The 54,690-nt window shown below is 67.4% G+C and carries 53 protein-coding genes and 2 tRNA genes (1 of these 55 only partly in view); 21 read left to right on the forward strand and 34 right to left on the reverse strand.

The features are described from left to right. From leuE to gloB, 12 genes are all read right to left on the reverse strand, one after another. On the reverse strand, positions 1-88 hold the start of the coding sequence (gene leuE, locus ACOCMH_RS27080; protein WP_427310231.1) for a leucine efflux protein LeuE. The gene continues 587 nt to the left of window position 1, outside the view; only the first 88 of its 675 coding nucleotides appear in the window; its start codon is at positions 86-88; the stop codon falls past the left edge of the window. Between the two features lie 35 nt (positions 89-123). After that, a complete protein-coding gene (gene carA, locus ACOCMH_RS27085) occupies positions 124-1,260 on the reverse strand; it encodes a glutamine-hydrolyzing carbamoyl-phosphate synthase small subunit (protein WP_427310233.1) in 1,137 nt (378 codons plus the stop codon). A 357-nt stretch (positions 1,261-1,617) separates the two neighbouring features. Next, entirely contained in the window at positions 1,618-2,028 is a 411-nt protein-coding gene (locus tag ACOCMH_RS27090; RefSeq protein ID WP_427310235.1) for a RidA family protein, read from the reverse strand. A 46-nt stretch (positions 2,029-2,074) separates the two neighbouring features. Then, positions 2,075-2,500 carry an acyl-CoA thioesterase gene (locus ACOCMH_RS27095; protein WP_427310237.1) on the reverse strand — a complete coding sequence of 142 codons (426 nt, stop codon included), beginning with the start codon at positions 2,498-2,500 and terminating at the stop codon, positions 2,075-2,077. After that, entirely contained in the window at positions 2,497-4,182 is a 1,686-nt protein-coding gene (locus ACOCMH_RS27100; protein ID WP_427310239.1) for an AMP-binding protein, read from the reverse strand. The genes ACOCMH_RS27095 and ACOCMH_RS27100 overlap by 4 nt, the downstream gene beginning before the upstream one ends. Positions 4,183-4,241: 59 nt before the next feature. Next, positions 4,242-5,411: an acyl-CoA dehydrogenase family protein gene (locus ACOCMH_RS27105; protein ID WP_427310240.1), complete on the reverse strand. Its 1,170-nt coding sequence runs from the start codon at positions 5,409-5,411 to the stop codon at positions 4,242-4,244. A 6-nt stretch (positions 5,412-5,417) separates the two neighbouring features. Continuing rightward, positions 5,418-6,269, reverse strand: coding sequence for an enoyl-CoA hydratase family protein (locus tag ACOCMH_RS27110; RefSeq protein WP_427310242.1), 852 nt, complete (start codon positions 6,267-6,269; stop codon positions 5,418-5,420). A 34-nt stretch (positions 6,270-6,303) separates the two neighbouring features. After that, positions 6,304-7,107, reverse strand: coding sequence for an SDR family NAD(P)-dependent oxidoreductase (locus ACOCMH_RS27115; protein ID WP_427310244.1), 804 nt, complete (start codon positions 7,105-7,107; stop codon positions 6,304-6,306). Continuing rightward, on the reverse strand, positions 7,104-9,458 hold the full coding sequence (locus tag ACOCMH_RS27120; protein ID WP_427310245.1) for a bifunctional salicylyl-CoA 5-hydroxylase/oxidoreductase: 2,355 nt from the start codon (positions 9,456-9,458) through the stop codon (positions 7,104-7,106). The genes ACOCMH_RS27115 and ACOCMH_RS27120 overlap by 4 nt, the downstream gene beginning before the upstream one ends. A gap of 174 nt (positions 9,459-9,632) precedes the next feature. Further along, the gene (locus ACOCMH_RS27125; RefSeq protein ID WP_427310247.1) at positions 9,633-11,525 is read right to left on the reverse strand and encodes a propionate--CoA ligase; all 1,893 of its coding nucleotides are present in this window, start codon (positions 11,523-11,525) and stop codon (positions 9,633-9,635) included. 173 nt (positions 11,526-11,698) lie between these two features. Then, positions 11,699-13,387, reverse strand: coding sequence for a transglycosylase SLT domain-containing protein (locus ACOCMH_RS27130; protein ID WP_427310248.1), 1,689 nt, complete (start codon positions 13,385-13,387; stop codon positions 11,699-11,701). A gap of 136 nt (positions 13,388-13,523) precedes the next feature. Continuing rightward, a complete protein-coding gene (gene gloB / locus ACOCMH_RS27135) occupies positions 13,524-14,324 on the reverse strand; it encodes a hydroxyacylglutathione hydrolase (protein WP_427310249.1) in 801 nt (266 codons plus the stop codon). A 12-nt stretch (positions 14,325-14,336) separates the two neighbouring features. On the opposite strand from gloB, the gene ACOCMH_RS27140 reads away from it, so the two are divergent. From ACOCMH_RS27140 to ACOCMH_RS27160, 5 genes are all read left to right on the forward strand, one after another. After that, positions 14,337-15,137, forward strand: coding sequence for a class I SAM-dependent methyltransferase (locus ACOCMH_RS27140; RefSeq protein WP_427310251.1), 801 nt, complete (start codon positions 14,337-14,339; stop codon positions 15,135-15,137). A gap of 89 nt (positions 15,138-15,226) precedes the next feature. Next, on the forward strand, positions 15,227-15,664 hold the full coding sequence (gene rnhA / locus ACOCMH_RS27145; RefSeq protein WP_115680590.1) for a ribonuclease HI: 438 nt from the start codon (positions 15,227-15,229) through the stop codon (positions 15,662-15,664). 55 nt (positions 15,665-15,719) lie between these two features. Further along, the gene (dnaQ, locus tag ACOCMH_RS27150) at positions 15,720-16,460 is read left to right on the forward strand and encodes a DNA polymerase III subunit epsilon (RefSeq protein ID WP_427310253.1); all 741 of its coding nucleotides are present in this window, start codon (positions 15,720-15,722) and stop codon (positions 16,458-16,460) included. An 88-nt stretch (positions 16,461-16,548) separates the two neighbouring features. Next, positions 16,549-16,623: transfer RNA gene (locus ACOCMH_RS27155), tRNA-Val, on the forward strand. A 170-nt stretch (positions 16,624-16,793) separates the two neighbouring features. After that, on the forward strand, positions 16,794-17,414 hold the full coding sequence (locus ACOCMH_RS27160; protein ID WP_427310254.1) for a hypothetical protein: 621 nt from the start codon (positions 16,794-16,796) through the stop codon (positions 17,412-17,414). On the opposite strand, the gene ACOCMH_RS27165 is transcribed toward ACOCMH_RS27160, so the two are convergent. Further along, positions 17,411-18,016, reverse strand: a complete 606-nt coding sequence (locus tag ACOCMH_RS27165) for a cysteine hydrolase family protein (RefSeq protein ID WP_427310256.1) — start codon at positions 18,014-18,016, stop codon at positions 17,411-17,413. The two genes, ACOCMH_RS27160 and ACOCMH_RS27165, sit on opposite strands and share 4 nt — an antisense overlap. Positions 18,017-18,272: 256 nt before the next feature. Here ACOCMH_RS27165 and ACOCMH_RS27170 point away from each other — a divergent pair, with 256 nt between their 5' ends. Then, a complete protein-coding gene (locus ACOCMH_RS27170; RefSeq protein ID WP_427310258.1) occupies positions 18,273-20,273 on the forward strand; it encodes a diguanylate cyclase domain-containing protein in 2,001 nt (666 codons plus the stop codon). Between the two features lie 91 nt (positions 20,274-20,364). Here ACOCMH_RS27170 and ACOCMH_RS27175 read toward each other — a convergent pair whose 3' ends face one another. From ACOCMH_RS27175 to ACOCMH_RS27200, 6 genes are all read right to left on the reverse strand, one after another. Continuing rightward, positions 20,365-22,104 carry an ABC transporter substrate-binding protein gene (locus ACOCMH_RS27175; protein WP_427310260.1) on the reverse strand — a complete coding sequence of 580 codons (1,740 nt, stop codon included), beginning with the start codon at positions 22,102-22,104 and terminating at the stop codon, positions 20,365-20,367. A 98-nt stretch (positions 22,105-22,202) separates the two neighbouring features. Beyond that, positions 22,203-22,511 (reverse strand): DUF2160 domain-containing protein, encoded by a 309-nt coding sequence (locus ACOCMH_RS27180; protein ID WP_427310262.1) that lies wholly within the window; start codon positions 22,509-22,511, stop codon positions 22,203-22,205. 30 nt (positions 22,512-22,541) lie between these two features. Continuing rightward, on the reverse strand, positions 22,542-23,408 hold the full coding sequence (locus ACOCMH_RS27185) for a carbohydrate ABC transporter permease (RefSeq protein WP_427310264.1): 867 nt from the start codon (positions 23,406-23,408) through the stop codon (positions 22,542-22,544). Next, complete coding sequence (locus ACOCMH_RS27190; protein WP_427310266.1) at positions 23,401-24,285, reverse strand: carbohydrate ABC transporter permease; 885 nt, start codon at positions 24,283-24,285, stop codon at positions 23,401-23,403. The genes ACOCMH_RS27185 and ACOCMH_RS27190 overlap by 8 nt, the downstream gene beginning before the upstream one ends. Beyond that, positions 24,282-25,388: an ABC transporter ATP-binding protein gene (locus ACOCMH_RS27195; RefSeq protein ID WP_427310268.1), complete on the reverse strand. Its 1,107-nt coding sequence runs from the start codon at positions 25,386-25,388 to the stop codon at positions 24,282-24,284. The genes ACOCMH_RS27190 and ACOCMH_RS27195 overlap by 4 nt, the downstream gene beginning before the upstream one ends. A 1-nt stretch (position 25,389) precedes the next feature. Then, positions 25,390-26,511, reverse strand: coding sequence for an ABC transporter ATP-binding protein (locus ACOCMH_RS27200; protein WP_427310270.1), 1,122 nt, complete (start codon positions 26,509-26,511; stop codon positions 25,390-25,392). Positions 26,512-26,668: 157 nt separating this feature from the next. Here ACOCMH_RS27200 and ACOCMH_RS27205 point away from each other — a divergent pair, with 157 nt between their 5' ends. Beyond that, positions 26,669-27,439: a DeoR/GlpR family DNA-binding transcription regulator gene (locus ACOCMH_RS27205; protein WP_171517898.1), complete on the forward strand. Its 771-nt coding sequence runs from the start codon at positions 26,669-26,671 to the stop codon at positions 27,437-27,439. Between the two features lie 151 nt (positions 27,440-27,590). Here ACOCMH_RS27205 and purU read toward each other — a convergent pair whose 3' ends face one another. Together purU and ACOCMH_RS27215 are read right to left on the reverse strand one after the other, a co-directional pair. Beyond that, positions 27,591-28,457: a formyltetrahydrofolate deformylase gene (purU, locus tag ACOCMH_RS27210; protein ID WP_427310272.1), complete on the reverse strand. Its 867-nt coding sequence runs from the start codon at positions 28,455-28,457 to the stop codon at positions 27,591-27,593. A gap of 120 nt (positions 28,458-28,577) precedes the next feature. Continuing rightward, positions 28,578-29,489 carry a DUF4743 domain-containing protein gene (locus tag ACOCMH_RS27215; protein WP_427310274.1) on the reverse strand — a complete coding sequence of 304 codons (912 nt, stop codon included), beginning with the start codon at positions 29,487-29,489 and terminating at the stop codon, positions 28,578-28,580. A 56-nt stretch (positions 29,490-29,545) separates the two neighbouring features. On the opposite strand from ACOCMH_RS27215, the gene glpK reads away from it, so the two are divergent. From glpK to ACOCMH_RS27235, 4 genes are all read left to right on the forward strand, one after another. Further along, the gene (glpK, locus tag ACOCMH_RS27220; RefSeq protein ID WP_427310276.1) at positions 29,546-31,117 is read left to right on the forward strand and encodes a glycerol kinase GlpK; all 1,572 of its coding nucleotides are present in this window, start codon (positions 29,546-29,548) and stop codon (positions 31,115-31,117) included. A 78-nt stretch (positions 31,118-31,195) separates the two neighbouring features. Next, a complete protein-coding gene (locus tag ACOCMH_RS27225; RefSeq protein ID WP_427310277.1) occupies positions 31,196-32,800 on the forward strand; it encodes a glycerol-3-phosphate dehydrogenase/oxidase in 1,605 nt (534 codons plus the stop codon). An 87-nt stretch (positions 32,801-32,887) separates the two neighbouring features. Next, positions 32,888-33,250, forward strand: a complete 363-nt coding sequence (locus ACOCMH_RS27230; protein ID WP_427310279.1) for an MliC family protein — start codon at positions 32,888-32,890, stop codon at positions 33,248-33,250. An 80-nt stretch (positions 33,251-33,330) separates the two neighbouring features. Continuing rightward, positions 33,331-33,708 (forward strand): hypothetical protein, encoded by a 378-nt coding sequence (locus ACOCMH_RS27235; RefSeq protein ID WP_171517904.1) that lies wholly within the window; start codon positions 33,331-33,333, stop codon positions 33,706-33,708. Positions 33,709-33,750: 42 nt separating this feature from the next. Here ACOCMH_RS27235 and ACOCMH_RS27240 read toward each other — a convergent pair whose 3' ends face one another. The 6 genes from ACOCMH_RS27240 to ACOCMH_RS27265 all read right to left on the reverse strand — a co-directional run bounded on the left by ACOCMH_RS27240 (position 33,751) and on the right by ACOCMH_RS27265 (position 36,212). Further along, positions 33,751-34,035 (reverse strand): hypothetical protein, encoded by a 285-nt coding sequence (locus tag ACOCMH_RS27240; RefSeq protein WP_171517905.1) that lies wholly within the window; start codon positions 34,033-34,035, stop codon positions 33,751-33,753. Between the two features lie 82 nt (positions 34,036-34,117). Continuing rightward, on the reverse strand, positions 34,118-34,342 hold the full coding sequence (locus tag ACOCMH_RS27245) for a hypothetical protein (protein WP_062800783.1): 225 nt from the start codon (positions 34,340-34,342) through the stop codon (positions 34,118-34,120). A 113-nt stretch (positions 34,343-34,455) separates the two neighbouring features. Further along, on the reverse strand, positions 34,456-34,872 hold the full coding sequence (locus ACOCMH_RS27250; RefSeq protein WP_427310281.1) for a YXWGXW repeat-containing protein: 417 nt from the start codon (positions 34,870-34,872) through the stop codon (positions 34,456-34,458). Between the two features lie 139 nt (positions 34,873-35,011). Continuing rightward, positions 35,012-35,215 (reverse strand): hypothetical protein, encoded by a 204-nt coding sequence (locus ACOCMH_RS27255; protein ID WP_012353268.1) that lies wholly within the window; start codon positions 35,213-35,215, stop codon positions 35,012-35,014. 67 nt (positions 35,216-35,282) lie between these two features. Further along, a complete protein-coding gene (locus tag ACOCMH_RS27260; RefSeq protein ID WP_427310283.1) occupies positions 35,283-35,687 on the reverse strand; it encodes a lysozyme inhibitor LprI family protein in 405 nt (134 codons plus the stop codon). A gap of 63 nt (positions 35,688-35,750) precedes the next feature. Then, positions 35,751-36,212 carry a CopD family protein gene (locus ACOCMH_RS27265; protein ID WP_427310285.1) on the reverse strand — a complete coding sequence of 154 codons (462 nt, stop codon included), beginning with the start codon at positions 36,210-36,212 and terminating at the stop codon, positions 35,751-35,753. A gap of 304 nt (positions 36,213-36,516) precedes the next feature. On the opposite strand from ACOCMH_RS27265, the gene ACOCMH_RS27270 reads away from it, so the two are divergent. Both ACOCMH_RS27270 and ACOCMH_RS27275 read left to right on the forward strand, forming a co-directional pair. After that, complete coding sequence (locus tag ACOCMH_RS27270) at positions 36,517-37,119, forward strand: YfiR family protein (RefSeq protein ID WP_427310287.1); 603 nt, start codon at positions 36,517-36,519, stop codon at positions 37,117-37,119. Then, positions 37,116-38,381 carry a diguanylate cyclase domain-containing protein gene (locus ACOCMH_RS27275; RefSeq protein ID WP_427310288.1) on the forward strand — a complete coding sequence of 422 codons (1,266 nt, stop codon included), beginning with the start codon at positions 37,116-37,118 and terminating at the stop codon, positions 38,379-38,381. Before ACOCMH_RS27270 ends, ACOCMH_RS27275 begins: the two co-directional genes overlap by 4 nt. Positions 38,382-38,522: 141 nt before the next feature. Here ACOCMH_RS27275 and ACOCMH_RS27280 read toward each other — a convergent pair whose 3' ends face one another. From ACOCMH_RS27280 to acs, 6 genes are all read right to left on the reverse strand, one after another. Next, on the reverse strand, positions 38,523-38,795 hold the full coding sequence (locus tag ACOCMH_RS27280; RefSeq protein WP_427310290.1) for a hypothetical protein: 273 nt from the start codon (positions 38,793-38,795) through the stop codon (positions 38,523-38,525). Positions 38,796-38,856: 61 nt separating this feature from the next. Beyond that, complete coding sequence (locus tag ACOCMH_RS27285; protein WP_427310292.1) at positions 38,857-39,705, reverse strand: D-amino acid aminotransferase; 849 nt, start codon at positions 39,703-39,705, stop codon at positions 38,857-38,859. A gap of 119 nt (positions 39,706-39,824) precedes the next feature. Then, entirely contained in the window at positions 39,825-40,316 is a 492-nt protein-coding gene (locus ACOCMH_RS27290; RefSeq protein ID WP_427310294.1) for an N-acetyltransferase family protein, read from the reverse strand. 138 nt (positions 40,317-40,454) lie between these two features. Further along, positions 40,455-40,545: transfer RNA gene (locus ACOCMH_RS27295), tRNA-Ser, on the reverse strand. A gap of 83 nt (positions 40,546-40,628) precedes the next feature. Next, the gene (locus ACOCMH_RS27300) at positions 40,629-42,680 is read right to left on the reverse strand and encodes a VC_2705 family sodium/solute symporter (RefSeq protein WP_427310295.1); all 2,052 of its coding nucleotides are present in this window, start codon (positions 42,678-42,680) and stop codon (positions 40,629-40,631) included. A gap of 113 nt (positions 42,681-42,793) precedes the next feature. Further along, complete coding sequence (gene acs / locus ACOCMH_RS27305) at positions 42,794-44,776, reverse strand: acetate--CoA ligase (protein ID WP_427310297.1); 1,983 nt, start codon at positions 44,774-44,776, stop codon at positions 42,794-42,796. A 308-nt stretch (positions 44,777-45,084) separates the two neighbouring features. Here acs and ACOCMH_RS27310 point away from each other — a divergent pair, with 308 nt between their 5' ends. The 4 genes from ACOCMH_RS27310 to murI all read left to right on the forward strand — a co-directional run bounded on the left by ACOCMH_RS27310 (position 45,085) and on the right by murI (position 49,391). Beyond that, complete coding sequence (locus tag ACOCMH_RS27310) at positions 45,085-46,044, forward strand: DMT family transporter (protein WP_427310299.1); 960 nt, start codon at positions 45,085-45,087, stop codon at positions 46,042-46,044. Positions 46,045-46,141: 97 nt separating this feature from the next. After that, positions 46,142-46,690 (forward strand): TIGR00645 family protein, encoded by a 549-nt coding sequence (locus ACOCMH_RS27315; RefSeq protein ID WP_171517746.1) that lies wholly within the window; start codon positions 46,142-46,144, stop codon positions 46,688-46,690. Between the two features lie 199 nt (positions 46,691-46,889). Next, the gene (locus tag ACOCMH_RS27320) at positions 46,890-48,413 is read left to right on the forward strand and encodes a fumarate hydratase (RefSeq protein ID WP_427310301.1); all 1,524 of its coding nucleotides are present in this window, start codon (positions 46,890-46,892) and stop codon (positions 48,411-48,413) included. Between the two features lie 168 nt (positions 48,414-48,581). Continuing rightward, a complete protein-coding gene (gene murI, locus ACOCMH_RS27325) occupies positions 48,582-49,391 on the forward strand; it encodes a glutamate racemase (RefSeq protein ID WP_427310302.1) in 810 nt (269 codons plus the stop codon). A 13-nt stretch (positions 49,392-49,404) separates the two neighbouring features. Here murI and ACOCMH_RS27330 read toward each other — a convergent pair whose 3' ends face one another. Then, positions 49,405-51,705, reverse strand: a complete 2,301-nt coding sequence (locus tag ACOCMH_RS27330; protein WP_427310304.1) for an AAA family ATPase — start codon at positions 51,703-51,705, stop codon at positions 49,405-49,407. Positions 51,706-52,181: 476 nt separating this feature from the next. Between ACOCMH_RS27330 and ACOCMH_RS27335 the strand changes: the two genes are divergently transcribed. The 4 genes from ACOCMH_RS27335 (at position 52,182) to ACOCMH_RS27350 (ending at position 54,646) form a co-directional block, all read left to right on the forward strand. Continuing rightward, on the forward strand, positions 52,182-52,841 hold the full coding sequence (locus tag ACOCMH_RS27335) for an energy transducer TonB (RefSeq protein WP_427310306.1): 660 nt from the start codon (positions 52,182-52,184) through the stop codon (positions 52,839-52,841). Positions 52,842-52,902: 61 nt separating this feature from the next. Beyond that, entirely contained in the window at positions 52,903-53,631 is a 729-nt protein-coding gene (locus ACOCMH_RS27340; protein ID WP_427310307.1) for a MotA/TolQ/ExbB proton channel family protein, read from the forward strand. Positions 53,632-53,652: 21 nt separating this feature from the next. Continuing rightward, positions 53,653-54,066, forward strand: coding sequence for an ExbD/TolR family protein (locus ACOCMH_RS27345; RefSeq protein WP_427310309.1), 414 nt, complete (start codon positions 53,653-53,655; stop codon positions 54,064-54,066). Positions 54,067-54,316: 250 nt separating this feature from the next. Further along, complete coding sequence (locus ACOCMH_RS27350) at positions 54,317-54,646, forward strand: hemin uptake protein HemP (RefSeq protein ID WP_427310313.1); 330 nt, start codon at positions 54,317-54,319, stop codon at positions 54,644-54,646. Positions 54,647-54,690 lie beyond the last annotated feature (44 nt).

The raw sequence follows: 54,690 nt of genomic DNA on the forward strand, positions 1-54,690 counted from the left end.
GTCCCGGCAGCAGCACGATGAAGATAGTGCCCAGCACATAGGTCCAGAAATCGGTGATGCCGAAAGCGGTATGCATGAAGGCGTTCATGGGGTGTCCCGGTGTCTCTCGCTGTGCCCGCGCGCTTACTTGCGTGCGTCGGTCATCAGCTGGATGAAGCGGTCGAACAGGTAAGCCACGTCGTTCGGGCCGGGCGAGGCTTCCGGGTGGCCCTGGAAGCAGAACGCCGGCTTGTCGGTCAGCGCGAAGCCCTGCAGCGAACCGTCGAACAGCGACTTGTGCGTGACGCGCACGTTGGCGGGCAGCGTCTCGGCGTCGACCGCGAAGCCGTGGTTCTGCGACGTGATCACCACGCGGCCGTCCTCCAGGTCCTTGACCGGATGGTTGGCACCGTGGTGGCCGAACTTCATCTTCAGGGTCTTGGCGCCGACCGCCAGGGCCATGATCTGGTGGCCCAGGCAGATGCCGAAGGTCGGGATGCCGCGCTCGATGAACTCGCGCGTGGCGGCGATGGCGTAATCGCACGGCTCGGGGTCGCCGGGGCCGTTGGACAGGAACACGCCGTCCGGATTCAGCGCCAGCGCGTCGGCCGCACTGGCCTGCGCCGGCAGCACCGTGACCTTGCAGCCGCGCTCGGCCAGCATGCGCAGGATGTTGTACTTGACGCCGTAGTCATAGGCCACCACGTGGAACTGCGGCTGGTCCTGCTTGCCATAGCCCTCGCCCAGCTTCCATTCGGACTGGGTCCACGCATACGGTTCCTTGACCGAGACCACCTTGGCCAGGTCCATGCCGGCCAGGCCGGGGAACGAGCGGGCCAGGTCGATGGCCTTCTGGACATTGTCCTCGCCGGCCAGGATGCAGCCGTTCTGGGCACCCTTCTCGCGCAGGATACGCGTCAGCTTGCGGGTATCGATGCCGGCGATCGCCACCACCTTTTCCTGCTTCAGGTAGTGGGCAAGGGTGTGCTCCTTGCGGAAATTGGAGGCCAGGATCGGCAGATCCTTGATGATCAGGCCGGCGGCATGGACTTTCGTGGCTTCGACATCCTCAGGGTTGACCCCGTAGTTACCGATATGCGGATACGTCAGCGTGACGATCTGCCGCGAGTAACTCGGGTCGGTGAGGATTTCCTGGTAACCGGTGATGGCGGTGTTGAACACCACTTCACCGATGGTATGGCCGGAAGCGCCAATGGAATAGCCACGAAAGACCGTGCCGTCTGCTAGCGCGAGAATGGCGGACGGAAAAGACGGTAACACGGGTAGGCTCCTGCTGGACTCACCCCGTGACCGACCAATCGACGCCTCGTGCCCCCCAGGCTGGATCCGTGACGGCGGCAGCGGCATTGCGCCGATGCGGTCGGATCCGGTCGCGACCTGCTCCTTGCGTCACATTGAGTGCGGACGGCAAAGGCGGCGCGGATGGGGGCGGCGGAAGGTGGAAAGCGGTTGGCGCTAGGGTGAAGGGTTCTGAAAGCGAAACTTTCGAATTATATCCCGCGCCACCCAATTTCTCAAGTTTTCAAGGACTTGCGCGCGCCAGGGCGGCAATGCCGCCGCGCTGGCGGCTGCCGCCCTGTGGCTGTCCGCCGCCCCGCTTGCACCCCGGGACGGGGATTACCGCAGTGGCGGCACCACCGCCGTTACCTCGATTTCTACCTTGGCGCGCGGCTCGACCAGGTCCGCGACCTCAACCGCCGTCATCGCCGGAAAGTGGCGGCCGATGATGGCCCGGTAATGTTCGCCGATCGCCCCATAGGCGCCGACATACTCGGCCTTGTCCTTCACGTACCAGGTCATGCGGACGATATGTTCGGGCCGCGCGTCGCCGGCCGCCAGCACCGCCACGACGTTGCGCAGCGTCTGCGCCACCTGCAGGCCGACGTCGTCCGTTTCGAATTCGCATTGGCCGTTCCAGCCGATCTGGCCGCTGATGAAGAGCAGGCGGCTGCCGGCCTGCATCTCGGTCATCATGCCGTTGGCGTAGCCGCGCGGCGGCGCCCAGTCGGGCGGCTGCAGGATCTTCATGTCGTTTCCCTGTGGTTGCTTGATATGGGTGGATGGAAATTCGGGCTCAGGCCGTGGCAACCAGATAGCGGGCCATGGCCTCGCGCACGGATTCGGGCAGCGGCTGCGGCGCTATCGCGCCGGTGTCGACGCAGACCAGCCGTTGCGTCACTTCCATGCGGGTATCGTCATGCGGGCCGGCAAAGCGGATCGCCAGCGTGAAGCTGGACTGGCCCAGCTTCAGCACCCGCAATTCGCGCGTCAGCACCTCGCCCAGCCGGCTGGGTGCCAGGAAGCGGCACTCCAGTTCAGCCGTGGGCACGCCGGCGCGGCCTTCGCCATGCATGGCATCGAACGGCCAGCCCAGCGCCTCGCCGAACCAGTCCTCGATCAGGTCATTGAGCATTTCGAAGTAGCGCGGGTAGAACACGATGCCGGCGGCGTCGCAGTGCTTGAAGCGCACCAGCACGTTGTTGCGGAAGACCTCGCTCATGGCTTCCCCGCCTGGTCGTTGCCGCCATCGCCAGCCTTGCCCTGCTCGGCCATCTGGCGCAGCCGGAAGCGCTGCAGCTTGCCGGTCTCGGTGCGCGGCAGCGCCGACACGAACTCGATGCGGCGCGGGTATTTGTAGGGGGCGATCTGGCGCTTCACGTAATCCTGCAGTGCGGTGCGGGTCGCGTCATCGGCCGCGACGCCCTCGCGCAGCACCACGTAGGCCATTACCACCCGGCCGCGCCCGTCGTCCGGCGCGCCGACCACGCCGCATTCGGCCACGGCCTCGTGCTGCATCAGCGCACTTTCCACCTCGGGCCCGGCGATGTTGTAGCCGGCCGAGATGATCATGTCGTCAGAGCGTGCCTGGTAGAAGTAGTAGCCGTCCGCGTCGGCCATGAAGGTATCGCCGGGCAGGTTCCAGCCCGCCTTCACGTAATTGGCCTGGCGCGGGTCGTCCAGGTAGCGGCACCCGGTGGGGCCCTGCACCGCGAGCTTGCCGACCTGGCCGGGCGGCAAGGGCTGCATGTTCTCGTCGACGATCTGCGCGACATAGCCCGGCACCACGCGCCCGATCGCGCCCGGCCTGACATCGGCGCCGGCGCTGGAGATGAAGATATGCATCATCTCGGTACCGCCGATGCCGTCGATCATCTCGATGCCGGTGGCAGCCTTCCAGCTCTGGCGCGTGGCATCGGGCAGCGCTTCGCCGGCAGAAACACTTTTCTTCAGGCTGGACAGCGCATAGCGCGGCGCCAGCGCCGCCATCTGCCGGTAGAAGGTTGGCGCGGTAAAGACGATGGTGGCGCGAAAATCCTGGATCAGTTCCAGCAGCGTCTCGGGCGTCAGCTTCTCGGCCAGCACGGCGCTGGCGCCGATACGCAGCGGGAAGCACAGCATGCCGCCCAGGCCGAAGGTAAAGGCAATCGGCGGCGTGCCGCAGAACACGTCGTCCGGCTGCGGCCGCAGCACATGGCGCGGGAACAGGTCGCACATGGCCAGCACGTCGCGGTGGAAATGCATGGTGCCCTTGGGCTGGCCGGTGGTGCCGCTGGTAAAGGCGATCAGGCAGACATCATCGCTGGCGGTATCGCAGGCATCGAAGGCATCCGGCTTGCCCGCGATCGCCGCCTCCAGCGAGCCCTCGCCTTCCCCGTTGAAATACAGCGTGCGCGCCAGGCTCGGGCAATGGCATTCGCCACCGGCCCGCTGGTTGGCGTCGAGCTCCTCGCGCAGCCGCACATCGCACAGCGCCGCCGTGACCTGCGCCTTGTCGATGATCTGCTTCAGCTCCCTGGCGCGCAGCAGCGGCATGGTCGGCACCGCGACCAGCCCGGCCTTCAGCGTGGCCAGCCAGCTGGCCGCCATCATCAGGTGGTTGGGGCCGCGCAGCAGCACGCGGTTGCCGGGCACCAGTCCCATGTCCTCGACCAGCACATGGGCAATGCGGTTCACCAGCGCCGCCAGCTGTGCGTAGCTGACCGTCTCGATGCGGCCGTCGCGGCGATGGCGGATGGCGATGCGCTCGCCGCGGCCTTCGCGCACGTGGCGGTCGACCAGCTCTGCCGCTGCGTTGATCCGCTCTGGGTAGTCGGTATCGGCATTGAAGCGGAACACCGGCCACAGGTCTTGCGGCGGCAGGCGGTCGCGCGCGAAGGTATCGAGGTGGGCTGTGGTCGCCATGGCTTGTCTCCTGTCTGCTCTGTATCGGTACGGCAGTTCGTCGGGTAGCGCGTGGGCCGTCAGACCTGATGCCCGGCCAGTGTCTCGCGCGCGATAATCAGCTTCTGCACTTCCGTGGCGCCTTCATAGATGCGCAGCGAGCGGATCTCGCGGTACAGGCTTTCCACGCGCGTGCCGACCCGGACGCCAAGGCCGCCGAACATCTGCACCGCGCGGTCGATCACCTGCTGCGCGTTCTCGGTGGCGACCATCTTGGCCATGGCCGCCTCGCGCGTGGTGCGCTGCCCCTTGACATCGCGCAGCCACGCCGCCCGGTAGGTCAGCAGTGCCGCGGCATCGATGGCGGTGGCCATGTCGCCGATGGCGGCCTGCGTCAGCTGCAGGTCGGCCAGCACGCCGCCGAACATCGGGCGTGCGCAGGCGCGCGCCAGCGCATCGTCCAGCGCGGCGCGGCCAAAGCCCAGCGCCGCCGCCGCGACCGAGGCGCGGAAGATGTCGAGCGTCATCATCGCTACCTTGAAGCCCTGCCCGGCCTCGCCCAGCCGGTTGCCCACCGGCACGCGGCACTGGTCAAAGCGCAGCGTGGCCAGCGGATGCGGCGCCATCACGTCGATGCGCTCGGCAATGGTGAGGCCGGGCGTATCGGCGTCGACCACCAGCGCCGTAATGCCGCGCGCGCCCGGCGCCTCGCCGGTGCGCACAAACACGCAGTAGAAGTCGGCGATGCCGCCGTTCGAGATCCAGGTCTTGGCGCCATCGACCACATAGTGGCTGCCGTCGTCCGACAGGCGCGCGCTGCATTGCATCGCGGCGACATCCGAGCCGGCCTCCGGCTCTGACAGCGCGAACGCCGCAATCGCCTCGCCGCGGGCTACGCGCGGCAGGTAACGCGCACGCAGCGCGTCGCTGCCCGCCAGCGAGATCGCACCCGATCCCAGCCCCTGCATGGCAAAGGCAAAATCGGCCAGGCCGTCATGGCGCGCGAGCGTCTCGCGCAGCAGGCACAGCGAGCGCGAATCGAGCTTCGGCAGCGCGCCGCCATGCGCGGCCGGCACGCAGTAGCGCAGCCAGCCGGCCTCGCCCAGCTGCCGCACCAGCGCGCGGCACGCGGCATCGGTGTCACTGTGGTCGACCTGCAGGTGCTGTGCGCACCAGCCGTCGAGTTCGCGCTCCAGTGCGCGGTGGGCGTCGTCGAACAGCGGCAGATCCAGGTAGGTCTTGTCGGACATGACGATTCAGTCCCCTTCGAATACCGGCTTCGTCTTCGCGACGAAGGCTTCATAGGCGCGGCGGAAATCGCGCGTCTGCATGCAGATGGCCTGCGCCTCGGCCTCGGCCTCGATGGCCTCGTCCAGGCCCATGTTCCATTCCTGGTGCAGCAGCTTCTTGGTCACGCCGTGCGCAAAGGTCGGGCCGGCGGCCAGTTGCGCGGCCAGCGCCTGCGCCTGCGCCAGCACCGCTTCGGACGGATGCAGCGCGTTGAAGAAGCCCCACTGCAGCCCTTCGTCCGCGCTCATCGAGCGGCCCGTGTACAGCAGCTCGCTGGCACGGCCCTGCCCGATCACGCGCGGCAGCAGCGTGCACGCGCCCATGTCGGCGCCGGCCAGGCCGACGCGCGTGAACAGGAACGCGGTCCTGGCCTGCGCCGTGCCCAGGCGCATGTCGGAGGCCAGCGCCATCATCGCGCCGGCGCCGGCGCAGATGCCGTCGACCGCGCTCACCACCGGCTGCGGGCACGCGCGCATCGCCTTGACGAGGTCGCCGGTCATGCGCGTGAAGTCGAGTAGTTCCGGCATCGACATGCGCGTCAGCGGGCCGATGATTTCATGCACGTCGCCGCCGGAGCAGTAGTTGCCGCCGGCACCGGTCACCACCACCGCCTTGATGTCGCTGGCGTAGCACAGGCCGCGGAACAGGTCGCGCAGTTCGGCGTAGGAATCGAAAGTCAGCGGGTTCTTGCGTTCGGGCCGGTTCAGCGTCACGGTGCCGACCTTGCCGTCGCCGGACACCGACCACAGGAAGTGTTCAGGCTGGTAGCCGGCAAAGCTGCGCTTGTGGTGGCGCATGTCGAGTGCGATCTCTGTCATGGGTTCTCTCGTTGTCTGGTGCAGTCAGTGGGCTTCAACCCGCCATCACTTCGCCGCCGGCGACGGCGATCGCCTGCCCGGTCATGGCGGCGGCGGTCGGCTGGCACAGCCAGGCCACCGCGTCGGCCACTTCGTCGGGCTGGACCAGCCGATGTTGCGGGTTGCGCGCGGCCAGCTCGGCGCGCGCCTGTGCCTCGGTGCGGCCGGTCTTGCCGACGATATTGGCGACGGCGTCGCGCACGATATCGGTTTCGGTATAGCCGGGGCACACCGCGTTGACGGTCACGCCCCTGGCCGCGGTTTCCAGCGCGAGCGCGCGCGTCAGGCCGATCACGCCGTGCTTGGCGGCGCAGTACGCGCTGACATAGCCATAGCCGGTCAGCCCCGCCGTGCTGGCTACGTTGACGATGCGGCCCCAGCCCGCCTCCAGCATCGCCGGCAGCGCCGCCTGCGTGCACAGGAAGGTGCCGGTCAGGTTGACGTCCAGCATGCGCTGCCACAGCGCGGCATCGGTCTTCAGGAACGGCGCGCTGTGCGCCTGGCCGGCATTGTTGACCAGCATCGCGACCGGACCGCCCTGCTCCGTGGCCGCGGCAAAGGCGCGCGCAACGCTGCCGGCATCGGCAATGTCGGCCGTGACGTATGCAACGACCGCCCCCGCCGGCGCCTGCTCGCGCAGCGCCTGCACCGTGGCTTGCAGCGTGCCGGCATCGCGCCCCAGCAGCGTGACGCTGGCGCCATCGGCCAGCAGCCGCCGCGCGATCGCCGCGCCGATCCCGCGCCCGCCGCCGGTGACCAGCGCGTGGCGCCCCGCCAATGCACCCGCTGCGCCGATCATGCCTGCTTCTCCTGCGCCGCGGCGCGTTCGAGATTGGTTTCCAGCTGCCGCTTGCCGGCCAGGTACTGCTTGGGCCAGGCAATATCGCGGTAGCCGATGCGCGCCGCTTCGTGCAGCGTCCAGGCCGGGTTGGCCAGATGCGGCCGGGCGATCGCGCACAGGTCGGCGCGGCCCGCGGCGATGATCGAGTCGACATGGTCGGCCTCGAAGATCGCGCCCACCGCAATGGTGGCGATGCCGGCCTCGTTGCGGATGCGGTCGGCAAACGGGGTCTGGTACATGCGCCCATAGACCGGCGCCTGATCGGGGCTGACCTGGCCCGACGAGCAGTCGATCATGTCCGCGCCTGCAGCCTTGAAGGCGCGCGCAATCTCGACCGCGTCATCGGGCGTGATGCCGCCCTCGACCCAGTCATGCGCGGAAATGCGCACTGACATCGGCTTGTCTTGCGGCCACACCGCGCGCACCGCGGCAAAGACCTCGAGCGGATAGCGCAGCCGTGCCGCCAGCGATCCGCCGTATTCGTCCTCGCGCGTATTGGTCAGCGGCGAGATAAAGCTCGACAGCAGGTAGCCGTGCGCGCAATGCAGCTCGAGCCAGTCGAAGCCCGCCTCTGCGGAGCGCCGCGCGCTGGCGACAAAATCATCGCGCACGCGGTCCATGTCCGCGCGCGTCATCTCGCGCGGCGTCTGCGATTCGCCCGGCAGGTAAGGCAGCGGCGACGCCGAGAGCACCGGCCAGTTGCCCGCCGGCAGCGGATGGTCCATCGCCTCCCAGCCGAGCTGGGTCGAGCCCTTGCGGCCCGCGTGGCCGATCTGCATGGCGATGCGCGCATCGCTGTTGGCATGCACGAAAGCGACAATGCGCCGCCACGCGTCGCGCTGCGCGTCGTTCCACAAGCCCGGGCAGCCCGGCGTGATGCGCGCGTCGGGCGACACGCAGGTCATCTCGGCCACCACCATGCCGGCGCCGCCAAGCGCGCGCGCGCCCAGGTGAACCAGATGAAAGTCGCCCGGCACGCCGTCGGTGCAGGAATACATCGCCATCGGCGACACCACCACGCGATTCTTCAGCGTTACCCCGCGCAGGCGGAACGGCGTGAACATCGGCGGCAGCGGCTGGTGCTCGCGCAGCCGCAGGCTGTCCGCCGGCACGCCGGCCTGCTGCGCCAGCCAGTGCTCGAACTGCGCCACGTAGCCGGCGTCGCGCACGCGCAGGTTCTCATGCGAGATGCGTTGCGAACGCGTCAGCAGCGAATAGGCGAACTGTTCCGGCGGCAGGCTGCCGGCATAGCGCTCGACGTTCTCGAACCACTCGGTCGAGTTGCGCGCCGCGTTCTGGATCTTCAGTACTTCCACGCCGCGCGTGGCTTCGTAGCGCGCCAGCGCGTCGGGCAGCCCGTCATGGCCCTTGCCGCGGATTTCGCGCGCCAGGTCGATGGCATCTTCCAGTGCCAGCTTGGTGCCGGAACCGATCGAGAAATGCGCGGTGTGCGCGGCGTCGCCCATCAGCACCACGGGCACGCGGCGACCGTCCGGCAAGGTGTTCCAATGCACCCACTGCCGGCAGATCACGCGCGGGAAGCGGATCCAGATCGCCGAGCCGCGCAGGTGCGCCGCATTGGTGATCAGCTTGTTGCCGTCGAGGTAGCGCGCGAACAGTGTCTCGCAGTACGCCACGCCCTCTTCCTGGCTCATCTCTTCGATGCCGGCGGCGCGCCAGACCGATTCCGGCGCCTCGACGATAAAGGTCGAGGTGTTGTCGTCGAAGCGGTACGCATGCGCCTGGAACCAGCCGTGCTCGGTCTTTTCGAAGGCAAAGGTGAAGGCGTCGAACAGCTTGTGCGTGCCCAGCCAGACAAAGCGGCACTGGCGCGTGTCGATATCCGGCTGGAAGGTGTCGGCATAGCGCGCGCGGATCCGGCTGTTGAGGCCGTCGGAGGCGATCACCAGGTCGGCCTGGTATTGCATGGCCAGGGCCTGGTCGTCGGACACATCGGTCTCGAACACCAGCTTCACCCCGAGCGCTTCGCAGCGCGCCTGCAGGATGTTGAGCAGGCGCTTGCGGCCGATGCCGATAAAGCCGTGGCCGCCCGAGCGAATCGTGCGCCCGCCGATATGGATGTCGATATCGTCCCAGTGGTTGAACGCGGCGTTGATCTCCGCGGCGCTGACCGGGTCGGCTTCCTTCAGGTTGTCCATGGTGGCGTCGGAGAACACCACGCCCCAGCCGAAGGTGTCGTAGGGCCGGTTGCGTTCGACCACGATGACCTCGTTGGCCGGGTCCTGCAGTTTCATCAGCAGGCCGAAGTACAGGCCGGCGGGGCCTCCGCCAATACAAAGCACACGCATCTGTTGCCTCCTGCCGGCTGTGCCGGTCGCGTCGCATACGACGCATGGGTTCCGGGCCGCGATCTAGATCAAGGTTAAATATTTTATGCTTCAAATATTAGACTGCATCACGACCGGTGGCAAGGCCGCGATGCGATGTGCCCCGCCCGGCACCCGCACCGCCTGTTCCCGGCACTAGCCTTTCAACGCGGCCTGCAGCTGTTCCAGCGCGCCCGGGTCTTCGATAGTCGTGAGGTCGCCGGGGTCCCGGCCCTCGGCCACGGCTTGCATGGCACGCCGTAGCAGCTTGCCGGAACGCGTCTTGGGCAGCGCATTGACGAAGAACACGCGCGCCGGGCGCGCCACCGCGCCCAGTTGCTGCTCGACGGTCTTCATCAGCTCGCCTTCCAGCGCCAGCCGCGCCTGCGGCGTGGCCGTGCGCGCCGGATCGCGCGCGATGCAGAACGCCATCGCCACCTGCCCCTTGAGCGCGTCCTGCACCCCCACCACCGCTACCTCGGCCACGGCGGCGTTGGAAGACAAGCTTTCTTCGATCTCGCGCGTGCCCAGCCGGTGGCCGGCCACGTTGATTACGTCGTCGGTGCGGCCCAGGATAAAGACATAGCCGTCGACATCGCGCACGCCCCAATCGAACGTGGAATAGCACATGCGGTTCGGCACCGCCTGCCAGTAGGTGCGCACGAAGCGATCATCGTCGCCCCAGACCGTGCTCATGCAACCCGGCGGCAGCGGGCCGTCGATGGCGACCACGCCCTTCTGTCCGGGCGGGCATTCCGCGCCGGTGTCCTCGTCGACGATCTTCAGGTCATAGCCGTAGGCAGGCACCCCGGGCGAGCCCAGCTTGGGCGGCAGCGCCTCGATGCCGCGCTGGATCGCGATGATGGGCCAGCCGGATTCGGTCTGCCAGTAGTTGTCGACGACGGGCTTGCCGAGACCGTCCTGGATCCAGCGCGCGGTCGGCTCGTCCAGCGGCTCGCCTGCCAGGAACAGCAGGCGCAGGCTGGACAGGTCGTAGCGCGTCAGCCACGCCGGGTCCTGCTTCTTCAGCACGCGGATCGCGGTCGGGGCGCTGAACATCAGGTTGACCCGGTATTGCTCGACCAGGCGCCACAGGATGCCGCCATCGGGGCGGATCGGCGTGCCCTCATACATCAGCGTGGCCATGCCGGCCAGCAGGGGGCCATAGACGATATAGCTGTGCCCGACCACCCAGCCGATGTCCGACGCGGTGAACATGGTGTCGCCGGCCTTGCCGCAGAAGATGTACTCCATCGAGGTTGCCAGCGCCACGGCATAGCCGCCGGTATCGCGCTGCACGCCCTTGGGCTTGCCGGTGGTGCCGGAGGTATAGAGCACATAGGACGGTTCGCTCGACTCCAGCCACACGCACGGCACCTGCACGCCGGCGACTTGCTCGCGCCACGCCGCGTAGTCTTCATCGCGGCCTTCGGCGCGGGGCATGTCCGCCAGCCCGCGGTCCACCAGCAGCACCTTCTCGGGCTGGTGCGACGACAGCCGGATGGCTTCGTCCAGCAGCGGCTTGTAGGGCACCACCTTGCCGGCGCGCGAACCGGCGTCGGCGCTGACCACCACGCGCGGCCGGGCATCCTCGATGCGCGCGGCCAGGCTGACCGAGGCAAAGCCGCCGAACACCACCGAGTGGATCGCGCCGATGCGCGCGCACGCCAGCATTGCAAAGGCGGCTTCCGGGATCATCGGCATGTAGATCAGCACGCGGTCGCCCTGCTGCACGCCCAGTTGCTGCAGGATCGCCGCCATGCGGCTGACCTCGGCGTGCAGCTCGGCGTAGGTGAAGCTGCGGGCCTGGTCGGTCTCGGTCGAGACCCAGTGCAGCGCCGGCTGGCTGGCGCGCGCCGCCAGGTGGCGGTCGACCGCGTTGTGGCACAGGTTGGTGCGCCCGCCGACGAACCAGCGCGTAAAAGGTGCGCGGCGGTTGTCGAGCACCTGGCTGAACGGGGTTTCCCACTCGATGCGTGCGGCCTGTTCGGCCCAGAACCCCTCGGGGTCGGCCAGCGAACGGGCATGCACGGCATGGCTTGCCGTCATGTCTGTCTCCTCCGCGTCTGCGGTCGTTTGTGATATGCCCGTAGTTTGCCACCGGCCCGGGTACCCGTGGCCAGGTTTCAGGGCGCTGCCGCACGGGACGCCGCCGGCACATGAAAAAAGGGGCATGCCGACGGCATCGCCCCTTTTCTTCGCAGCGCCGCCCGGCGGCCACGTCAGCGTGCTTTGACTCCCTTGGCGCTGGTCTTGGTGCTGGCCTTCGCCGACACCTTGGCGACGGGTGCCGCCTTGGCCGCGCGTCGCGGCGAGGCCTCGACCACCACGCGCTGGCGCGCGTCGCCCTTGCCCTTGGCGGAAGCCCGGACCACCTTGGCGCCCTTGCCAGCCTGGTCAGCCTTGTCGGCCTTGCCGCTGCGTTCGGTGCGGCTGGCAGATTCGGTGCGTTCGGCCCGGTCGGCGCGTTCGGCCCGGGCCGCCCGCACGGCGCCGGCGCCGTGCACCGGCACCATCAGCACCAGGCTCTGGCCGGCCACCAGCTTGGTGCCGGAGAGCTTGTTCCACGACTGCACCTGCCCGGCCGAGACGCCATAGCGCCGCGCCACCGAGGCCACGGTATCGCGCCGGCTGGCGCGCACCACCACGCGGCGCGCATCCGGCAGGTCCGGCTCCATCGCCAGCATGGCGCTGTCGGCAAGCGTGGCGCTGATGTCCTGGTCATGCCGGCCCGAGCGCGGGATCATCACGGTCGAACCCGCCTTCAGGCGCATGCCCTTGGGGATGCTGTTGATCTCGCGCAGCGTATCGGCATCGACATTGAGCCGCGCCGCCAGCGATTCGACGCGCTCGCGGCTGTCCACCGTCACCGCGGCCCAGCTCGACAGCCCGCCGCGATAGGTGTTCAGGTTGTACTGGAAGCGCTCGGCGTTATCGAAGGGCAGCAGGATCTGCGGGTTCGACGCGCCCAGGATCACCGGCCGGTTGAACGACGGGTTCAGTGCCTTGAATTCCTCCACCGACATGTCCGCCAGCTTGGCCGCGAGGTTCACGTCGATGTCGCGCGAGGTGGTCACCGTGACGAAGTACGGGTGGTCCGGGATCTCGGGCAGCTTGACGCCGTACGCGGCCGGGTTGGCGATGATGTTCTTGACCGCCTGCAGCTTGGGCACGTAGTAGCGCGTCTCGTTGGGCATCGGCAGGCTGGCGTAGTCGGTCGGCAGCCCGCGCGCCTGGTTGCGCGCGATCGCCCGCGACACGGCGCCCTCGCCCCAGTTGTACGCGGCCAGCGCCAGGTGCCAGTCGCCGAACATGTCGTAGAGCCGCGCCAGGTAGTCCAGCGCGGCGTCGGTCGAGGCGAGCACGTCGCGGCGCTCGTCGCGGAACATGTTCTGCTTCAGGTTGTACGACTTGCCCGTGCTCGGGATGAACTGCCACATCCCGGCCGCCTTGGCGGTGGACTGCGCCTGCGGATTGAACGCGCTCTCGACGAACGGCAGCAGCGCCAGCTCGGTCGGCATCTTGCGCTGTTCCAGCTCCTCGACGATGTGGTAGAGGTAGCGGCTCGAGCGCCCGACCATCCGTTCCATGTACTCCGGCCGCTGCGCATACCACTGGGTACGATCATCGACCAGCGTGCCTTCCAGGTCCGGCATGGCAAAGCCGCGCCGGATGCGATCCCAGATGTCGTTGGACGGGCCGCGCAGCCAGTCCAGGCCGCCCTGGTCGACATTGATGGTGGAAGTGGAAGACAGCGCGGACTTGTCGCTGAGCGAGTTGAGCGGGTCCTGGCGCTTGGCAGTCTGGGCGGTCGCGGCACCGATGGTGCCCTCAGGCGGCGTGGGGGTGCTGGCGCACGCTGCAAGCAGCGCGGCGCATGCGACCACCGCCAGTAGTCGACCAATTTTCATTAAGTTCTCAAATCGTGACGCTAAAAGGTTGCGTGATGCTAAAAAAAACCGCGTATCGCGTCAATCAGATTTTCCACATAGCGAATATACGGCGGCTGGCCCCACCCCTTGTGGCGCCATGGCGCACGGACCGGGGTCAGCGGAAATTGTCCTTCCAGCCCCGCAGCGCGCCGAACGCCTGGGCATCGTCCGTGGTGGTCCCGCCCTGGGCTGACACCGTCGCGCGCACCGTCGGTTCGCGCGAGCGCAGGAACGGGTTGACCTCGCGCTCATGGGCGATGGTGGTCGGCAGCGTCGGCCGGTCCGCCGCGCGCAGTGCCTCGACGCGTTGCTCCCACGCCGCCAGCGCGGCATTGCCGGGCTCGACCGCGCGCGCGAAGCGCACGTTGCTGCGCGTGTATTCATGCGCGCAATAGACGCGGGTGTCACCGGGCAGCGCGGCCAGCTTGTCCAGCGACGCCAGCATCTGCGCCGGCGTGCCTTCGAACAGCCGTCCGCAGCCGCTGGCGAACAGGGTATCGCCGCAGAACACCGCCGGGCTGGCTTCGCCGAGGTCGGCGACGTAGGCGATATGGCCGGCCGTGTGGCCCGGCACGTCCAGCACGCGCAGGGTCAGCGCCGGCGCCGCGAGCGTGGCCACATCGCCCTCGCGCAGCGCCCGAGTGCGCCCGCCGATACGCTCGCCCGCCGGCCCCAGCACCGGCAGCGGCTCGCCCGAGGGCGCGCGCGGATGCGACGCCAGCAGCTCGGCCACGCCGCCCTGGTGATCGCCGTGGTGATGGGTGATTACAATAGCGCCCAGAGCCAGACCGCTTTGCGCCAGGAAGCGCTCCACCGGCGCGGCCTCGCCAGGATCGACCACGGCGGCGCAGTGCCCGTCGTGGATGGCCCAGATATAGTTATCCTGGAACGCCGGGATCGGCTCAACCTTCAACATGCGCATGCTCCTATGTCCAATCGTCCCAATCACCCGATTGTAAGCTGGGAAGACTGGCTGGCCTCGCCGCCCGGCGAGTACATGCTGCGCTGGGAGGCGCAGCAGTACGACCGCACCGTGACCGACATCTTCGGCTACCACGCGGTCCAGCTGGGCCTGCCGTATATCGACACCCTGCGCGAGAACCGGATGCCGTTCTCGGCGCTGGCGCTGGATCCGTCCAGCGGCCCGCACGGGCCCCGCGCCGCACATCCGGATGCGCGCCAGCTGCTGTGCCGTTTCGACGAACTGCCGTTCGACACGCAGAGCATCGACCTGGTCACCCTGCCCCACATCCTCGAGTTTGCCGAAGACCCGCATGAAGTGCTGCGCGAAGTCTCGCGGGTGCTGATGCCCGAAGGCCGCGTGGTGGTCACCTGCTTCAACCCGATGAGCCTGTGGGGCGCGCGCCAGGGCATGAACCGGCTTGGCGCCACGCCGTTCCTGCCAACCGACGCCCAGCAGATCGGCTTCGTGCGCATCAAGGACTGGCTCAAGCTGCTCGGCTTCGATATCATCCGCGGCCGCTTCGGCTGCTATTGCCCGCCGTACCGCACCGACCGCTGGCTGCAGCGCTCCGCCTTCATGGAAAAGGCCGGCGACCGCTGGTGGCCGATCTTCGGCGCGGTCTATATGATTTCGGCGATCAAGCGCGTGCGCAATATCCGGCTGGTCGGACCGGCCTGGAAAAGCAAGCCGGCGCTGGCGCCGGTGTCGGCGCCCGTGGCCACGCCCACCGGCACGCATGGCAAGACTCCAGGCAAGGAGCACTGACGCGGTCCGGCCGCGCGCGCTATCCGCCCTATCCGGCCTATCCGCCCTCAATGCGCCACCCGCTCCGCGGGTGGCCACCACGGAATCACATGCAAGAAGTCACGATCTACTCCGACGGCGCCTGCAAGGGCAATCCCGGCCGCGGCGGCTGGGGCGCGGTGCTCGTCGCCGGCACCAGCGAGAAAGAGCTGTTCGGCGGCGAGCCGAACACCACCAATAACCGCATGGAAATGACCGCCGTGATCGAAGCGCTGCGCGCGCTCAAGCGGCCCTGCGTGGTGCGCGTCTATACCGACTCGCAGTACGTGCAGAAAGGCATCAGCGAATGGCTGCCCGGCTGGAAGGCGCGCGGCTGGAAAACCGCCGACAAGAAGCCGGTCAAAAACGCCGACCTGTGGCAGGCGCTGGACGCCCTGGCGCAACCGCACCAGATCTCGTGGCACTGGGTGCGCGGCCACAACGGCCACCCCGGCAACGAGCGCGCCGACGCGCTGGCCAACCGCGGCGTCGAATCGATCGGCCGCTGAGCCGAGCCTGCAGCAAGACAACAACAAGCGCGGAACGCAGCCCCGCTCCGCTAGAATGCCCGCCATGCGACAAATCGTTCTCGATACCGAAACCACCGGCCTGAATGCCGCCACCGGCGACCGCCTGATCGAAATCGGCTGCGTCGAGCTGATGAACCGGCGCCTGACGGGGCGCCACCTGCACTTCTACGTCAACCCGGAACGCGATATCGACGAGGGCGCGATCGCCGTGCACGGCATCACGGTCGAGTTCCTGGCTGACAAGCCCCGCTTTGCCGAAGTCGTTAACGACATCCGCGAGTTCGTGCAGGACGCCGAGCTGATCATCCACAACGCGCAGTTCGACCTGGGCTTCCTCGACATGGAATTCCAGCTGCTGGGCCTGCCGCCGTTCCGCCAGCATGTCGGCAACGTGATCGATACCTTGCGCGAAGCCCGCCAGATGTTCCCCGGCAAGCGCAACTCGCTGGATGCCCTGTGCGAACGCCTCGGCATCGGCAACGCGCACCGCACGCTGCACGGCGCGCTGCTCGATGCCGAACTGCTGGCCGAGGTCTACCTGGCGATGACGCGCGGCCAGGATTCGCTGGTGATCGACACGCTTGACAGCAACGGCGGCCAGGGCGGCGTGGTCACCACCGCCGACCTGTCCAGCCTGACCTTGCCGGTACTGCGCGCCACGGACGAGGAACAGCAAGCCCATCTCGCCCTGCTGAAGGGCCTGGACAAGGCAAGCGGCGGCAAGACGGTATGGCAGGAAGACCCGGCGGAAGCGCCCGGAACGCTCGCTGCGTGACAAAAATCAAAAAAGGGCTTTACAAGATACAAGAACCTCTGCATAATCTCATTTCTCTGCTGCACGACGGCAACGACGACGCAGACAGGGGTGGTTAGCTCAGCGGTAGAGCACTGCCTTCACACGGCAGGGGTCACAGGTTCAATCCCTGTACCACCCACCAGATTCAGGAAAGCCAGCCTCGCGCTGGCTTTTTTCATTGCCGCACGCGATCTGCCGGCCGACACGGGATCCATTCGCGAAACCATGGGGTTCGCCGGAACAAGGCTCGTCTCATTTCGGGCCATGCCTACGCCCGGTACCTTGAAGCTCCGACCATCGCCGGAGCCTGTCTTGCCATTCCCCAGCCTTACGCCAGCCTGCCCCGAGCCCGCCCTGCCCTGGACCGGCCGCAACCCGGTCAGCCCGGGCTGGTTCGAAATGCGCTCCGCGCGGGTGCCGCGCGATGCGCGGCCGGTTTATGACGAAGACATGGATTGCGTCATTGGCTACTACCGCCGCTTCGCCTCGGTCGCTTCCACCTACGACCTGACCGGCGGGGTCGTGACGCTCGATGCCTGCACGGACGAGGATGGCGGCACCCGAGCACCGCTACTGGTTGCCGGCGCGCTGTGGCAGCCGCGGGTGCACGGCGTCACACGCCTTGGCAGCGAAGGCGAAGGCCTGGCGGCGCCGGCGACCACGCTGGCGTGGCTGCGCGGGCGCTTTATCGCGCTGGCCCGGCAGCCGCTGCACTTCAGCCCCACGGCGCTGGCCGACATGTACGAGCCGGAGCGGTTCGTGCCGCTGCATATCCTGCGGCTGACGATACGCTGCGGTGCGCCACCGGCGGCGGACACCGCGCGCTTCATTGCGCAAATCACGCGGCGCGGCATCCCGACCGCGCTGGAACTGACGTTGCGCCCGCGCGACCACACTGTGCTATGCCTGCGCACGTGGCCGGTTGCCGGTTAGCGCCGCCAGGCGCCTGCGTCGGCGACGACCGTGGCAAAGCGGTCGTTGAGCGCGGCCAGCGTGCTGCGGTGCAGGTCGGCCGCAGGCACGGCGGGCCCACCCAGGGGATCGGGCAGATCACGCGTGGCGCAGGCCGCGGCGACGACCGTGCTGCGAAAGCCATGGTCAAGCGCCGCGCGCACCGTCGCGCTGACACACATATGGGTCTGGAAACCCGCCACGATCAATTCCTTGCGCCCAAGCCCGGACAGCGCATCGGCCAGCGTGGTGCCGGCAAAGCTGTTGGGCAAACCCTTGGTGACGGTGATTTCTTCGCCCTGGGGTCCCAGCCCTTCAATGAAGGCGGCATACGGACCGGTGGGATCGAACGCCAGACTGCCGGGCCGGCCATGGTGCGCCACGTGGATCACGGGCGTCCCATGCGCGCGCGCCAGTGCCAGCAAGTCCGCGCAGGCGGCCACGGCGGCCGGCATGCCGGCCAGCGGCAGGCGGCCATCGACGTACTCGCGCTGATGGTCGATCAGGATCAGGACAGAGGCTTCCCAGGCGGAAGGCGTGCGGCTGGCGCCGGCGAGGTCGAGCAGCGTGGTTGGTGTCGTCATAGGCGTGGGGCAGTCAAGTTTGGGGTGGGCCCCGCGTCAGCGGGGGCTTGCCAGCATCCTAATAGGAAGCGGCGGCTTCTGCATGTGCAGCGTTGGGGCGACCGCGGAAAGGCGCGACGGTACCGTTGCAAACAGTTGCGAATTATCGCTTGACATCTGCTAACCTTCCTATCACGCCACCGGGTCGGCGATCGCCTCAAAGCCGGATTCGGGGACACAAAATAATGGGTCGGTGCGCACAAGAAAGAAGTCAACCATGCAGCACTCTTTGAAGTATCGGATGGCGTTGGCCACGGCGGGGGTGGTGACGCTGATCATCGTGCTGCGCGCGCTGTACGCCCAGTATTACGCCTATGACGGCCTGAAAAACCTGTTGCAGTCCCAGCAGGACACGCTGGTCAAGATGGTCGCCGAGCAACTCGATGAAAAGCTGCAGGGCCGCGCTGCCGTGCTGCACCGGCTGGCGCGCCAGTTCTCCGCCATGCCCGCGGCCAGGCCGGCGGAGTTGCGCCGTGCGGCAGAGGGCCTGGTGGAAATTCCCGAGACCTTCAATGCCGTCTTCCTCGCCTCGCCTGACGGCGAATTGACGTTCAGCACCGCCGTGCCGGATGGCGTGCGCCTGCGCGTGAACGAGCGCGACTATTTTCGCGATGTCCTGCAAGGCCAGGCGTTCGCGGTGTCGGACCTGATCCAGGGCAAGCAGACCAATGCACCGGGCGTGGTGCTGGCCGTGCCGATGCTCGGGCCCGCGGGCGAACTGCGCGGCGTGGTCGGCGGTGTGCTGAACCTCGCGGACAGCAACTTCCTGCGCGAGCTGGCGCACAGCCGGGTAGGCACCACCGGCAGCTTTTGTTTGGTGTCTTCCGGCAACAACCCGCGCTATGCGATGCATCCGGACGAGGGCCGCGTGCTGACACCGGCGCGCGCCGTCGGCGAAGCCTGCGGCGCTGACCGGCCTTCCGCGCCGCTGGAAATTCTGACGCCGAGCCAGCCGATCGTCGCACGCTACCTGCTGGCCTCCAACGGCTGGGAAGTGGTGGCGGTCCTGCCCGCGGCCGAAGCCTATGCGCCGCTGGTCACGGTGCGCCAGCGGACCCTGGCGATGGCCGCGATCACCATGGTCATCGCGGCCGGACTGATGTGGCTGGTCATGTGGCGGCTGCTGCAGCCGCTGCAGCGGCTGCACCGCGCGGTACGCCAGCTGGGCACCAACCCGAAGGCGGTGGCGGACCTTCCGGCCGGCCGCGCCGACGAGATCGGCGAGCTGGCGGCGACCTTCGCCGAGGTGGTGGCGCAGCTGTCGGAGCGCGAGGCCGCGCTGCAGGCCGCCAAGGACCGCGCCGCCGCCAGCGAGAAGCGCATCGAGGCGATTGCCAACCATGTGCCGGACTTTATCTCGTTCATCGACATGCAGCAGCGCTATGTCTTCGTCAACCAGGCGTATGCACGGCGCTACGGCGTGCCGGCGCAGCAGATCGTGGGCCTGTCGCTGCGCGAGCTGTGGGGCACCCAGGAATACCTGGCCTGCCAGCCGTATCTTCAGCAAGCCAGCGCCGGCCAGGCCGTGACCTTTACCCGCGAAAGCGCGGACGGCACCGAGTGCATCGAAATCACCTGCCAGCCAGCGTGGAACGATGCCCAGGACACCGTGGACGGCCTGCACATGTTCGGGCGCAACATCACGCACGAGCGCGAAAAGCTGCGCAGCCTGGAAGCACAGACCGTCTCCGACTACCTGACCGGCCTGCTCAACCGCAAGGGCTTCGACCGGCGCCTGGCGGAAGCCATGGCACGCACCGGCGCCAGCGCGTGCCCGCTGGCGCTGCTGCTGGTGGACCTGGACGATTTCAAGGCGGTCAACGACAACCATGGCCACCCTATCGGCGACCAGTTGCTGGTGGCGTTCGCGCAGCGGCTGCGCGCTTGCGTACGCAAGGGTGATGCCGTCGCCCGCATCGGCGGCGACGAGTTTGCCGTGATCCTGGACGGTGTTGCGGACCACCATGCCATGGCCTCGGTGGCCAGCACCATCGTGCAGGCGGCGCGCATGCCTTTCGTGATCGACGGCGCCACGCTGTCGGTGTCGGCGAGCGTCGGCTCGGCCATCCACGAAGCCCGTCACGCCATGACCGTAAGCGAGCTGTTCCTGCATGCCGACATGGCGCTGTATGAAGCCAAACGGCACGGCAAGGCGCGCTATGCCGCGCAGTCCGCGGCGACGACGGCGCCTGCCGAGACCTCCGGCCTCACGACATAGAAGACGCTGTCGAAGCGTGGACGGCCGGAAGAAGGACGAGACGATTGCGGGCGTATCGACCAAGTCAGCGCGCCCGCATCGCTCCGGTGCCTCAGCGCACTTTGCCCTCCTTCCACGCCTGCAGCAGCTTGTCGTACGGAATAGTCTCGCCCTTGGGCTTTTCGTTGGCAAGCTTCTGCCATGGCGCGTGGTCGTTCGACAGCCACTTGCCCGGATCGCCCTTCGGGTTCAGCTTGGGCGCGCAATTACTCATGCCGGCGCGCTGCAGCCGCGCCATGACCTGGTCCATCTCTTCGGCCAGCGTGTCCATGGCGGCTTGCGGCGTCTTCTCGCCAGTCACCGCGGTGGCGACATTCTTCCACCACAGCTGGGCCAGCTTCGGATAATCCGGCACGTTGGTGCCGGTCGGCGTCCATGCCACGCGCGCCGGGCTGCGGTAGAACTCGACCAGGCCGCCATACTTGGCCGCGTTCTTGGTCAGGTAGTCGTGGTGGATGTCGCTGTCGCGGATAAAGGTCAGGCCGGTCAGCGACTTCTTCAGCGATACCGTCTTCGACGTCACGAACTGCGCATACAGCCACGCGCCTGCCAGCTTGTTGGGGTCGGTGTTCTTGAAGAAGGTCCACGAGCCCACATCCTGGTAGCCGTTCTGCATGCCCTGCTTCCAGTACGGGCCATATGGCGACGGTGCCATGCGCCATTTGGGCGAGCCGTCGGCGTTGACTACCGGCAGGCCCTTCTTGGTCATGTCGGCGGTAAAGGCCGTGTACCAGAAGATCTGCTGCGCCACCTGGCCCTGCGCAGGCACCGGGCCGGCCTCGGAGAAAGTCATGCCCATCGCCTGCGGCGGCGCGAACTTCTTCATCCAGTCGATGTACTTGGTCAGCGCATAGACCGCCGCCGGGCTGTTGGTGGCGCCGCCGCGCGCCACCGAGGCACCCACCGGCGTGCATTTGTCCTCGGCCACGCGGATGCCCCACTCGTCCACCGGCATGCCGTTGGGCAGGCCCTTGTCGGCGGTGCCTGCCATCGACAGCCAGGCGTCGGTGAAGCGCCAGCCCAGCGACGGGTCCTTCTTGCCATAGTCCATATGGCCGTAGACCTTCTTGCCGTCGATTTCCTTGACGTCGTTGGTAAAGAAATTGGCGATATCCTCATAGGCGGACCAGTTGGTCGGCACGCCCAGGTCGTAGCCGTACTTGGCCTTGAACTTGTCCTGCAGGTCCTTGCGCGCGAACCAGTCGGCGCGGAACCAGTACAGGTTGGCGAACTGCTGGTCGGGCAACTGGTACAGCTTGCCATCCGGCGCGGTGGTGAACTTGGTGCCGATGAAGTCCTTCACATCGAGCCCGGGGTTGGTCCAATCCTTGCCGGCGCCGTTCATGTAGTCGGTCAGCGGGAGGATCGAGCCATAGCGGTAGTGCGTGCCGATCAGGTCCGAGTCCGAGATCCAGCCATCGTAGATGGACTTGCCGGACTGCATCGAGGTCTGCAGCTTCTCCACCACGTCGCCTTCCTGGATCAGGTCATGGTTGACCTTGATGCCGGTGATCTCCTCGAACGCCTTGGCCAGGGTCTTGGATTCGTACTCGTGCGTGGTGATGGTCTCGGACACCACGTTGATCTGCGTGACGCCCTTGGCCTTGAGCCTGGCGGCGGCATCGATGAACCACTTCATCTCCGCCGCCTGCTTGTCCTTGGACAGCGACGAGGGCTGGAACTCATTGTCGATCCACTTCTTCGCTTCCGCTTCGCCTGCCCAGGCGGCGCCGCAAGCCAGCGCGGCCGCGCAGGCAAGGGCTGACATCCCCAACGTCACGTGCACTTTCATCGGTGTCTCCTCAAGAATCCCTGCCCCGGTTGTGGTGTGGGTGGCGGCCCCGGGGTGGGGACAAGCCGCGTTTCCCGTTAATGGCAGCTGGCGGGGCGCTAGCCCTTGCGCAGGATCAGCGCCAGCACCAGCATCGATGCCACGAAGCTGATCCACACCGACGGCTCTTCCGGCAGCGCCAGCCAGGCTGCGACCTTCTCGCCCAGGCCGACCCACGCCAGGTTGATCCACGCCGCGCACATCAGCCCGATGAAGAGCCGGTCGCCGCGAGTGGTGGCGATCGGCAGGAAGCCCTTGCGCAGCACCGATGGCGAACGGATTTCCAGGACCGTCATGCCGATCAGCATCACCACGATGCAGCCAAAGAACACCGCCACCGGTGTGGTCCATACCATCCAACTCAGCATTGGCACCGTCTCCTTACAAACGCGTCGAAGCTAAACGCGGCCCATCGCGAAGCCTTTCGCGATGTAGTGCCGCACGAACCAGATCACGATGCCGCCGGGCACGATGGTCAGCACGCCGGCCGCGGCCAGCACGCCCCAGTCCATGCCCGATGCGGATACCGTGCGCGTCATGGTGGCGACAATGGGCTTGGCGTTGACCGAGGTCAGCGTGCGTGCCAGCAGCAGTTCCACCCAGCTGAACATGAAGCAGAAAAATGCGGCCACGCCCACGCCGGCCTTGATCAGCGGCAGGAAGATGGTCAGGAAGAAACGCGAGAACGAGTAGCCGTCGACATAGGCGGTCTCGTCGATCTCGCGCGGCACGCCCGACATGAAGCCCTCCAAGATCCACACCGCCAGCGGCACATTGAAGACCAGGTGCGCCAGCGCCACGCCCAGGTGCGTATCCATCAGGCCGATGGTGCTGTAGAGCTGGAAGAACGGCAGCAGGAACACCGCCGGCGGCGTCATGCGGTTGGTCAGCAGCCAGAAGAACACGTGCTTGTCGCCGATGAACTGGTAGCGCGAAAAGGCGTAGGCGGCAGGCAGCGCCACGCCGATCGAGATCACCGTGTTCATCGCCACGTAGATCATCGAGTTGACATAGCCCGAATACCAGGACGGATCGGTGAAGATGGTCTTGTAGTGCTCCAGCGTGAACTGCCCCGGCCACAGCGACAGCGTCGACACGATCTCCTCGTTGGTCTTGAACGACATGTTGACCATCCAGTAGATCGGCACGATGGCGAACAGCAGGTAGGCCAGCAGGAAGCCGGCGCGCCACCACGCGGCGCGGTTGGCCCGCGCGGGGATCGCGGTGGGGATCAAGGCAGGGACTGCCGAAGAGATCTCAGCCATGGGGCATGTCCTCGCTACCGGCGGTGCCCGCGCGCTGCATCCAGTTGTAGAGGACGAAACACATGAGCAGGATGATCAGGAAGTAGACAATGGAAAATGCCGCCGCCGGTCCCAGGTCGAACTGGCCGACCGCCTTCTGGGTCAGGTATTGCGACAGGAACGTGGTGGCGTTGCCGGGCCCGCCGCCGGTCAGCACGAAGGGCTCGGTGTAGATCATGAAGCTGTCCATGAAGCGCAGCAGCACCGCGATCATCAGCACGCCGCGCAGCTTGGGCAGCTGGATATGGCGGAACACGGCCAGGCGCGAGGCGCCGTCGATCTGCGCGGCCTGGTAGTAGGCGTCGGGGATCGCACGCAGGCCGGCATAGCACAGCAGCGCCACCAGCGGCGTCCAGTGCCAGACGTCCATCACCAGCACCGTGATCCAGGCCTCGAAGGCGCTGCCGGTGTAGTTGTAGTCGAAGCCGAGCCCCTTCAGCGCCGCGCCAAGCAGGCCGATGTCGGTGCGGCCGAAGATCTGCCAGATGGTGCCGACCACGTTCCACGGGATCAGCAGCGACAGCGCGATGATCACCAGCACCGCCGACGCCTTCCAGCCCCGGGCCGGCATCGACAGCGCCAGCAGGATGCCCAGCGGGATCTCCACCAGCAACACCGCCAGCGAAAAGCCGAGCTGGCGCAGCAGCGCGTCATGCAGCTCGCCGTCGCGCAGCACCGTGCGGAACCATTCGGTGCCGACGAACACGCGCCGCTCGGGCGAGATGATGTCCTGCACCGAGTAGTTGACGATGGTCATCAGTGGCAGGATGGCGGAGAACGCCACGCATACCACCACCGGCAGCACCAGCAGCCAGGCCTTCTGGTTCACCGGTTTCATGGCACCAGCTCCTCGTTGACGTAGTAGCAGGTATGCCGGTTGAACACCGACAGCCACGCCGTATCCCCCGCGCGCAGGCCGGCCGCCTCCGCGCCCAGCCGCGCGCGCAGCATGCCGGCCTGCGCGCCTGCCTCCTGCACCGTGCCGGTCAGCAGCCAGTAGGTGCCGATGTCCTGTGCGCGCTGCACCTGCACCGGCACCGCCTGCGCGTCGCGCTCCGGCGCCAGTCGCAGGTATTCCGGGCGTACCCCAATGCGGAAGCTGCCGGCCTCGCTCAGCGCCGCCTCCACCGCTGGCGCCAGCGCCGGCAGGTAGCGGCGCCCGGCCACTTCGATGGCGCCGTCGCGCCACTGTCCCGACAGGAAGTTCATGCCCGGCGAGCCGATGAAGTGCCCGACGAAGGTATGTGCGGGCCGCTCGAACAGCGCGTCGGCCGGGCCCACCTGCACCGCCTTGCCGCGCGACATCACCACCACCTGGTCGGCAAAGGTCAGCGCCTCGGTCTGGTCGTGGGTCACGTAGATCAGCGTCAGGCGGAACTCGTGGTGGATCTCCTTGAGCTTGCGCCGCAGCTGCCATTTCAGCTGCGGGTCGATCACCGTCAGCGGCTCGTCGAACAGGATGGCGGACACGTCCTGGCGCACCAGCCCGCGCCCGAGCGAGATCTTCTGCTTGGCATCGGCGGCCAGGCCGCTGGCGCGGCGCCCGAGCGTCGACGACAGGTCCAGCATCTCGGCGACGCGCCCGACCCGCTCGCGCACCTGGGCTTCCGGCACGCCGCGATTGCGCAGCGGGAAGGCCAGGTTTTCGCCGACGGTCATGGTGTCGTAGATCACCGGAAACTGGAACACCTGGGCGATATTGCGCGCCTGCGGCGTGGCGCCGGTAACATCGCGGCCATCGAAGGCGATGGTGCCGTGCGATGGCCGCAGCAGCCCGGAAATACAGTTCAGCAAGGTGGTCTTGCCGCAGCCGGACGGGCCCAGCAGCGCATAGGCGCCGCCGTCTTCGAAGGTAAAGCGCAGCGGCAGCAGCGCGTAGTCCTCGTCGGTACGCGGCTGGGGCACATACGAGTGCGCCAGGTCCAGGTCGATGCGCGCCATCTCAGCCTCCGGCCGCAGCGGCGCCGCCGGGCACATCGGTCGCCAGCGCGCCAGGCCGGCGCGGCGCATGAATGCGGCGGCCGTCCGCGTCGAACAGATAGAGCTGTTCGGGCAACAGGTGCAGCGTCACCGGCTCGCCCAGCTGCAGGTCGAGCACGCCGGCGACCTGCGCCACCAGGTTGCCGACCGAAGTATCGGCGTGGACAAAGGTGTCCGACCCGGACAACTCGGCAAGCGCCACGCGGCCCAGCACCGCCACCGCGCCAGGCTCGCCGGCCAGGCGCAAGGCCGAGGCGCGCACGCCCAGCGTCACCGGGCCGTCGTGCGCCGCCACGCCGGGCACCGGCACCGCGATCCCGCCAGCCAGCGTGACCCGGCCGCCCTCGAGCCGGCCCTCGACCAGGTTCATTGGCGGATCGTTGAAGGCGCGCGCCACGCGCAGCGAATCCGGATAGTGGAAGACTTGCGGCGTGGGGCCGTACTGCAGCAGCTCGCCCGCATCCAGCACCGCCGTGTGGCCGCCCAGCAGCAGAGCCTCGCCGGGCTCGGTGGTGGCGTAGATCACGGTGGCATCGCCGTGCGCGAATAGCTGGGCCAGTTCCTCGCGCAATTCTTCGCGCAGCTTGTAGTCCAGGTTGACCAGCGGCTCGTCCAGCAGCATCAGCGGCGCCTGCTTGGCCAGCGCGCGCGCCAGCGCCACGCGCTGTTGCTGGCCGCCGGAAAGCTCGGCCGGATAGCGCTCCAGCAGGTGGTCGATATGCAGCCGCGCCGCCAGCTCGCGCACGTGCCCGGCGATCTCCCCGGGCGCGGCCTTGCGCCGCAGCCGCAGCGGCGAAGCAATGTTGTCGAAGACCCTGAGCGACGGGTAGTTGATGAACTGCTGGTAGACCATCGACACATTGCGCTCGCGCACCGGCATGCCGGTGACGTCGTCGCCATCGACCAGCACGCGCCCGGCGCTGGGCCGGTCGAGCCCCGCCATGACCCGCATCAGCGAAGTCTTGCCCGCCTGCGTCGCGCCCAGCAGGATGGTGACCGCGCCGGGAACCGGGGCCAGCGTCATCGGATAGAGATACGCCTGCGAACCTGCCTGCTGTGCGACGCCTTCCAAACGTAGCTGCATCCGGTCTCCCTGTTCGATATGCTGCCGGCATCACGGCGTGCGTTCGATGCAGGCGCACCAATCTTGGCTTACCGCTCGTTTTAGCAACAAAACGAACAGAAAACAATCATGCACCGCATCATTTTGTTTTCGTTTGTGTTTGAACTAGAATCCCCGCATGACCCTCAATCCCCGTCAGACAGCCCTGCTCGAAGAAGTCCGCACCCAGGGCTTTGCCTCCATCGACGAGCTTGCGCGCAAGTTCGGCGTCACACTCCAGACGGTGCGCCGCGATGTCAACCTGCTGGCCGAGAACGGCATGCTGGCGCGCTTCCATGGCGGGGTGCGGGTGGAAGACTCCACCACCGAGAACATTGCCTACCGGCAACGGCAGGTGCTCAATGCCGAAGGCAAGGCGCGCATCGCGCGCGCGGTCGCCGCGGCGGTGCCGGAAGGCTGCTCGCTGATCCTGAACATCGGCACCACGGTCGAAGAGATCGCGCGCGCGCTGGTGCACCATCGGGGGCTGCGCGTGATCACCAACAACCTGAACGTGGCCAACATCCTGGCCGACAACGCCGATTGCGAAGTCATCGTCGCCGGCGGCGTGCTGCGCTCGCGCGACCGCGGCATCGTCGGCGAGGCCACGGTGGAGTTCATCCGCCAGTTCAAGGTCGATATCGGGCTGATCGGCATCTCCGGCATCGAGGCCGACGGCACGCTGCGCGACTATGACTTCCGCGAGGTCAAGGTGGCGCGGACCATCATCGAGCATTCTCGCGAGATCTGGCTGGCGGCGGACACCAGCAAGTTCAACCGCCAGGCCATGGTGGAGCTGGCCCATGTATCGCAGGTGGACCGGCTGTTTACCGACGCGCCGCTGGCGGCGCCATTCGACCAGATCCTGGCCGACAGTGGGGTGAAGTGTGTGGTGGCAGAGCGGGAATGAGCGCGCCGGGAGCCGGCTTGAGGCTGCCGCGCTGGCGCGGGCGGAGCTGTCGGTGACGCCTGGCGCCGCGCTGGCGCGACAGGCCTGCCCTCTCCCCCGGCCCCTCTCCCGCAAGCGGGCGAGGGGAGAAAATCAAGGGTCGGGCAAGGAACTACTTGAACACTACGGTCTTGTGGCCGTTCAGCAGGATGCGGTGTTCGGCATGCCACTTGACCGCGCGCGCCAGTGCCACGCATTCGACGTCGCGGCCGACGGCGGTCAGTTGCTCCGGGTCCATGCTGTGGTCCACGCGCTCGATTTCCTGCTCGATGATCGGGCCTTCGTCGAGGTCGGCGGTGACATAGTGCGCGGTGGCGCCGATCAGCTTCACGCCGCGGTCGTGCGCCTGGTAGTACGGCTTGGCGCCCTTGAAGCTGGGCAGGAACGAATGGTGGATATTGATCGCGCGGCCGGCCAGCTTGCGGCACAGGTCGTCGGACAGCACCTGCATGTAGCGCGCCAGCACCACCAGGTCGATGTTCTGCTCCTGCACCACGTCGAAGACGCGCGCTTCCTGCGCGGCCTTCTGCTCCGCCGACGCGTTCATCAGCGGCAGGTGGAAGAACGGCACGTCGTACGAAGCCGCCAGCTGGTAGAAGTCGCGGTGATTCGAGACGATCGCCGCGATCTCCACCGGCAGCCCGCCGACCTTGGCCCGGAACAGCAAGTCGTTCAGGCAGTGGCCGATCCTGGACACCATGATCATCACGCGCGGCTTGACCGCGGCATCGTTCAGCTCCCATTGCATGCCGAACTGGTCGCCCACCGGCGCGAACGCGGCCTTCAGCGTGGCCAGGTCAGGCCCACCGGCGGCCGGCGTGAAATGCACGCGCATGAAGAAGCGGCCGGCGTACTCGTCACCGTACTGGTCGGAATCGACGATATTGCAGCCGTGCTGGAACAGCAGGCCCGAGACGGCGTGGACGATGCCCGGCTGGTCAGGGCACGAGAGGGTCAGGATGAATCCGGTGTTGCTCATGGTGTGTGGTTCGGTCGGGATGGCGCGGCGCAGGGCCGGGGAAGCCAGGTGGGCTCGGTCAGTGCAATGGTCAGTACGGCGGGCAAACCCGGGACGAGCGGCGATGGACCCCGCGGCGGCTCAATCGTGTTGGCCGGCGCTGAGCCAGCCACGCCGGCAAAGGGCATCCAGCGTCACCAGTGTCGCATCGACCGTCATGGCGCCGGCCGACATGATAGCAAGCAATGGCGCCACCTCGACGCGCCGGTGCTCGCTGACCTCGCCGTCCTGGTTGCGCGGGGTGAAGCCCGGCGGCAGCAGCAGATCATAGACGTAGACCTGCTCCCACTGCACGCCTTCGGGCAGGTCGCGCAGTACCTCGATCATGCCGTGCGCCTGCACGCCCTGCGCCAGCGCAGGCGGGATGCCGGACTCTTCCTCGCACTCGCGCACCAGTGTCGCCAGCGGGTCGCTGCCGTGGGGCATGCCGCCGGCCACCAGGTTGTCCCACATGCCGGGGTCGACGGCCTTCGCCGCGCTGCGGCGCGAGATCCACAGCGCCGGCGGCCCGCCCGCCGCGCCGTCGACGATGCCGTTCATGTGCGAAGCAAAGGTCAGCAGGCCCAGGAAGCGCGCTGCGGCGCGTTCGACCACCGCGACCGCGGGCGCGTCCAGCGCGGGGGTCACCGCGAACAGTTCGTCGCGCCAGCCGCGCACATGGCCGGCGTCGGCCAGCTGGCGGGACAGGGTCTGCAATGCGGCGCTGCGCGCCTCGAAATCGCCGCAGCCCGGCAGCAGCGCCACGGCCACGGAGCCATCGGCGAGCGGCTGCTCCGGGCCAAGCACGGCGCCGAGGCCGCGCAGGATGCCGGCATGCATGCGCGGCAGCCAGCCGACCTGCCGGCTGCCGGCCATCAGGCGCAGCTTGGCGGCGGCATTGAAGCCGCTGCGCGCCGCCAGCGAGGCGGCGATCCGCGCCGCAGGATCGTCGGAAAATCCACCGGCAAACCCACCGGCGGCAGCCGCGGCCAGCAAGAAAGACATTTCAGCCATCAGCATTCCCTGCACCGGCCACGCCGGCGCGCAGTGTCATTGTCAGGATCGAACGCATGAACCAGCCCGCCGCGCAGGACCAGCGCCCTGCCGCGTCCCAGCTTCCCGCCAAGCCGCAATACGTGCTGGCGCTCGACCAGGGCACCAGCAGCTCGCGCGCCATCCTGTTCGACCATGCCGGCAACGTGGTGCGCCTGGCACAGCGCGAGTTCCGCCAATATTACCCACATCCCGGCCATGTCGAGCACGATCCCTACGAGATCTGGCAGTCGCAGCTGGCGGTGGCGCACCAGGTGCTGGCCGAGGCCGACATCGCCGCGTCGCAGGTGCGCGCCATCGGCATCACCAACCAGCGCGAGACCACCTTGCTGTGGGACCGCAAGACCGGCGAGCCGGTCGGCCGCGCGCTGGTCTGGCAGGACCGCCGCACCGCGCCGATGTGCGAGGCGCTGCAGGCCGCCGGCCACGGCGAGCTGTTCCGCGAGAAGACCGGCCTGATCGTCGACGCCTATTTTTCCGGCACCAAGCTGCGCTGGATGCTCGACAACATCGAAGGCGCGCGGGCGCGCGCGCAGCGCGGCGAACTGGCCTTCGGCACCGTCGACAGCTGGCTGATCTGGCAACTGACCGACGGCGCGCGCCATGTCACCGACGTGTCCAATGCCTCGCGCACGATGCTGTTCAACATCCACAGCTTCGCGTGGGACGACGCGCTGCTGGCGCTGCTCGACATCCCGCACGCGCTGCTGCCCGAGGTGGTGGCCTCCAGCGGCGAGGTCGCGCGCACCTCGGCGCGGCTGTTTGGCATGCCGATCCCGATTGCCGGCATCGCCGGCGACCAGCAGGCGGCCACCTTCGGCCAGGCCTGCCTGGTGCCCGGCATGGCCAAGAACACCTATGGCACCGGCTGCTTCCTGCTGATGAATACCGGGGCGCAGCCGGTCGCCTCGCGCAACCGGCTGCTGACCACCATTGGCTGGCAGTACCGCGGCCAGACCCAGTATTGCCTCGAAGGCGGCGTGTTCATGGGTGGGGCCACCATCCAGTGGCTGCGCGACGGCCTCAAGATCATCAACAGCGCGCCCGAGGCCGAGGCCCTGGCGCGCCAGTGCGACGATACCGGTGGCGTGGTGCTGGTGCCGGCCTTTGCCGGGCTGGGCGCGCCGCACTGGGACGCCTTTGCACGCGGCACCCTGGTCGGCATGACGCGCGGCACCGGCCGGCCGCAGATCGCGCGCGCGGCGCTGGAATCGATCGCGCTGCAAAGCGTGGATGTGCTCGAGGCCATGCAGAAGGACGCCGGCATCGCGCTGGCCGAGCTGCGCGTGGACGGCGGCGCCTCGCGCAGCGACCTGCTGATGCAGATGCAGGCCGACCTGCTCGGCACCCCGGTGGTGCGCCCGCGCGTGACCGAGACCACCGCGCTGGGTGCCGCCTACCTGGCTGGCCTGGCCACCGGCTACTGGAGCGACCCGGTGCAGATCGCGCAGCAATGGCAGGTCGAGCGGCGCTTCGAGCCGAACCTGTCGGCCGATGCGCGCGGCCACCGGCTCGCGCGCTGGCACCGCGCGGTCGAGCGCGCGCGCGACTGGGCCCGCGAGGACGACGCCGGCGGCGGCCACGGCTGATTCCGGCCCGTCAAACCCGTCCCGCGGACCACGCGGGCAACTGAACACCTCAGCCAGCACACACCACACACCAGCGTCATGCACAGCCTTCCCACCCCGATCCAGCCGCCCAGCCGCGCCGCCCTGCTCGCCACCCTGGAGCGCGAGCCGCGCTGGGACGTGATCGTCATCGGCGGCGGCGCCACCGGCCTCGGCACGGCGGTCGATGCCGCCTCGCGCGGCTACCGCACGCTGCTGGTCGAAGCCGCGGACTTTGCCAAGGGCACCTCGAGCAAGGCCACCAAGCTGGTGCACGGCGGCGTGCGCTACCTCGCCCAGGGCAATATCAGCCTGGTGCGCGAGGCGCTGCACGAGCGCGGCCTGCTGGCCCGCAACGCGCCGCATCTGGTGTGGCCGCTGGGCTTCGTGGTGCCGGCCTACCAGATGTTCGACCAGCCCTTCTACGGCATCGGCCTCAAGCTCTATGACATGCTGGCCGGCAACCGCAACCTGTCCGGCAGCCGCTGGCTGAACCACCGCGAAGTGCTGGCCGCCGCGCCCAACCTGGCCGAACACGTCGGCGGGCGTCCGCTGCGCGGCGGCAACCTGTACTTCGACGGCCAGTTCGACGATGCCCGGCTGGCGGTGGCGCTGATGCGGACCCTGTTCGACGTGGGCGGCACCGCGCTCAACTACATGCGCGCGACCGGCCTGAGCCAGCAAGGCGGCGTGATCAGCGGCGTGACGGTGCAGGACGCACTGGGCGGCGCCACCTTCCGGCTGCGCGCGGATTGCGTGATCAACGCCACCGGGGTGTGGGTCGATGCCATCCGCCAGATGGAAGACGGGCATGCCCGCACCATGGTCGCGCCCAGCCAGGGCGTGCACCTGACGCTGCCGCGCAGCTTCCTGCCGGGGGAGCGCGCCATCCTGATCCCCAAGACCGACGACGGGCGGGTGCTGTTCGTGGTGCCCTGGAACGGGCACACCATCGTCGGCACCACCGACACGCCGCGCCGCGACCTGCCGCTGGAGCCCGACGCCGGCGCCGACGATGTCGATTTCATCCTGGAAACAGCGTCGCGCTACCTGGCCAAGGACCCCACCCGCGCCGACGTCACCAGCGTCTGGGCCGGCCTGCGGCCGCTGGTGCGGGCCACCGGCGAAGCCTCCACCGCTTCGCTGTCGCGCGAACATACCATCCTGGTGTCCAGGGCTGGGCTGATCACCGTCACCGGAGGCAAATGGACCACCTACCGCAAGATGGCCGAAGACGTGATCGAGACCGCGATCCAGCGCCAGATGGTGTGCGCGGCGCCGTGCGTGACCGCGGAGCTGCCGCTGCACGGCGCCGCCGGATTGCCCGCCGACCTGCCGCTGCCGGATTCGGGTTCGCCGGACCGCTACTACGGCAACGAGCTGGGCCTGCTGCGCGCATTGCCGGGACACGACCGCATGATCGCGGGCGCATCGGGCCTGACCGAGGCCCATGTGCGTTTTGCCGCCCGGCATGAGCTGGCGCGCCGGGTCGAGGACGTGCTGGCGCGCCGCAACCGTGCGCTGTTCCTGGACGCGCGCGCGGCCGTCGATGCGGCACCGGCAGTGGCCGCGATCCTGGCCGAGGAACTTGGCGAAGACGACGCCTGGCAAGCCCGCGAAGTGGAGAGTTTCCGCGCGCTTGCCGCCGGCTATATGCTTGCCTGATGGCTTGCTGGAGACACGCTGCCCGATACGGCTGCATCGCTCCCTGACACCAACTTTTGAACCTGCCATGCCATGCCCGATCGCTTGATGCTGTCCCGTACCCGCATCGCTGCCTTGCTGGCCGTCCTCTGTGCCAGCGCCACGGCCCACGCTGCCCGCGCGCCGGGCATCGATGGTGTGCGCTTTCCCGAGGTGCGCACCATGCGCTACCAGTGCGACGGCGGCAAGACGCTGGCGGTGCGCTATTTCAACAGCCCGGACAACCAGGCCGCGGTGTTCCGCATCGAAGGCAAGCCGTTGCTGGCGGTCAGCACGGTGTCGGCGTCCGGCGCGCGCTATGTCGGCGGCCGCTACGAATGGTGGACCAAGGGCGAGACCGGCACGCTGCGCGACCTGATGCAGGCGGAAACCGCCGCGCCCGTGCTGGCCAACTGCCACGCCGCGCCGTAAACGGCAGGGTCACGCCACGTCAACGTTTGAAGCCGCGGCGTTCCGGGCGATAATGCGGGGATTGAATCAGGGAGAACACCATGGACGAGATTGAAGATCTGTCCGATCTGCCGATGCCCCGCTTTATCTGGGGCTTCGCCGTGATCGCAGGCAAGGGCGGCGAGGTCATGCACGACGAGTTCGAGTATCTGACCCACACCCGCAGCCCGCGCTTCACCTGCCGCGTGGTCGAGCTGGAGGACATGCCGGCGGAAAGCGAAGAAGACGCCATCGACGGCCGCATCGTCCATGATGACGACCCGAGCCGCATGTTCTACATCACCGATGCCGGCATGGCGCTGGTCAACTTCCAGTTGTTCGACAAGATGCCGGACAAGCAGAAGTTCAAGCGCATCTGCGACGAAGCCATCGCCAACTGGATGCTGCGCCGCGAATTCCTCGACGAGGAAGAGGACTGAGGCAAGACCCAGGCCAACGGCGGCGCGGCGGCCGCGCGAGGCTCAGGCCTGGCCCTGCTCCGGCGGCAGCGCGCCGGCCAGCACTTCATTGAGCAGGCCGGTCATGCCGCCCGGGTGGTTGGCGGCAAGCGCCTGCAGGCGCTTCACCAGGGTGCCGTCGAGCTTGCACGCGAACGGCACCAGACCTTGCTCCTGGTCCAACCGGCGCTGCTCGCGCCGGTCCGGGCGCGCCTCGGCACCGGGAATGCCGCCCCGCCCTGCCGCCGCCTGCTTCAGGCTGTTGGCGATCTTCAGGCCCTTGTTTTTTTCCAGGTCCGTTTTCTTCACGGCAATATCCGAAAGTCTGTAGAGGCCGGTATTGTACGCACCCGCGGGCCGGCACACGCTCCGCGGGCGTTAATGGTCTCGGTCATGCGTCGCTGACTTCAATCAGCTCGGCCGCCACCCGCTGGATTTCCGCATAAACCGGAATGGCGTCCATCGGGCCGGTGCAGCCCACTGCCGTGGCCTGGCTGGCATCGGCGCCTGGCGGCAGGAACACGAAAGCCATGCCGGGCTGCCAGCCGGGATGCTTGCGCAGGCTGTCATTGAGGATGTCGAGATACTGCGCGCGCGTGAAGACGTGCCTTGCCATCGCTACCTCCGGGATCCGCTGCCGATGCGCCGCGCGGGCGCGGGTGTCATGGCGGGGATCGTAGCATGGCAGGGACGCCCGGCGTCACCGCACGGCGCCGGGCCGCGGACCGGTCAGCACTCGCCCTTCTTGGCGTGGCCGGGCGGGCAATGGCTGCCCTGGTCCTTGTGGCCCTTGTTCTTGGTGCCCTTGTACCCGCCCTGATCCCAGCGGCCCGGCACCAGCACCCAGCCGTCGCGCGACTGGATCCAGCGCGGCGACTCATAGACATAGCCGGGGCGCTCACGCTCCCAGCGGCCCTTCTTCCAGGCGTGTTTGCGGTAATGATCGTCCCAGTCCCAGTAGCCCGGCACCCAGACGTAGCCGGCGCGCGGCGCGGGCACGGCCTCGTAGATGGGCGCCGGCGGCGGAACACCAATGGCGATGTTGACTGACACCTGGGCCATCGAGGCCGCACTGAAGGCCAGGCCGGAACCGAGCATCGCTGCCAGCAGCAGGGCCCTGGCCGGACGGCGCACGCAATCTGTCATGAGAGTCCTATCTTGTGGAGGAACATGCCCATAGTCTAGTGCGCCGTAAGCCTCCGGCAAGGCAAGAATCGATGTCGGGGCGGTCACGGGTGCCGGAACGCAACACTCCGGTGCAAGCCCCGCTTGCGCGCAGGCGCCGCTAGTGATCCTCGGCCATCGCCTTGAGCTGAGCCTCGCCGGCAACCCGCGCGGCATCGGAGGTGGTGAAGGTATCGTCTGACACGATGGCGCGCCGGACCTGCTGCGCGCCGAAATCCACCAGCGCGATGACCCACACATAGCGCCCCGCCTGGGGTGCGGTCTGCACGAAAGCCTTCAGGTTGTGGCGCGATTCATTGGCCATGATCCATCTCCGGTTGAGACGTGCCGCAGCACAGGGGTCAGGCAACTCTAGCACAAGGCCCGCAAGCTCACCGGCCGGCGGCCTCGGTGGCAAAGGCGCGCAATTCGCGCACCCGCGCGGCGGTCATCTCCAGCATGCAGGTCGCGCCGGCCACGCGCGCGGCGCTGCCGCCGCCCGGATTGGACACAAAAGCGCAATTGGCCTGGCGGTACTCGAGCCAGGCCCGCTGCGCCACCCGCAACAGCCCGGTGCGCGGCGCCTCCAGCCGTCGCAGCAGCGACTGGTAAGCAGTGTTCAGCGCGGCGTCCTGGACCCGCGATTCCAGTGCGGCACAGTTGAGCATGTCGGCGGTCGACGCGGCCTTGCCGATGCAGCGCTCATAGTCGGCGCTCAGACCGCCATTTTCGGCGGCGCCGGCGGGGAGGACCGCCACGGCCAGGCCGACGACGGCAACACATGCGAGAACGCGCATAGCAGCTCTCCGTTTGCGTGGTTGTGACAAGACGAATCGGACTTCGGGGTGGTGCGGGTACGGTCAGGCGAGCCAGCGGCCCAGCGTCGCCACGGCGATATTGACCAGCCCGAGCACCAGGTTGGTCCCCACCGCCTGCCGGATGCGGTTCAGCGCGGCACCGGCGGCCGGCCAGTCCTGCGCATCCACGGCCCGGCCCAGCGCCCGGTAGGGACCGAACCATACGTAGCAAAAAATGCCTGCCATGACGACGCCGATGCCCAGCATCAGGTGCCAGTTGCGTGGTGCGCCGGCCATTCCCACCGCCGCCATCATCGCGCCACCGCTCATCAGGATCGCAACCACCGACGCCCACACCCAGGGGAAAAACCGGGCAAACACGCCGCGCCACAGGCGCAGCCGCGGCGGCGGCTCCAGCAGCGTGCCGGCCACCGGCCGCAGGCACAGGTAGGCGAAGAACATGCCGCCGACCCAGACGGCAACGCCGGTCAGGTGCAGCAAGCGCATAAGCGGGTCGATGATCATGGCGGCAGGCGGCAAGGCGCGTAGGGGCGATGGACACATTCTAAGTGTTGTGCCCGCCACCGCGAAGCCTGGCAAACACGCAACGGTTCTACGTCGGGCTTCAGGAAAGCAACACCGGACCGATAAACATTTCGAATCACGCCGCGCCACGAGCCGGTCATCGCAGAAGACCACTCGTGCCGCTTATTTCAGGCCCATCCACCGCGATACCTGGCGCTTGACCGCCCGGAACCCGGCCCCAGACAATAGCCGCGGCCATACCCCACCTGCGCAACCAGCCGCTCCGCCCCCTTCCTTCGAGACCATGGCGCCCGCCCCAGCCAGCCCTCCTCCGACCGCGCCCGCTACCCGAGCACGACCGCTGCTGCGCCGTGGCCTCACCGCCCTGCTGCTTGCCGTGACGCTGGCGGTGCTGCCGGCCATGGTGCCGCCCGCGGTGACCGCGCAGCCTGCGCCGCAGCGGGCCGACCTTGTCGCGCGCGTGGTCATCAGCCTGCTCGGCTACGCGCGCTGGCCGGTGGAGCGCGATCCGGTGCGGCTGTGCGTGGATACCGCCAGCCGCTATGCGGCCCGGCTCAAGGAAGGCGGCACGCTCGCCAATGGCCGCACTATGCAGACCCGACAGGTCGACGTACTGGCCGACATGCTGCACCCGGCGTGCGATGCGCTGTACATGGGCGCCATGAACGAAGCGCGCCGCAAACGCCTGTCGGCCGAACTGACCGGCCGCCCAGTGCTAGTCATCGCCGAAGAAGACTTCGAGTGCGAGGTGGGCAGCATGTTCTGCCTCAACATCCGCGACAACCAGGTCTCGTTCCGCGTCAACCTCGATACCGTCGCCCGCAGCGGCGTGCACATGCACCCCGCCGTGCTGCAGCTCGGCCGCCGCAAGGGAGCGCCATCATGAGGGAGCCCCAGCCGGTGCGCGGGCCTGGCGCGCGCCCCACCCTCTACAGCGTGCTGCGCCGTATCCACCTGGGCGTGGCGCTGATCGCGGTATGCACGGCCGGCCTGGCGTTGACCGCGATCGGCGTCACCGCGCTACGCGTCTACGCCGACCACAACGTGCGGCTGGTGGCGCGCTCGATCGCCTACACGCTGGAAGCGCCGGTGGTGTTCCGCGACCAGGCGGCCACCGCCGAAACCCTGGCCGCGATCGCGGCCTCGGAAGACATCGCCCGCGCCACCGTCTATGACCGCGACCACCATGTCCTGGCGGAATGGCAGCGCCCCGGCCAGGCGCCGCTGACCGGCCTGCGCCACGCGCTGGTCGAATGGCTGGGCACGGGAGCGGTCGAGCAGCCCATCCTGCACCAGGCACAGCCAGTGGGGATGCTGCGCGTCAGTGGCGACCCGCGCAATCTGCTGCATTTTCTGCTGCGCGGCGCGCTGGGTCTGCTGGCCTGCCTGCTGCTGACCGCTGTTGGCGCCCACTACCTGGCCAGCCGGCTGCTGGTGCAGATCATCGAGCCGCTGCGCAACCTGATGCGGGTGGCGCATGCGGTGCGTTCCCAGCGCGATTTCGCCCAGCGCACGCCGCCGGCCAGCATTGCTGAACTGAATGCCCTGAGCGAGGATTTCAACGGCCTGCTCGACGAACTGCAGACCTGGCAGAACCAGATGCAGCACGAGAACCGCTCGCTCGCCCACCGCGCCAACCACGATGCCCTGACCGGGCTGCTGAACCGCGCCGCGTTCGTCGAAGCGCTGGAGCACGCCGTGCGCCACGCCGCCGCCAACGATGAATATGCCGCGGTGCTGTATCTCGACAGCGACGAATTCAAGCACGTCAACGATCGCCACGGCCATGCCGCCGGCGACGCAGTGCTGGTCGCAGTAGCGCAGCGCATGCGCGCCAGCCTGCGTGGCCGCGACACCGTGGCGCGCATCGGCGGCGACGAATTCGCGGTACTGGCCACCGCGCTGCGCGCGCCGGGCGATGCCATCCAGATCGCCGAGCATATCCTGCAGGCGATGGCCTGCCCCATCGACCTGCCCGACGGCAGCTCGGTGCAGGCCTCGCTCAGTATCGGGCTGGCCGTCTTCCCGGTCCACGCGCAAGGCAGCCAGGCCCTGCTGCACGCCGCCGACGCCGCCATGTACGGCGCCAAGCGGCGCTCCGGCGGCATCTGGCAAAGCGCCGAGCCACGCCTGGACGTCACGCAGTGAGAACCCACATGTTTGCAGGTCGTCTTCTGCCCGATTACAGATTCCGCTGGAAGTCCTGGCTGGGGGCCGTCATGCTTGGCGCGGCAGGACGCGCCGAGAACCGGCGCGTCGCCATCATCGTTTCGGTAGAGTAGCGGCGGTTCAGTCGCCGAAGGGATTGGGCGCGCGGTTCTCCAGCGCCTCGTTCAGGTCGAACTCGTCGCGCACCTTGTCGACCGCCGCGCGCACACTGGCGGCGTAGCCGTGCAGATTGTCGAAGGCCATGTCCCAGTTGCGGCCGCGTGCATCGCGCGGATGCGGCTGCGGCGACGGCACCCGGATGTTGGCGCCGTCTTCGCCGATTTCATCGATCTGCTGGATACGCCGGCTGACCTCGTCCTGCAAGGCACGCCGGCCGCGCTCACGCTTGGCCATGACTGACTCCTGGCTGAATCCCGATGCATCGTAGCACGCGCCGGGAGCGCCTTGCAGGCGCTTACAACGCCGCCTTGGCCGCCTGGTAAGCCGCGTACAGGCGCGCGAACACCGGCCCCGGAACCCCCTTGCCGACCTGGCGCCCATCGATGCTGACCACCGGCAGCAACTCCTTGCTGGCCGACGACAGCAGCACCTCATCAGCGGCGAACACCTCGTCCCTGGCGATCCGGCGCGACTCCAGCGCAATGTCCATCGCGGCGCAGATCTCCTCCATGAAGCCGTAGCGGATGCCCTCCAGGATCAGGTTGTCTTTCGGCGGCGCCGCCACGCGGCCATCGCGCACCACCCACACGTTGGACGCCGACGCCTCGGTCAGCCAGCCGTCACGGAACTGGATCGCCTCGGTCACGCCCTGCTCCACCGCATGCTGCGCCGCCAGCACGTTGCCGAGCAGCGACGTCGACTTGATCTGGCAATTCAGCCAGCGCCGGTCCTCCATGGTCACGCACGCAACCCCCTGCTCAACCATCTGCGCCGACGGCAACGCCATCGGATTGGTCATGATCAGCACCGTCGGCACCACCTCCTTCGGGAACGCATGCGTGCGCCTGGCCACGCCGCGTGTCACCTGGATATAGACCAGTTGATCCGACAAGCCATTGGCCTGCACCACCTCGCCGACACGCTCCAGCCACTGCGCGGCGCTGTACGGGTCGGGAATGCCGATGCCCTCCAGGCTCCGGTGCAGGCGGGCCAGGTGCTGCGCGCCGCGGAACGGCTTGCCGTGGTAGTACGGGATGACCTCATAGATGCCGTCGCCGAAGATAAAGCCGCGGTCGAGAACGGGGATGCGGGCTTCGGAGAGCGGGGTCAGGGTGCCGTTGAGGTGGACGATGGGGTCGGACATGAGAGGCATTCGGGCAGTTCGAAGAGATGCCTGATTCTTTCACGGTCGGCCCAGCAAGGTCATGCAATCTGCGCATGACGCGGGAGAAGCGCCCCTAATTGGCGAAGCGGCTCGGCCTCTCAGACCGGCGCCAGCGCTTTGGACAACAGCACTGTGGTAAAGCCGCTGTCCCAGCTTTCATCGGGATAGAAATCGATCTCGGCATAGCCCTGGCGCCGATAGAAAGCACGGCTCTGCTGGTTGAACGTATCCGTCTCGAGCCTCGCCTCGCGATGCCCGGCGCGGGCAATCTCGGCTTCTGCATGCGCGAGCAGCGCCCCGCCCAAGCCCATCCGCTGCCATGCCCGGCCGACATGCAGCGCCCAGATGAAATTGTTTTCCCAATCCACCATGGCGGCTGGCACACCGTCCACGCAGGCGACCCGGAACTCATGCAAACGTGCTGCGACGTAGCTGCGGGTTTTGCCTTGCTGTTCGAAGGCCGCTGCGGCAGCGGGAGTCAGCTGCGGTTTCCAGGTGCCGAGGTAGGTGTCGGTGAGGATAGCTTCCACGGCTTGCGCATCTGAGGGCAAGGCGGGGCGGATTTCGAATTGGCTGGCGACTGTATGCATGCCCGAGAGCATACCCGGGAGTGGGAATGAATCGGCAGTGCTGGGGGCTGGGGCGAAGCCAGTTGACGTGCCGCAGAGACTGGAAACGAAAAAGCCGCCCGGACAACGGGCGGCTTTGCAGGGCATTGCACAGTGTTCTGGCGGAGAGAGGGGGATTCGAACCCCCGATGGGCTATTAACCCATACACGCTTTCCAGGCGTGCGACTTAAACCACTCATCCATCTCTCCGGGAAGTCCGAGATTATAGCAGAGTTGCCCGGCGAATCCAGTGCTTCGTCGCCGGATCGGGCGCTACGTGCCACGGCACCGCCCTACCCCTTGCGCAGGTAGGTCACCAGCCTGTCAATCACCGGCGCGTTGCGCGGCGTCAGCAGGCTGACCACGATCGCCACCGCGAAGCCGGCCGGGACCCCGAAGGCGCCGGAGGCGATCGGATCGACGCCGAACCAGCGGTTGCCGAAGATGCCGGTCATGCGCGTGAAGAAGGGATAGTTGACGAAGATGTAGTACACCGCCACGCCGAGCCCGGCGACCATGCCGGCGACGGCGCCGGCGGCGGTGGTGCGGCGCCAGAAGATGCCGAGGATCAGGACCGGGAAGAAGCTGGAGGCGGCGAGCGAAAAGGCTGCGCCGACCAGGAACAGGATGTTGCCGGGCCGCAGCGATGTGACGTACGAGGCGAACAGCGCCACCGCCAGCAGCACGATCTTGGCGGTGGTGACGCGCCGCTGGTGGCTCGCCTGGCGGTCGACCATGTGATAGAAGACGTCGTGCGAAAGCGCGTTGGCGATGGTCAGCAGCAACCCGTCCGCGGTGGACAGCGCGGCGGCCAGCGCCCCGGCGGCGATCAGCCCGGAGATGACGTAGGGCAGTCCGGCGATTTCCGGCGCGGCCAGCACGATCATGTCGGGCTGCAGCAGGATCTCGGCCCATTGCACGATGCCGTCGCCGTTGACGTCGCGGATGCCGAACACCGGTGGATCGACCTTGCGCCATTGCACCACCCATTGCGGCAGTTCGGCGTACGAGGTGCCGACCAGGTGCTCGAAGAACTCGTATTTGACCAGCGCCGCCAGCGTGGGCGCCGAGACATAGAGCAAGGCGATGCAGAATACGGCCCAAGCCACGGAATTGCGCGTTTCCCTGACTGAAGGCGTGGTGTAGAGCCGCGTCAGGATGTGCGGCAGGCTGGCGGTGCCCACCATCAGGCAGAACACCAGCAGCACGAAATTGAGTCGCTTGGTCTTGCGCTCCTGCTCGGAGGCCGCGGGATAGGGTTCGGTGGACGACATCGAATGGCGGCTGCGGGCCAGCGCCTCTTCGCGCTGCTGGTGCCATTGCTGCTGCGCGGCTGCGGCGTCGCGCGGAAATTCCAGGCGTTCGCGCTCGAGCGCCTTGATCTCGCGCAGCGGCGCATTGCGGGTGCGCAGGTCCTGCAGGCGCGCGTCCAGCGCGTCGCGTTCCTGCGCGAAGGAAGCCGGCAAGCGGGCGATGCGCTCCTGCAGCAGGATGGCCTGCTGCCGGTAGTATTCGCGCACCGCCTGCTCGGCCGGCTCGCGCTCCAGTTGCTGTTCACGGGCATCCAGTTGCGTCAGCAGCGAGCCGTAGCTCAGCTGCGGCAGCGGTTCCTGGTGATGCTTCCACGCGATCATCGAGACCGTGACCAGGAACGCCACGATCATCATGATGTACTGCGCCACCTGCGTCCACGTGACCGCACGCATGCCGCCAAGGAAGGAGCAGACCAGGATGCCCGCCAGCCCGAAGAAGATGCCGACGGCAAACTCGACGCCGATGAAGCGCGTCACCACCAGCCCCACGCCCTGGATCTGCGCCACCAGGTAGACGAACGAGCAAAGCGAGGCGGCCAGCACCGCGATGGCGCGCACCGGCAGGTTGCCGCCGGGCTTGCCGTTGCCGTAGCGCGCCGCGAGGAAGTCGGGGATGGTGTAGCCGCCGTACTTGCGCAGGTATGGCGCGAGCAGGAAGGCCACCAGGCAGTAGCCGCCGGTCCACCCCATCACGTAGGCCAGCCCTTCGTAGCCGGAGGAAAACAGGATGCCGGCCAGGCCGATGAACGACGCCGCGCTCATCCAGTCGGCAGCAATCGCCATGCCGTTGAACAGCGCCGGCACGCGCCGCGAGGCGACGTAGTACTCGTTGAGGTCCGAGGTACGGCAGATCAGCCCGATGCAGGCATAGATCGCGATGGTGATGAACAGGAACACGTAGCCGAGCCACAGCGCATCGGCGTTGGAGCGTTCCAGCAACCCCATCATGCCCACGAAGCCGAACAGCCCCAGCGTGAACAGGCCGTAGTACAGCAGCAACCGTCGGCGAAAGCGCGCCTGGGCTTCGGGCATGAGGGGACAGTCCGTGATCGGTGGGAAGCTATCGTAACAAACCCGCCGGCGCGCGGGTGCGCGGCGGCGGGTTCAGGATTCGGCCAGGTCCGGCTTGCCGGGTTCTCGCCGGATTACTGCGTCTGCTTGAGCTGCTCGAGGATGGCAGGGTTCTCCAGCGTCGAGGTGTCTTGCGTAATCGCTTCGCCCTTGGCCAGCGAACGCAGCAGGCGGCGCATGATCTTGCCCGAGCGCGTCTTGGGCAGGTTGTCGCCAAAGCGGATGTCCTTCGGCTTGGCGATCGGGCCGATCTCCTTGCCGACCCAGTTGCGCAGCTCGGTGGCGATCTTCACGGCTTCGTCGCCAGTCGGACGCGAGCGCTTGAGAACGACGAAGGCGCAGATGGCCTCGCCGGTCATGTCGTCGGGGCGGCCTACCACCGCGGCCTCGGCCACCAGCGGGTTGGCCACCAGCGCCGACTCGATTTCCATCGTGCCCATGCGGTGGCCCGACACGTTCAGCACGTCGTCGATGCGGCCCATGATGGTGAAGTAGCCGGTGTCCTTGTCGCGGATCGAGCCATCGCCGGCGAGGTAGAGCTTGCCGCCGAGCTCCTCGGGGAAGTAGCTCTTCTTGAAGCGCTCAGGGTCGCCCCAGATGGTGCGGATCATCGCCGGCCACGGGCGCTTGACCACCAGGATGCCACCGCTGCCGTTGGGCACGTCCTGTCCGGTCTCGTCGACGATGGCCGCCATGATGCCGGGCAGCGGCAGCGTGCACGAACCCGGCACCAGCGGCGTCGCGCCCGGCAACGGCGTGATCATGTGGCCGCCGGTCTCGGTCTGCCAGAAGGTATCGACGATCGGGCAGCGCTCGTTGCCGATGTTCTTGTAGTACCACATCCACGCTTCCGGATTGATCGGCTCGCCGACCGTGCCGAGCAGGCGCAGGCTGGACAGGTCGTACTGCTTCGGATGGATCTTCTCGTCGGCCTCGGCGGCCTTGATCAGCGAGCGGATCGCGGTCGGCGCGGTGTAGAAGATGCTGACCTTGTGGCGCGCGATCATGTCCCAGAAGCGGCCGGCGTTCGGGTAGGTCGGCACGCCTTCGAACACCACCTGGGTAGCGCCGGCGGCCAGCGGACCGTAGGCAATATAGGTGTGGCCGGTGACCCAGCCGATATCGGCGGTACACCAGAACAGGTCGTCGGGCTTGATGTCGAAGGTCCATTTCATCGTCATCAGCGCCCACAGCAGGTAGCCGCCGGTGCTGTGCTGCACGCCCTTGGGCTTGCCGGTGGAGCCCGAGGTGTAGAGCACGAACAGCGGGTGCTCGGCGCTGACGGGCTCCGCTTCGCAGGTATCGGGCTGGTTGGCGCTGACGTCTTCCATCCAGCGGTCGCGGCCTTCGGTCCAGCCGACGTTGCCGCCGGTGCGGCGGTAGACGATCACGTGCTTGACCGCCTCGCAGCCGCCCAGCGCCAGCGCGTCGTCGGCGATGGCCTTCAGCGGCAAGGCCTTGCCGCCGCGCATCTGCTCGTCGGCGGTGATCAGCGCCACCGCGCCGACGTCGACCAGCCGCTCCTGCAGCGACTTGGCCGAGAAGCCGCCGAACACCACCGAGTGCGTCGCGCCCAGCCGCGCGCAGGCCTGCATCGCGACCACGCCCTCGACCGACATCGGCATGTAGATCACCACACGGTCGCCCTTCTTGATGCCAAGCGACTTCAGCCCGTTGGCGAAGCGGCACACCTTGCCGTGCAGTTCGCGGTAGGTGACACGGCTCACCGTGCCGTCGTCGGCCTCGAACACGATCGCGACCTTGTCGGCATTGCCATTCTGCAGGTTGCGGTCCAGGCAGTTGTACGAGGCGTTGAGCTCGCCGTCTTCGAACCACTTGTAGAACGGTGCGTTGCTCTCGTCCAGCACCTTGGTGAAGGGCTTGTTCCAGTGCAGCAATTCGCGGGCGTAACGGGCCCAGAAGCCCTCGTAGTCGCGTTCGGCCTCGTCGCACAGGGCCTGGTAGGCCTCCATGCTGGGGATGGCGGCCCGGCTGGCAAACGCCTCCGGCGGGTTGAACACGCGATGCTCCTGCATCACCGATTCGATGGCGGACATGGACTGGTCTCCTGATTTTGGACTGGCTTTGGCTGCCACGTTACGCCGGACGGCTTACTTAAACCTGACGATAAATCCCGGCACCGGCAAAACCGGACGCTGCAACTTGTTGCAATGCAGCGGGAATAATCGGGGCGCGCGCCGCGAAAGTGCAGCCTTCTCCATTAGGCTAGCACAGCTATAATGCCGCGAGCCTGATACCTGAACGCGACGCTTGCCCTTGCCGCACCGCCGTCGCGCCAACCAGCCCGGACACTTGCCAGTGCATCCCGCCGGCCTGCTGACGGGAACATCCGAGGCAAGTACCCGTGCCCGCCAACGCTCCTGTTTTCGCTCCCGTCTACGTGCTGTGCCTGATCGCCTCGATGGCGCTGGTCGGCAGCAACGTCGGCCTCGGCAAGTCGATCATCGCGCATGTGCCGGTGCTGCTGTTCGCGCTGCTGCGCTTTGTCATTGCCATCGTCTGCCTGGCACCCTGGTACCGGCCCGCGCGCATGCGCCGGGTTTCGCGCGGGGAATGGCTGAACCTGTTCCTGCAGGCGTTCTTCGGCACCTTCCTGTTTACGCTGCTGATGCTCAATGGCGTGCGCCTGACCAGCGCCATGGCCGCCGGCGTGATCACCAGCACCATCCCCGCCACCGTGGCGCTGCTGTCCTGGCTGCTGCTGCGCGAACGGCTGTCGCGGCGCACGGTCGTGTCGGTGCTGCTCGCGGTGGCCGGCCTTGCCGTGCTCAATATCGCCCGCGGCGATGACCACGGTGCCGGCGCAGGGAGCCGGGCATGGCTGGGCAACCTGATGATCATGGGCGCGGTGGTGTGCGAGTCGATCTACGTGATCCTGTCGCGCCGGCTCACGCAGACACTGGCCGCCATCGAGATCTGTGCCTACACGCACCTGATCGGCGGACTGCTGATGCTGCCGCTGGGGCTGGTCCCGCTGCTGAGCTTCGATGCCGCCGCGGTGCCGGCGCAGACCTGGCTGATGGTGCTGTGGTACGCGCTGTCGGCCAGCGTGTTCTCATTCTGGCTGTGGATGAAGGGCATCCGCCATGTGCCGGCGCAACTGGCCGGAGTCTTCACCTCGGTGCTGCCGGTGGCAGCGGCCACCTACGGCATCATCTTCCTGGGTGAACAGCCGGGCTGGCCGCACGGCGTGGCGCTGGCGTGCGTGCTGGCGGGGATCGTGCTGGCCAGCCGGCCGGGCCGGATGACGCGCGGCGCGTGGCGCGGCAAGGCGGCGGGCGCGGATCCGGGCGCCCGGGCCTGACTGCTGCGACGTCAACGGTTACCGCCGGTAACACAGCGTTGCCATGGTCGCTTGGTACAATCCACGCCGATTTTCAACTCGCCGACCCCGCCCCGCCATGGCTTCCAACCCGATTCCCACACCGCAGCCCCAAACCCTGCGGCCGATCCCGAGCATCATCTTCGCGTCGCGCTGGCTGCAACTGCCGCTGTACCTGGGCCTGATCGTGGCCCAGGGCGTCTACGTCTACCACTTCCTGATCGAAGTCTGGCATCTGCTTGCGCATGTGACCGAGTTTGACGAGAACAAGATCATGCTGGTGGTGCTGGGCCTGATCGACGTGGTGATGATCTCCAACCTGCTGATCATGGTGATCGTCGGCGGCTACGAAACCTTCGTCTCGCGGCTTGGCATCGACAACCATCCCGACGAGCCCGAATGGCTCGACCACGTCAACGCCGGCGTGCTGAAGGTCAAGCTGTCGATGGCACTGATCGGCATCTCGTCGATCCACCTGCTCAAGACCTTTATCGACGCCGAGCAACGCACCACACATACCATCATGTGGCAGGTGGCGATCCACCTCGCATTCCTGCTGTCGGCGGTGGCAATGGCATGGGTGGACCGCATGGTCACCCATCCCGCCGGCGCGCACGGCAAGCACTGAGCGCGCTTGCGTGGCCAGCCGGCCTGCTTTATTCCGACCGCGGCCATGTGCCGCGGTTTTTGCTTTTGGGCCGGCGCGACCACCGCCAGCGGCGCTTGCCGCACATTAGTGGCTGTGGACGGATGTATGCAGCCCGGCAGAGCGCCGCCGCACAGTGTATGATTTCGGGCTGTGTTTCACCGCTGCCCACCCCCACAAAATGACAGTCATCAAGCAAGAAGACCTCATCCAGAGCGTCGCCGACTCGCTGCAGTACATCAGCTACTACCATCCGATGGACTACATCACCAGCCTGGGCCGCGCCTATGAGCTGGAGCAGAGCCCGGCGGCCAAGGACGCGATCGCGCAGATCCTGACCAACAGCCGCATGTGCGCGGAAGGCAAGCGCCCGATCTGCCAGGACACCGGCATCGTCACGGTGTTCGTCAAGGTCGGCATGGATGTGCGGTGGGACGGCGCCACCATGGGCCTGACCGACATGATCAACGAGGGCGTGCGCCGCGGTTATACGCACCCGGACAACGTGCTGCGCGCGTCGATCGTCAGCCCGCCCGAAGGCGGCCGCAAGAACACCAAGGACAACACCCCGGCCGTGATCCACTATGAAGTGGTGCCGGGCAACACCGTCGACATCCAGGTCGCTGCCAAGGGCGGCGGTTCGGAGAACAAGTCCAAGTTCGTGATGCTGAACCCGTCGGACTCGATCGTCGACTGGGTGCTGAAGACCGTGCCGACCATGGGCGCCGGCTGGTGCCCGCCGGGCATGCTGGGCATCGGCATCGGCGGCACCGCCGAGAAGGCGATGGTGATGGCCAAGGAATCGCTGATGGAATCGATCGACATCCAGGACATCATCGCCCGCGGCCCGAAGGACTGGATCGAGGAACTGCGCGTCGAGCTGTACGAGAAGGTCAACGCGCTCGGCATCGGCGCCCAGGGCCTGGGCGGCCTGGCGACCGTGCTGGACGTCAAGATCATGGCCTGCCCGACGCACGCGGCGTCCAAGCCGGTGGCGATGATCCCGAACTGCGCCGCCACCCGCCACGTGCACTTCACGCTGGACGGCAGCGGCCCGGCCAAGCTGGAAGCGCCGGACCTGTCGCAATGGCCGAAGGTCGAGTGGGCGCCGAACACCGAAACCTCCAAGCGCGTCGACCTGAACACGCTGACGCCGGAAGAAGTCGCTTCGTGGAAGCCGGGCCAGACCCTGCTGCTCAATGGCAAGATGCTGACCGGCCGCGACGCCGCGCACAAGCGCATCGCCGACATGCTGGCCAAGGGCGAGAAGCTGCCGGTGGACTTCAAGAACCGCGTGATCTATTACGTCGGCCCGGTCGATCCGGTGCGCGACGAAGCCGTCGGCCCGGCCGGTCCCACCACTGCCACGCGCATGGACAAGTTCACCGAGATGATGCTGGCCGAAACCGGCCTGATCTCGATGATCGGCAAGGCCGAGCGCGGCCCGGTGGCGATCGAAGCGATCAAGAAGCACAAGTCGGCCTACCTGATGGCCGTCGGCGGCGCCGCCTACCTGGTGGCCAAGGCGATCAAGGAAGCCAGGGTGGTCGGCTTTGAAGACCTGGGCATGGAAGCGATCTACGAGTTCGACGTCAAGGACATGCCGGTCACGGTTGCCGTGGACAGCGAAGGCACCTCGGTGCACAAGACCGGCCCCGCCGAATGGCAGGCCAAGATCGGCAAGATTCCGGTGGCGGCGCTGTAACCGACCCAAGCAATACTCCCCTCTCCCGCTTGCGGGAGAGGGGTTGGGGGTGAGGGCCGGCGCTGGCAACGGCGACGGCCTTTACTTCGTAGTGGCTCCCGCCCTCACCCCCGGCCCCTCTCCCGCCAGGCGGGAGAGGGGAACCATCCCTCCTTCCCGTCCGCCTACGTGAACCCCGCACCCATCGGCGTCTTCGATTCCGGCCTCGGCGGCTTGTCGGTGCTGCGCGAGATCCGCGCCCTGCTGCCGCATGAGCCGCTGCTGTACCTCGCCGACTCGAAGTACGCGCCCTACGGCGAAAAACCCGAGCATTTTGTCGAAGCGCGCACGCTGCAGGCCTGCGAGTGGATGATCGGCCAGGGCTGCAAGGCGCTGGTGGTCGCCTGCAATACCGCCACCGGCCATGCCGTGGCCTTGCTGCGCGAGCGGCTGCCGGTGCCGATCATCGGCGTCGAACCTGGCCTGAAGCCCGCCGCCGCGGCCAGCCGCAGCAAGGTGGTCGGCGTATTGGCAACCGCCAATACCCTCAAGAGCGCGAAGTTCGCGCGGCTGCTGGCATCGCTGGACAGCGAAAGCCGCTTCCTGTGCCAGGCCGGGCTGGGACTGGTGACGCTGGTCGAACAAGGCGAGATCGACGGACCCACCGTGCGCGAGCGCCTGGAAGCCTATCTCGCGCCCATGCTGGAAGCCGGCGCCGATACCCTGGTGCTGGGCTGCACCCATTATCCCTTTCTGGCAGGCGCCATCCGCGCCATTGCCGGCAATCGGCTGGCGCTGGTCGATACCGGCAGCGCGGTCGCGCGCCAGCTCGCGCGCAAGCTCTCCGAGCATGCGCTGGCGGCCCCGCCCGGGACTGCGCGGCGCGATCGCTTTCTCTCCACCAAGGACGCCGCGCACCTGCGCGCGATGGTGGCGACGCTGCTGCAGGTGCAAGCCGACGCCGAAACCGTGGTGATCGAACCGGCGCCGGCGTTCTGACCGGCGCCTGCCGTCAGCGCAGGAAGCCCAGCGGCCGGTGCTCGCGCACCTCGGGCTTGATCGCATGCTCCTGGCGCAGTTGCGCCAGGAATTCATCCGGCGTCAGCGCCTCGCCCAGCAGCACGCACTGACGCTTGACCGTGGCAAAGTCGCCAGGCGTCAGGCAATCCATCGCGCCCAGGTCGCTGCGCATGGCGTCGGTCAGGCCGGCGGCATCGCCATCGAGCGCCTCGTCGACAAACATCGCCACGCGTTGCGCGGGCTTGAGCGCGAGGAAGCGGATCTTGAACGAGAAGCGGCGCAGCGCGGCCTCGTCGATGCGGTCGAACAGGTTGGTGGTGCAGATGAAGATGCCGTTGAAGCGCTCCATGCCCTGCAGCATCTCGTTGACCTCGGAGATCTCGTAGTTGCGCACCGCCTGCTGGCGGCTCTGCATGAAGCTGTCGGCCTCGTCCAGCAGTAGCACCGCCCCGTCCTCTTCCGCACGCGCAAACATCGCGGCGATCTGCTGCTCGGTCTCGCCCACGTACTTGCTCATCAGGTCCGAGGCGCGCCGGATCATCAGCGGCAGGTCCAGCTCGGCCGCGATATGCTCGGCCAGCGCGGTCTTGCCGGTGCCGGGCGGGCCATAGAAGCACAGCGTGCCGCGCTGGCGCACGCGCAGCGCGTCGACGATCTTGACCACCTCGTAGCGGGTCTCCAGGTGCAGGTTCTCCAGCCGGTAGTGCGTGACCACCGGGCGCGCCTCGGCCTCGGGGCGCAGGCCCATGGCGCGGTCGGCATGCTCGAGCTGGCGCAGGATCAGCGCCTCCACCGGCTCTTCCACGTTCGGCCGCGCCAGTTCGACAAAGCGCGCCGCCGATTGCACCTGCGCCGGGGTCAGCGTCTTGCGCCCGGCCAGGCCGGTGATAAAGGCATCGCTGACATCCAGCCCGCCCAAATGCTTGCGGATGATGTTCTCGCGCACCAGCGGCGGCGGGATCTTCAGCTCGAGGTGGAACTGGAAGCGGCGCAGGTACGCCGGGTCAATCTGCCGGATCGAATTGGAAATCCAGATCACCGGCACGGGATTCTGCTCGAGCGTCTGGTTGACCCAGGCCTTGCCATTGACTGACGCGCGCGTATCTTCCTGGCCGAACAGGCTCATCAGCTCGCGCCCCGTGCCGGGAAACACGTCTTCCACTTCGTCGAACAGCAGCGCGGTATGGGCGCGCCCGCGCAGGAACGCCTGCGACACCTGCAGCGAGCGGTAGCGGTCCTTGCCCGACAGGCTGTTGCCGTCGCGATCCAGGCAATCGACCTCATACAGCTCGCAGCCCGCCTCGCGCGCCAGCAGCCGGGCGAATTCGGTCTTGCCCGTGCCCGGCGGGCCGTAGATCAGCACATTGACACCGCTGGCGTGCTGGCGCGTGGCATTGGCCAGCAGCGCGCGCAGGTAGCGCGCGTCGGTCTCCACATGCGGATAGTCGGCGGTGGTCAGCGTGGGCGGCGCGGCCGGGCGGGTGAATACCGCCATCATCTCGGCCTCGTTGGCGTAGTTGCCGAGCAGCACGTGCAGCAGCCGGTCCGACAACCGCATCAGGTCGCCCAGGTCAGTCACGCTGTTTTCCGGCAGCGGCTGCTCGATCAGGTTCAGCGTCTCCAGCCGCGAGCCGGGCCGCAGCGACGCCGCCACGTCAGCCGCGCCGGCGCCTGTCAGGCCCGCCAGGATCTGGAACGCCTCCTGGCTGTGCGCTACCTTGCAGTCGACCATCACCGCGCGCAAGTCGCGCTTGTACTTGGCCAGCGCCGCATACAGCAGCAGCTTGCGCTCGTGGTCGGGCAGGTCCAGCACGTGGCTGAGCATGTCGATATTGCGCACCAGCAGCACACGCTCGCCCTCCAGCCGCTCGGCGATCGCCGCGGCCGACGCATCGAACACGGCGAACATGTCCTTGGCGTGGTGCTTGACGTACTCGTCGAGGTAATAGAACAGCGCGCTTTCATCGAAGGCGCTGTTCCACTGGCCGTGGCGGTCCAGGAATTCCTCCGGGGTCAAGCGCGAGGCGCCCTTCCAGGCCGGCATGTCGGCACAGCGCGCGGCCAGGAAGCGCTGCACGCGCAGCACCACGCCGTAGGGCCACACCATCTCCTGCGCGCTGACAGTCAGGACGTCGTTGATATTGCTGCGCAGGTTGAAGCGCGGTCCCAGCGCGCAGACCACGCGCAAGGCAAACTGGGCGCACATCCAGTCCAGCGCCGAACTCGACGATACGCCATGCATGGAGCGCAGAAGCGTCGATCGGTCATCTTCAGCAAAACGTGTGAAGTCCATGGACGAGTCCCCGAGCGGGCGATGCGCAATGGCGGGGCCGCGACAGGCGCACCGCCGCGTCTGCAGTGTCTTTCTATGCTAGCGCGCTTTCCCGCGCTACGCGCACGCCTGCGCGCAACCGGTGCCCGTAATGGTGACCTGGGGCACGGAAACGCGGTGCGCGGCGCCAGCGGGCATGCACGAACTCTTCTCGCTCCCGATGTAGGTCTGGACTTGCCGGTATAACGTGCCAGGGCAGAAAATTCCAGTTGCGACGCACAAATCACAACAAATAAGAATCATTATCGTTTATACTCAGCAGCTGACACGCTGCCCCAGAGTAGCGCTCCCACGGCAACCCTGTTGAAGGAGCGTTTATCATGGAATTGCTGCTTAGCCTGCTGGTCGGTTGCGGCATCTCGCTGATCCTGTTTTATCGCAAGTGACGGCGCACAGCCGCTGCGGTGCCGCCGCCGGCAGACTTTTGTTGTTGACACATGTTCGATCAACGCTTCTTCAAGATTACGCTTGCCGTACTGCTGTTCCACGTCGGCCTGCTTTACCTCATCCAGAGCGGCCTGGGCCGCAAGCTCACCGAGGCCGTGATCGCGCCGGAAATCGTCGCGCGCATCATCCCGCTGGAACTGCCCAGGCAGGAAGCCCCGCCCGAGCCGCCCAAACCCCAACCCAAGCAGGAAACCCCGCCGCCAAAGCAGGTCAAGGTGACTACGCCCAAGCCGACGCCGCCTCAGCCCAAGCCGGCGCCGCAGCCGGTGGCCGACCTGCCGCCGACGCCGTCCGCACCGGAAGCCCCGCCCGCCTCGCCAGCACCACCGGCACCGCCCGAGCCGGCGCCGGCACCGGTCTCCGCCGCGCCGCGCGCAGTCGGCATCGGCGAAATCCAGTGCACGCCGCCGCAACCGAAGTATCCTTCGCAGTCACGCCGCATGGGCGAGACCGGCAAGGCCGTGGTACGGCTGACCACCGACGAAAGCGGCAAGGTCGTGAAGACTGCAGTGGTCTCATCGAGCGGCTCGTCGCGGCTTGACCAGGCCGCGGTGGAAGCGGTGCAGGCGATGCGCTGCAAGCCTTACCTGGACAACGGCCGCGCCGTCGCCGTCACGGCGCAGCAGCCGATCGGCTTTGAACTGAATTGAGCGTCCCCGATTTCCGATCTCGGATCTGACCTAAACCAAGCGAACTCACAGGAACCAACACATGCAGGACCTCGGACTCACCCACCTCTGGTCGCAAGGCGACTTCGTCATGCGTGCGACCGCCATCATTCTGCTGATCATGTCGCTCGCCTCATGGATCGTGATCCTGACCAAGGCGTGGGATCTGGTGCGCCTGAAGAAGATGGCGCAAGGCGCGGAAAAGCGCTTCTGGCACTCGGACGATTTCGACCACGCGCTGGAAACCCTGGGCGCCGGCGAAGCCAACCCCTTCCGCACGCTCGCCATCGCCGGCAAGGAAGCCGCCCAGCACCATCGCGCCAGCCAGCCGCAACTGCACGACGTGATGGATATCTCCGACTGGCTGACCCGCTCGCTGAAGAGCTCCATCGATGAATCGGTGGCGCGCATGCAGTCGGGCCTGGCCGTGCTGGCGTCGGTGGGCTCGACCGCGCCGTTCGTCGGCCTGTTCGGCACCGTGTGGGGCATCTACCACGCGCTGATCGGCATCGGCGCTTCGGGCGTGCCGACCATCGACAAGGTTGCCGGCCCGGTGGGCGAGGCGCTGATCATGACCGCCTTCGGCTTGGCCGTGGCAATCCCCGCCGTGCTGGGCTATAACGCCCTCACCCGCGGCAACAAGTCGGTCATCTCGAAGCTCAACCGCTTTGCCCACGACCTGCACGCCTACTTCGTCACCGGCGCGCGCGTACGCCCCACCGGCGCCCGCGCCGAGGACGGCACCGTGCGCCTGGCCGCGGCACAGCGCTAAACCGCTAGCAAGGAAGTCATCATGGCATTCGGCACTATCGAAGGGGACGACGACGAGGTGATGAGCGAAATCAACATGACGCCGCTGGTCGACGTCATGCTGGTGCTGCTGATCATCTTCATCATCACCATCCCTGTGATCAACCATGCGGTAAAGATCGACCTGCCGCGCGCCACCAACACGCCGAACGAGCCTAAGCCGCAGAACATCAACGTGTCTATCGATGCAAGCGGCAAGGTCTTCTGGAACCAGGTGGAAGTGGACCAGGCCACGCTGGAAAGCAATATCGCGCTGGCCGCGCAGCAGCAGCCGCAGCCTGAGCTGCATCTGCGCGCGGACCGTGCGGTGCGCTACGAGCGCGTGGCCGAGGTCATGGCCGCCGCGCAGCATGGCGGCCTGGGCAAGATCGGTTTCATCACCGAACCCAAGCAGTAAGCCGGCGCCTGCGGGCGCCCTCGAACGACAAAGGGCACCTTCGGGTGCCCTTTTGTCATGGGCCGCCAGCTCGCACCCAGCTGCCCGCTCGCGCGGCGGCACCACCGTAGCCGTTACCTGAATCTTAGGAAGAGGCTATTGTAATGATAACGGTTCTCATTTAATATTCTTCCATTGACTGCCCCTGCGGTGGCACGGCCGCCCCGATTGCACTCCCCCTTACTCTCCTATCGCAGAACGGAGCCAGATGATGAGCACACTTTCCCTGCCGCTGTCGCAACCCCGTGAAGTTAGCCGCCGCCGGTTGTCGCTGCGCCGCGTCGACGTGGCCGCGCAGCCGCGCCGGGATGCCAGCGCAAAGGGCACCCCGTCGGCGATCGCCTCGGTCAAGTCCGCCGTGGCCGCCCTGCCCGCGCGCCTGGAAGCGCTGGTGCGCGACAGCCTGAGCTCGGCGCCCGCCGGCGAGCCGGTAGCGCTGGAAGCCATCATGCGCGGTGCCAACACGCTGCCGATCCTGCACAACGGCGAGGTCTACACGCTGCGCGTGACGCGCTACGGCAAGCTGATCCTGACGAAATGACGCGGCCCCGCGGCGATTCCTCAGGGAGGCAGCGCGGGAAAAGC

The sequence above is a fragment of the Cupriavidus sp. H39 genome (assembly GCF_050271075.1).
In the GTDB taxonomy this organism is placed as follows: domain Bacteria; phylum Pseudomonadota; class Gammaproteobacteria; order Burkholderiales; family Burkholderiaceae; genus Cupriavidus; species Cupriavidus necator_B.

What these genes read in the sequence shown, in the direction of transcription:
- ACOCMH_RS27090 (WP_427310235.1), bottom strand. Translation starts at nt 2,028, where the DNA reads ATGAAGATCCTGCAGCCGCCCGACTGGGCGCCGCCGCGCGGCTACGCC.
- ACOCMH_RS27095 (WP_427310237.1), bottom strand. Translation starts at nt 2,500, where the DNA reads ATGAGCGAGGTCTTCCGCAACAACGTGCTGGTGCGCTTCAAGCACTGC.
- ACOCMH_RS27100 (WP_427310239.1), bottom strand. Translation starts at nt 4,182, where the DNA reads ATGGCGACCACAGCCCACCTCGATACCTTCGCGCGCGACCGCCTGCCG.
- ACOCMH_RS27105 (WP_427310240.1), bottom strand. Translation starts at nt 5,411, where the DNA reads ATGTCCGACAAGACCTACCTGGATCTGCCGCTGTTCGACGACGCCCAC.
- ACOCMH_RS27110 (WP_427310242.1), bottom strand. Translation starts at nt 6,269, where the DNA reads ATGACAGAGATCGCACTCGACATGCGCCACCACAAGCGCAGCTTTGCC.
- ACOCMH_RS27115 (WP_427310244.1), bottom strand. Translation starts at nt 7,107, where the DNA reads ATGATCGGCGCAGCGGGTGCATTGGCGGGGCGCCACGCGCTGGTCACC.
- ACOCMH_RS27120 (WP_427310245.1), bottom strand. Translation starts at nt 9,458, where the DNA reads ATGCGTGTGCTTTGTATTGGCGGAGGCCCCGCCGGCCTGTACTTCGGC.
- ACOCMH_RS27125 (WP_427310247.1), bottom strand. Translation starts at nt 11,525, where the DNA reads ATGACGGCAAGCCATGCCGTGCATGCCCGTTCGCTGGCCGACCCCGAG.
- ACOCMH_RS27130 (WP_427310248.1), bottom strand. Translation starts at nt 13,387, where the DNA reads ATGAAAATTGGTCGACTACTGGCGGTGGTCGCATGCGCCGCGCTGCTT.
- gloB (WP_427310249.1), bottom strand. Translation starts at nt 14,324, where the DNA reads ATGTTGAAGGTTGAGCCGATCCCGGCGTTCCAGGATAACTATATCTGG.
- ACOCMH_RS27140 (WP_427310251.1), top strand. Translation starts at nt 14,337, where the DNA reads ATGTCCAATCGTCCCAATCACCCGATTGTAAGCTGGGAAGACTGGCTG.
- rnhA (WP_115680590.1), top strand. Translation starts at nt 15,227, where the DNA reads ATGCAAGAAGTCACGATCTACTCCGACGGCGCCTGCAAGGGCAATCCC.
- dnaQ (WP_427310253.1), top strand. Translation starts at nt 15,720, where the DNA reads ATGCCCGCCATGCGACAAATCGTTCTCGATACCGAAACCACCGGCCTG.
- ACOCMH_RS27165 (WP_427310256.1), bottom strand. Translation starts at nt 18,016, where the DNA reads ATGACGACACCAACCACGCTGCTCGACCTCGCCGGCGCCAGCCGCACG.
- ACOCMH_RS27170 (WP_427310258.1), top strand. Translation starts at nt 18,273, where the DNA reads ATGCAGCACTCTTTGAAGTATCGGATGGCGTTGGCCACGGCGGGGGTG.
- ACOCMH_RS27175 (WP_427310260.1), bottom strand. Translation starts at nt 22,104, where the DNA reads ATGAAAGTGCACGTGACGTTGGGGATGTCAGCCCTTGCCTGCGCGGCC.
- ACOCMH_RS27180 (WP_427310262.1), bottom strand. Translation starts at nt 22,511, where the DNA reads ATGCTGAGTTGGATGGTATGGACCACACCGGTGGCGGTGTTCTTTGGC.
- ACOCMH_RS27185 (WP_427310264.1), bottom strand. Translation starts at nt 23,408, where the DNA reads ATGGCTGAGATCTCTTCGGCAGTCCCTGCCTTGATCCCCACCGCGATC.
- ACOCMH_RS27190 (WP_427310266.1), bottom strand. Translation starts at nt 24,285, where the DNA reads ATGAAACCGGTGAACCAGAAGGCCTGGCTGCTGGTGCTGCCGGTGGTG.
- ACOCMH_RS27195 (WP_427310268.1), bottom strand. Translation starts at nt 25,388, where the DNA reads ATGGCGCGCATCGACCTGGACCTGGCGCACTCGTATGTGCCCCAGCCG.
- ACOCMH_RS27200 (WP_427310270.1), bottom strand. Translation starts at nt 26,511, where the DNA reads ATGCAGCTACGTTTGGAAGGCGTCGCACAGCAGGCAGGTTCGCAGGCG.
- ACOCMH_RS27205 (WP_171517898.1), top strand. Translation starts at nt 26,669, where the DNA reads ATGACCCTCAATCCCCGTCAGACAGCCCTGCTCGAAGAAGTCCGCACC.
- purU (WP_427310272.1), bottom strand. Translation starts at nt 28,457, where the DNA reads ATGAGCAACACCGGATTCATCCTGACCCTCTCGTGCCCTGACCAGCCG.
- ACOCMH_RS27215 (WP_427310274.1), bottom strand. Translation starts at nt 29,489, where the DNA reads ATGGCTGAAATGTCTTTCTTGCTGGCCGCGGCTGCCGCCGGTGGGTTT.
- glpK (WP_427310276.1), top strand. Translation starts at nt 29,546, where the DNA reads ATGAACCAGCCCGCCGCGCAGGACCAGCGCCCTGCCGCGTCCCAGCTT.
- ACOCMH_RS27225 (WP_427310277.1), top strand. Translation starts at nt 31,196, where the DNA reads ATGCACAGCCTTCCCACCCCGATCCAGCCGCCCAGCCGCGCCGCCCTG.
- ACOCMH_RS27230 (WP_427310279.1), top strand. Translation starts at nt 32,888, where the DNA reads ATGCTGTCCCGTACCCGCATCGCTGCCTTGCTGGCCGTCCTCTGTGCC.
- ACOCMH_RS27235 (WP_171517904.1), top strand. Translation starts at nt 33,331, where the DNA reads ATGGACGAGATTGAAGATCTGTCCGATCTGCCGATGCCCCGCTTTATC.
- ACOCMH_RS27245 (WP_062800783.1), bottom strand. Translation starts at nt 34,342, where the DNA reads ATGGCAAGGCACGTCTTCACGCGCGCGCAGTATCTCGACATCCTCAAT.
- ACOCMH_RS27250 (WP_427310281.1), bottom strand. Translation starts at nt 34,872, where the DNA reads ATGACAGATTGCGTGCGCCGTCCGGCCAGGGCCCTGCTGCTGGCAGCG.
- ACOCMH_RS27255 (WP_012353268.1), bottom strand. Translation starts at nt 35,215, where the DNA reads ATGGCCAATGAATCGCGCCACAACCTGAAGGCTTTCGTGCAGACCGCA.
- ACOCMH_RS27260 (WP_427310283.1), bottom strand. Translation starts at nt 35,687, where the DNA reads ATGCGCGTTCTCGCATGTGTTGCCGTCGTCGGCCTGGCCGTGGCGGTC.
- ACOCMH_RS27265 (WP_427310285.1), bottom strand. Translation starts at nt 36,212, where the DNA reads ATGATCATCGACCCGCTTATGCGCTTGCTGCACCTGACCGGCGTTGCC.
- ACOCMH_RS27270 (WP_427310287.1), top strand. Translation starts at nt 36,517, where the DNA reads ATGGCGCCCGCCCCAGCCAGCCCTCCTCCGACCGCGCCCGCTACCCGA.
- ACOCMH_RS27275 (WP_427310288.1), top strand. Translation starts at nt 37,116, where the DNA reads ATGAGGGAGCCCCAGCCGGTGCGCGGGCCTGGCGCGCGCCCCACCCTC.
- ACOCMH_RS27280 (WP_427310290.1), bottom strand. Translation starts at nt 38,795, where the DNA reads ATGGCCAAGCGTGAGCGCGGCCGGCGTGCCTTGCAGGACGAGGTCAGC.
- ACOCMH_RS27285 (WP_427310292.1), bottom strand. Translation starts at nt 39,705, where the DNA reads ATGTCCGACCCCATCGTCCACCTCAACGGCACCCTGACCCCGCTCTCC.
- ACOCMH_RS27290 (WP_427310294.1), bottom strand. Translation starts at nt 40,316, where the DNA reads ATGCATACAGTCGCCAGCCAATTCGAAATCCGCCCCGCCTTGCCCTCA.
- ACOCMH_RS27300 (WP_427310295.1), bottom strand. Translation starts at nt 42,680, where the DNA reads ATGCCCGAAGCCCAGGCGCGCTTTCGCCGACGGTTGCTGCTGTACTAC.
- acs (WP_427310297.1), bottom strand. Translation starts at nt 44,776, where the DNA reads ATGTCCGCCATCGAATCGGTGATGCAGGAGCATCGCGTGTTCAACCCG.
- ACOCMH_RS27315 (WP_171517746.1), top strand. Translation starts at nt 46,142, where the DNA reads ATGGCTTCCAACCCGATTCCCACACCGCAGCCCCAAACCCTGCGGCCG.
- ACOCMH_RS27320 (WP_427310301.1), top strand. Translation starts at nt 46,890, where the DNA reads ATGACAGTCATCAAGCAAGAAGACCTCATCCAGAGCGTCGCCGACTCG.
- ACOCMH_RS27330 (WP_427310304.1), bottom strand. Translation starts at nt 51,705, where the DNA reads ATGGACTTCACACGTTTTGCTGAAGATGACCGATCGACGCTTCTGCGC.
- ACOCMH_RS27335 (WP_427310306.1), top strand. Translation starts at nt 52,182, where the DNA reads ATGTTCGATCAACGCTTCTTCAAGATTACGCTTGCCGTACTGCTGTTC.
- ACOCMH_RS27340 (WP_427310307.1), top strand. Translation starts at nt 52,903, where the DNA reads ATGCAGGACCTCGGACTCACCCACCTCTGGTCGCAAGGCGACTTCGTC.
- ACOCMH_RS27345 (WP_427310309.1), top strand. Translation starts at nt 53,653, where the DNA reads ATGGCATTCGGCACTATCGAAGGGGACGACGACGAGGTGATGAGCGAA.
- ACOCMH_RS27350 (WP_427310313.1), top strand. Translation starts at nt 54,317, where the DNA reads ATGAGCACACTTTCCCTGCCGCTGTCGCAACCCCGTGAAGTTAGCCGC.